General features: G+C 48.5%; 31 protein-coding genes and 4 tRNA genes (1 of these 35 running past the window's edge). 20 read left to right on the top strand and 15 right to left on the bottom strand.

Annotation, left to right across the window (positions count from 1 at the left end; genetic code table 11):
* Positions 1-242: 242 nt before the first annotated feature.
* The 7 genes from KXJ80_RS04360 (at position 243) to KXJ80_RS04330 (ending at position 25755) form a co-directional block, all read left to right on the top strand.
* Positions 243-17408 (top strand): Ig-like domain-containing protein, encoded by a 17166-nt coding sequence (locus KXJ80_RS04360; protein WP_259474532.1) that lies wholly within the window; start codon positions 243-245, stop codon positions 17406-17408.
* A 92-nt stretch (positions 17409-17500) separates the two neighbouring features.
* Positions 17501-19678 carry a type I secretion system permease/ATPase gene (locus tag KXJ80_RS04355; RefSeq protein ID WP_047535309.1) on the top strand — a complete coding sequence of 726 codons (2178 nt, stop codon included), beginning with the start codon at positions 17501-17503 and terminating at the stop codon, positions 19676-19678.
* Positions 19675-21057 carry an HlyD family type I secretion periplasmic adaptor subunit gene (locus KXJ80_RS04350; RefSeq protein ID WP_037423406.1) on the top strand — a complete coding sequence of 461 codons (1383 nt, stop codon included), beginning with the start codon at positions 19675-19677 and terminating at the stop codon, positions 21055-21057. The genes KXJ80_RS04355 and KXJ80_RS04350 overlap by 4 nt, the downstream gene beginning before the upstream one ends.
* Before the next feature lie 26 nt (positions 21058-21083).
* The gene (gene aggA, locus KXJ80_RS04345) at positions 21084-22499 is read left to right on the top strand and encodes a type I protein secretion system protein AggA (RefSeq protein ID WP_047535307.1); all 1416 of its coding nucleotides are present in this window, start codon (positions 21084-21086) and stop codon (positions 22497-22499) included.
* Positions 22496-23101, top strand: a complete 606-nt coding sequence (locus KXJ80_RS04340; RefSeq protein ID WP_037427723.1) for an OmpA family protein — start codon at positions 22496-22498, stop codon at positions 23099-23101. The genes aggA and KXJ80_RS04340 overlap by 4 nt, the downstream gene beginning before the upstream one ends.
* 18 nt (positions 23102-23119) lie before the next feature.
* Entirely contained in the window at positions 23120-23827 is a 708-nt protein-coding gene (locus KXJ80_RS04335; RefSeq protein WP_037423398.1) for a transglutaminase-like cysteine peptidase, read from the top strand.
* Between the two features lie 8 nt (positions 23828-23835).
* Complete coding sequence (locus KXJ80_RS04330) at positions 23836-25755, top strand: bifunctional diguanylate cyclase/phosphodiesterase (protein WP_069454103.1); 1920 nt, start codon at positions 23836-23838, stop codon at positions 25753-25755.
* A 193-nt stretch (positions 25756-25948) separates the two neighbouring features.
* Here the strand turns inward: KXJ80_RS04330 and KXJ80_RS04325 are convergent.
* From KXJ80_RS04325 to KXJ80_RS04310, 4 genes are all read right to left on the bottom strand, one after another.
* Positions 25949-26025: transfer RNA gene (locus KXJ80_RS04325), tRNA-Pro, on the bottom strand.
* Between the two features lie 53 nt (positions 26026-26078).
* A tRNA-Pro gene (locus KXJ80_RS04320) sits at positions 26079-26155 on the bottom strand.
* A 15-nt stretch (positions 26156-26170) separates the two neighbouring features.
* Positions 26171-26246 (bottom strand) — tRNA-His (locus KXJ80_RS04315).
* A 64-nt stretch (positions 26247-26310) separates the two neighbouring features.
* Positions 26311-26387, bottom strand: a tRNA-Arg gene (locus KXJ80_RS04310).
* Positions 26388-26594: 207 nt separating this feature from the next.
* Between KXJ80_RS04310 and KXJ80_RS04305 the strand changes: the two genes are divergently transcribed.
* Positions 26595-29225 carry a sensor domain-containing diguanylate cyclase gene (locus KXJ80_RS04305; protein WP_099457336.1) on the top strand — a complete coding sequence of 877 codons (2631 nt, stop codon included), beginning with the start codon at positions 26595-26597 and terminating at the stop codon, positions 29223-29225.
* Positions 29226-29245: 20 nt separating this feature from the next.
* Here KXJ80_RS04305 and rep read toward each other — a convergent pair whose 3' ends face one another.
* Positions 29246-31261, bottom strand: coding sequence for a DNA helicase Rep (rep, locus tag KXJ80_RS04300; protein WP_069454101.1), 2016 nt, complete (start codon positions 31259-31261; stop codon positions 29246-29248).
* Between the two features lie 325 nt (positions 31262-31586).
* Here rep and KXJ80_RS04295 point away from each other — a divergent pair, with 325 nt between their 5' ends.
* The 6 genes from KXJ80_RS04295 (at position 31587) to KXJ80_RS04270 (ending at position 37623) form a co-directional block, all read left to right on the top strand.
* Positions 31587-32159 (top strand): TetR/AcrR family transcriptional regulator, encoded by a 573-nt coding sequence (locus tag KXJ80_RS04295; RefSeq protein WP_037423387.1) that lies wholly within the window; start codon positions 31587-31589, stop codon positions 32157-32159.
* Positions 32160-32179: 20 nt separating this feature from the next.
* Positions 32180-33298, top strand: a complete 1119-nt coding sequence (locus KXJ80_RS04290; protein ID WP_037427715.1) for an efflux RND transporter periplasmic adaptor subunit — start codon at positions 32180-32182, stop codon at positions 33296-33298.
* 13 nt (positions 33299-33311) lie between these two features.
* The gene (locus KXJ80_RS04285; RefSeq protein WP_088586565.1) at positions 33312-36401 is read left to right on the top strand and encodes a multidrug efflux RND transporter permease subunit; all 3090 of its coding nucleotides are present in this window, start codon (positions 33312-33314) and stop codon (positions 36399-36401) included.
* A 116-nt stretch (positions 36402-36517) separates the two neighbouring features.
* A complete protein-coding gene (gene ubiK, locus KXJ80_RS04280) occupies positions 36518-36772 on the top strand; it encodes a ubiquinone biosynthesis accessory factor UbiK (protein WP_023266071.1) in 255 nt (84 codons plus the stop codon).
* 94 nt (positions 36773-36866) lie between these two features.
* On the top strand, positions 36867-37199 hold the full coding sequence (locus KXJ80_RS04275) for a hypothetical protein (RefSeq protein WP_144376085.1): 333 nt from the start codon (positions 36867-36869) through the stop codon (positions 37197-37199).
* A gap of 58 nt (positions 37200-37257) precedes the next feature.
* Positions 37258-37623: a hypothetical protein gene (locus tag KXJ80_RS04270; RefSeq protein ID WP_218737910.1), complete on the top strand. Its 366-nt coding sequence runs from the start codon at positions 37258-37260 to the stop codon at positions 37621-37623.
* Here the strand turns inward: KXJ80_RS04270 and KXJ80_RS04265 are convergent.
* Entirely contained in the window at positions 37620-38786 is a 1167-nt protein-coding gene (locus KXJ80_RS04265; protein WP_218737909.1) for a winged helix-turn-helix domain-containing protein, read from the bottom strand. The two genes, KXJ80_RS04270 and KXJ80_RS04265, sit on opposite strands and share 4 nt — an antisense overlap.
* A gap of 236 nt (positions 38787-39022) precedes the next feature.
* On the opposite strand from KXJ80_RS04265, the gene KXJ80_RS04260 reads away from it, so the two are divergent.
* From KXJ80_RS04260 to KXJ80_RS04240, 5 genes are all read left to right on the top strand, one after another.
* On the top strand, positions 39023-39550 hold the full coding sequence (locus KXJ80_RS04260; RefSeq protein ID WP_218737908.1) for a hypothetical protein: 528 nt from the start codon (positions 39023-39025) through the stop codon (positions 39548-39550).
* 162 nt (positions 39551-39712) lie between these two features.
* Positions 39713-41191: a cell envelope integrity protein CreD gene (creD, locus tag KXJ80_RS04255; protein ID WP_172588028.1), complete on the top strand. Its 1479-nt coding sequence runs from the start codon at positions 39713-39715 to the stop codon at positions 41189-41191.
* 117 nt (positions 41192-41308) lie between these two features.
* A complete protein-coding gene (locus KXJ80_RS04250) occupies positions 41309-42091 on the top strand; it encodes a phosphatase PAP2 family protein (RefSeq protein WP_069454095.1) in 783 nt (260 codons plus the stop codon).
* A gap of 182 nt (positions 42092-42273) precedes the next feature.
* Positions 42274-42774 carry an Lrp/AsnC family transcriptional regulator gene (locus KXJ80_RS04245; RefSeq protein ID WP_037427707.1) on the top strand — a complete coding sequence of 167 codons (501 nt, stop codon included), beginning with the start codon at positions 42274-42276 and terminating at the stop codon, positions 42772-42774.
* A gap of 336 nt (positions 42775-43110) precedes the next feature.
* Positions 43111-44475: a sodium-dependent transporter gene (locus tag KXJ80_RS04240; RefSeq protein WP_218737907.1), complete on the top strand. Its 1365-nt coding sequence runs from the start codon at positions 43111-43113 to the stop codon at positions 44473-44475.
* A gap of 87 nt (positions 44476-44562) precedes the next feature.
* Here the strand turns inward: KXJ80_RS04240 and KXJ80_RS04235 are convergent, their stop codons facing one another.
* The 9 genes from KXJ80_RS04235 to ilvC all read right to left on the bottom strand — a co-directional run bounded on the left by KXJ80_RS04235 (position 44563) and on the right by ilvC (position 56764).
* A complete protein-coding gene (locus tag KXJ80_RS04235) occupies positions 44563-45438 on the bottom strand; it encodes a Tim44 domain-containing protein (protein ID WP_069454093.1) in 876 nt (291 codons plus the stop codon).
* 1576 nt (positions 45439-47014) lie between these two features.
* A complete protein-coding gene (locus KXJ80_RS04230; protein WP_243578462.1) occupies positions 47015-47455 on the bottom strand; it encodes a DUF6980 family protein in 441 nt (146 codons plus the stop codon).
* Between the two features lie 161 nt (positions 47456-47616).
* A complete protein-coding gene (locus KXJ80_RS04225) occupies positions 47617-47877 on the bottom strand; it encodes a hypothetical protein (protein ID WP_259474531.1) in 261 nt (86 codons plus the stop codon).
* Between the two features lie 34 nt (positions 47878-47911).
* Positions 47912-49045 (bottom strand): pyridoxal-phosphate-dependent aminotransferase family protein, encoded by a 1134-nt coding sequence (locus KXJ80_RS04220; protein ID WP_218737905.1) that lies wholly within the window; start codon positions 49043-49045, stop codon positions 47912-47914.
* A gap of 134 nt (positions 49046-49179) precedes the next feature.
* Complete coding sequence (gene ilvA, locus KXJ80_RS04215; RefSeq protein WP_259474530.1) at positions 49180-50823, bottom strand: threonine ammonia-lyase, biosynthetic; 1644 nt, start codon at positions 50821-50823, stop codon at positions 49180-49182.
* 1 nt (position 50824) lies between these two features.
* A complete protein-coding gene (ilvD, locus tag KXJ80_RS04210) occupies positions 50825-52684 on the bottom strand; it encodes a dihydroxy-acid dehydratase (RefSeq protein ID WP_218737903.1) in 1860 nt (619 codons plus the stop codon).
* Positions 52685-52764: 80 nt separating this feature from the next.
* Positions 52765-53025, bottom strand: a complete 261-nt coding sequence (gene ilvM / locus KXJ80_RS04205) for an acetolactate synthase 2 small subunit (RefSeq protein ID WP_218737902.1) — start codon at positions 53023-53025, stop codon at positions 52765-52767.
* A complete protein-coding gene (ilvG, locus tag KXJ80_RS04200) occupies positions 53022-54695 on the bottom strand; it encodes an acetolactate synthase 2 catalytic subunit (RefSeq protein ID WP_218737901.1) in 1674 nt (557 codons plus the stop codon). The genes ilvM and ilvG overlap by 4 nt, the downstream gene beginning before the upstream one ends.
* 590 nt (positions 54696-55285) lie before the next feature.
* Entirely contained in the window at positions 55286-56764 is a 1479-nt protein-coding gene (gene ilvC, locus KXJ80_RS04195; protein ID WP_218737900.1) for a ketol-acid reductoisomerase, read from the bottom strand.
* 196 nt (positions 56765-56960) lie between these two features.
* Here ilvC and ilvY point away from each other — a divergent pair, with 196 nt between their 5' ends.
* A protein-coding gene (gene ilvY / locus KXJ80_RS04190; protein ID WP_069454085.1) for an HTH-type transcriptional activator IlvY crosses the window boundary here: on the top strand, positions 56961-57671 show its 5' portion. The gene runs 162 nt beyond the window's last position; 711 of the gene's 873 nt are visible here — the first part of the coding sequence; the start codon lies at positions 56961-56963; the stop codon falls past the right edge of the window.

Here is a 57671-nt window from a genome sequence, read left to right as displayed (position 1 = left end):
AGAGACACTAAATGCAGTTTCTTTTGCGTTTTAAGATACTACATCTAGTTCTGTCACTTTTAAGTGCCATTTTTTCGTACTCCACCCCTTAAAATCCAGTTATAGCAAGCCATTCCGGCGCGTCAAAAAATTGACTTACACACGCGGCCAAGCTAAAATTTAGCCACTTGTATCACAATTCAGCATATTTGTTGAATTTGTGCATCTTCGGATTAACACACTTTGGCTGTTGGGAGCTAATTATGGGATCGATCATTACAACAAAGAAAGGTTTGCTGAAACTTGTTAAAGGGCAAATCGAAGTCGAGGTTAATGGTTCAAATCAACCCGCTAAGGATGGCGAACAACTCCCAAAGGGTGCAGTTCTCCATATCGGCGAAAACGCGACTTATGAAATCACTTTCGATGATGGCACCAAGCTGTCTAATGAAATAGAAGTTAATCCAGCATCTGCTGCGGTTGTTGCCCCAGTAACAGGTGAAGCCACACCTGATGAAATTCAAGCATTACAAGATCTTATTGCTTCAGGTGAAGACCCAACTAAAAATTTACCTGAAACCGCAGCAGGGAATGCACCAGCCAGTGATGGTAACTCTGGCTATGTTAGCCTTGCTCGTGATGGTTCAGAAGCTCTCGCCACATCAGGTTATAGCACTTCTGGACAAACACTAGCCGCATTTGCACCCGACTCTCCCGAACAGTCAATTGCCACAGACTCCCCATCCTTGCTCGTTAACGACAGCATTACCGTAGATGAAGACTCCGCTGCCACCGGTAACGTCCTTAGCAATGACAGTGATATTGACAGTACCTTGTCTGTTGTCAGCTTCACCGTAAACGGCAATACCGTGACTGCGGGCACCACTGTTGCCTTAGAAGGCGGCAGTTTAATCATCAACGCCGACGGCTCTTACACCTTCACGCCCAACGCCAACTGGAATGGCACAGTACCGGTGATTACTTACACCACCAACACTGGTGCAACCGCCACCTTAACCATTAATGTCACCCCAGTGGATGATCCATCAGTCTTGGTTAACGATACCAATACCGTTGCTGAAGATTCCGTTGCCACCGGTAACGTCCTTAGCAATGACAGTGATATTGACAGCACCTTGTCTGTTGTCAGCTTCACCGTAAACGGCAATACCGTGACTGCGGGCACCACTGTTGCCTTAGAAGGCGGCAGTTTAATCATCAACGCCGACGGCTCTTACACCTTCACGCCCAACGCCAACTGGAATGGACAAGTACCAGTCATCACCTACACCACCAACACTGGATCAACCGCCACCTTAACCATTAATGTCACCCCTGTGGATGACCCATCAGTCTTGGTTAACGATACCAATACCGTTGCTGAAGATTCCGTTGCCACCGGTAACGTCCTTAGCAATGACAGTGATATTGATAATACCTTGTCTGTTGTCAGCTTCACCGTAAACGGCAATACCGTGACTGCGGGCACCACTGTTGCCTTAGAAGGTGGCAGTTTAATCATCAACGCCGACGGCTCTTACACCTTCACGCCAAACGCCAACTGGAATGGCACAGTACCGGTGATTACTTACACCACCAACACTGGTGCAACCGCCACCTTAACCATTAATGTCACCCCAGTGGATGACCCATCAGTTCTTGCCAACGACACAAATACTGTCGATGAAAATACGGTAGCAACTGGTAACGTGCTAGATAACGATAGCGATGTGGACAATGAACTGTCCGTGACCAGCTTTACAGTCAACGGTCAAACGGTTGCAGCAGGCACCACAGTTACTTTAGAAGGCGGTAGCTTAGTCATCAATGCCGACGGCTCCTACACATTTACGCCTAACGAATTCTGGAATGGCCAAGTACCCGTCATTACTTACACCACCAATACTGGCTCAACCGCAACATTAACGATTAATATCACTCCGGTTGCAAATGGCGGTCCTAGTGTCACTATCACTACAGACACTAACAATGACGGCTTCATCAGTAATGAAGAACTTGGTGGAGCAACCGAAGTAAACGTCACTATTGGCTTGGAGGGTACTGGCGCGAATGCGGGAGATACGCTCACAGTTAATGGTGTTGATTACATCCTAACGCAGGAAGACATAGATAATGGATTTGTTAATCTAACGCTTCCAGCTCCTGATGAAGGTGAAACAATCACTGTCGTTGCAACCATAACTGATGCAGCAGGCAATACCTCACCAGAAGGCAGTGATTCCGCAGTTCTGGATACTACAGGTCCAGTGATCACTGTGAGTGCACCCGATGACACGCAAGATACAACGCCCACTATCACTGGTACAACCGATGCTCCTCCAGGTAGTACTATCACTATCGTTGTTACCGACAGTACGGGAGCACAACAAACTCTTACAACTACGGTTAACCCAGATGGAACTTATGCAGTTGATGTGACCAATCCTATCGCTGAAGGTGGCTACACTGCAGATGCTTCAGTCACAGATCCTGCAGGTAACACAGGAAAAGCCAGCGATAACGGCAGCGTCGACACCAAGATTGACCAAGACGGTGACGGTAACACCGTGGCCATCACCGCCATCACCCAAGACACCGGCAGCTCCAGCAGTGACTTTATCACCAACGACAACACTCTGATTTTCAAAGGTACTGTCGATTTAGGTGACAACAGCACCTTAGCCGTCACCATCAATGGTGTGGTTTACACCACCGCCAACGGCTTAGTGATTGATGCGCAAGGTAACTGGAGCGTCGACCTGACCGGTACTGTGCTGCCTGACGGCACTTACCCTGTCAGCGCCACCGTCACCGACGTGGCCGGCAACAGCAAAACCGTTACCCAAGATGTGGTGATTGACACCAAGATTGACCAAGACGGCGACGGTAACACCGTGGCCATCACCGCCATCACCCAAGACACTGGCAGCTCCAGCAGTGACTTTATCACCAACGACAACACTCTGATTTTCAAAGGTACCGTCGATTTAGGTGACAACAGCACCTTAGCCGTCACCATTAATGGTGTGGTTTACACCACCGCCAACGGCTTAGTGATTGATGCGCAAGGTAACTGGAGCGTCGACCTGACCGGTACTGTGCTGCCTGACGGCACTTACCCTGTCAGCGCCACCGTCACCGACGTGGCCGGCAACAGCAAAACTGTTACCCAAGATGTGGTGATTGACACCAAGATTGACCAAGACGGCGACGGTAACACCGTGGCCATCACCGCCATCACCCAAGACACCGGCAGTTCCAGCAGTGACTTTATCACCAACGACAACACTCTGATTTTCAAAGGTACTGTCGATTTAGGTGACAACAGCACCTTAGCCGTCACCATCAATGGTGTGGTTTACACCACCGCCAACGGCTTAGTGATTGATGCGCAAGGTAACTGGAGCGTCGACCTGACCGGTACTGTGCTGCCTGACGGCATTTACCCTGTCAGCGCCACCGTCACCGACGTGGCCGGCAACAGCAAAACCGTTACCCAAGATGTGGTGATTGACACCAAGATTGACCAAGACGGTGACGGTAACACCGTGGCCATCACCGCCATCACCCAAGACACTGGCAGCTCCAGCAGTGACTTTATCACCAACGACAACACTCTGATTTTCAAAGGTACCGTCGATTTAGGTGACAACAGCACCTTAGCCGTCACCATTAATGGTGTGGTTTACACCACCGCCAACGGCTTAGTGATTGATGCGCAAGGTAACTGGAGTGTCGACCTGACCGGTACTGTGCTGCCTGACGGCATTTACCCTGTCAGCGCCACCGTCACCGACGTGGCCGGCAACAGCAAAACCGTTACCCAAGATGTGGTGATTGACACCAAGATTGACCAAGACGGTGACGGTAACACCGTGGCCATCACCGCCATCACCCAAGACACTGGCAGCTCCAGCAGTGACTTTATCACCAACGACAACACTCTGATTTTCAAAGGTACCGTCGATTTAGGTGACAACAGCACCTTAGCCGTCACCATCAATGGTGTGGTTTACACCACCGCCAACGGCTTAGTGATTGATGCGCAAGGTAACTGGAGCGTCGACCTGACCGGTACTGTGCTGCCTGACGGCATTTACCCTGTCAGCGCCACCGTCACCGACGTGGCCGGCAACAGCAAAACCGTTACCCAAGATGTGGTGATTGACACCAAGATTGACCAAGACGGCGACGGTAACACCGTGGCCATCACCGCCATCACCCAAGACACTGGCAGCTCCAGCAGTGACTTTATCACCAACGACAACACTCTGATTTTCAAAGGTACCGTCGATTTAGGTGACAACAGCACCTTAGCCGTCACCATTAATGGTGTGGTTTACACCACCGCCAACGGCTTAGTGATTGATGCGCAAGGTAACTGGAGCGTCGACCTGACCGGTACTGTGCTGCCTGACGGCACTTACCCTGTCAGCGCCACCGTCACCGACGTGGCCGGCAACAGCAAAACCGTTACCCAAGATGTGGTGATTGACACCAAGATTGACCAAGACGGCGACGGTAACACCGTGGCCATCACCGCCATCACCCAAGACACCGGCAGCTCCAGCAGTGACTTTATCACCAACGACAACACCCTGATTTTCAAAGGTACTGTCGATTTAGGTGACAACAGCACCTTAGCCGTCACCATCAATGGTGTGGTTTACACCACCGCCAACGGCTTAGTGATTGATGCGCAAGGTAACTGGAGCGTCGACCTGACCGGTACTGTGCTGCCTGACGGCATTTACCCTGTCAGCGCCACCGTCACCGACGTGGCCGGCAACAGCAAAACCGTTACCCAAGATGTGGTGATTGACACCAAGATTGACCAAGACGGCGACGGTAACACCGTGGCCATCACCGCCATCACCCAAGACACTGGCAGCTCCAGCAGTGACTTTATCACCAACGACAACACTCTGATTTTCAAAGGTACCGTCGATTTAGGTGACAACAGCACCTTAGCCGTCACCATTAATGGTGTGGTTTACACCACCGCCAACGGCTTAGTGATTGATGCGCAAGGTAACTGGAGCGTCGACCTGACCGGTACTGTGCTGCCTGACGGCACTTACCCTGTCAGCGCCACCGTCACCGACGTGGCCGGCAACAGCAAAACCGTTACCCAAGATGTGGTGATTGACACCAAGATTGACCAAGACGGCGACGGTAACACCGTGGCCATCACCGCCATCACCCAAGACACCGGCAGCTCCAGCAGTGACTTTATCACCAACGACAACACCCTGATTTTCAAAGGTACCGTCGATTTAGGTGACAACAGCACCTTAGCCGTCACCATTAATGGTGTGGTTTACACCACCGCCAACGGCTTAGTGATTGATGCGCAAGGTAACTGGAGCGTCGACCTGACCGGTACTGTGCTGCCTGACGGCACTTACCCTGTCAGCGCCACCGTCACCGACGTGGCCGGCAACAGCAAAACCGTTACCCAAGATGTGGTGATTGACACCAAGATTGACCAAGACGGCGACGGTAACACCGTGGCCATCACCGCCATCACCCAAGACACTGGCAGCTCCAGCAGTGACTTTATCACCAACGACAACACTCTGATTTTCAAAGGTACCGTCGATTTAGGTGACAACAGCACCTTAGCCGTCACCATTAATGGTGTGGTTTACACCACCGCCAACGGCTTAGTGATTGATGCGCAAGGTAACTGGAGTGTCGACCTGACCGGTACTGTGCTGCCTGACGGCATTTACCCTGTCAGCGCCACCGTCACCGACGTGGCCGGCAACAGCAAAACCGTTACCCAAGATGTGGTGATTGACACCAAGATTGACCAAGACGGTGACGGTAACACCGTGGCCATCACCGCCATCACCCAAGACACCGGCAGCTCCAGCAGTGACTTTATCACCAACGACAACACCCTGATTTTCAAAGGTACCGTCGATTTAGGTGACAACAGCACCTTAGCCGTCACCATTAATGGTGTGGTTTACACCACCGCCAACGGCTTAGTGATTGATGCGCAAGGTAACTGGAGCGTCGACCTGACCGGTACTGTGCTGCCTGACGGCACTTACCCTGTCAGCGCCACCGTCACCGACGTGGCCGGCAACAGCAAAACCGTTACCCAAGATGTGGTGATTGACACCAAGATTGACCAAGACGGCGACGGTAACACCGTGGCCATCACCGCCATCACCCAAGACACTGGCAGCTCCAGCAGTGACTTTATCACCAACGACAACACTCTGATTTTCAAAGGTACCGTCGATTTAGGTGACAACAGCACCTTAGCCGTCACCATTAATGGTGTGGTTTACACCACCGCCAACGGCTTAGTGATTGATGCGCAAGGTAACTGGAGCGTCGACCTGACCGGTACTGTGCTGCCTGACGGCACTTACCCTGTCAGCGCCACCGTCACCGACGTGGCCGGCAACAGCAAAACCGTTACCCAAGATGTGGTGATTGACACCAAGATTGACCAAGACGGCGACGGTAACACCGTGGCCATCACCGCCATCACCCAAGACACCGGCAGCTCCAGCAGTGACTTTATCACCAACGACAACACCCTGATTTTCAAAGGTACTGTCGATTTAGGTGACAACAGCACCTTAGCCGTCACCATCAATGGTGTGGTTTACACCACCGCCAACGGCTTAGTGATTGATGCGCAAGGTAACTGGAGCGTCGACCTGACCGGTACTGTGCTGCCTGACGGCACCTACCCTGTCAGCGCCACCGTCACCGACGTGGCCGGCAACAGCAAAACCGTTACCCAAGATGTGGTGATTGACACCAAGATTGACCAAGACGGCGACGGTAACACCGTGGCCATCACCGCCATCACCCAAGACACCGGCAGCTCCAGCAGTGACTTTATCACCAACGACAACACCCTGATTTTCAAAGGTACTGTCGATTTAGGTGACAACAGCACCTTAGCCGTCACCATCAATGGTGTGGTTTACACCACCGCCAACGGCTTAGTGATTGATGCGCAAGGTAACTGGAGCGTCGACCTGACCGGTACTGTGCTGCCTGACGGCACTTACCCTGTCAGCGCCACCGTCACCGACGTGGCCGGCAACAGCAAAACCGTTACCCAAGATGTGGTGATTGACACCAAGATTGACCAAGACGGCGACGGTAACACCGTGGCCATCACCGCCATCACCCAAGACACTGGCAGCTCCAGCAGTGACTTTATCACCAACGACAACACTCTGATTTTCAAAGGTACCGTCGATTTAGGTGACAACAGCACCTTAGCCGTCACCATTAATGGTGTGGTTTACACCACCGCCAACGGCTTAGTGATTGATGCGCAAGGTAACTGGAGCGTCGACCTGACCGGTACTGTGCTGCCTGACGGCACTTACCCTGTCAGCGCCACCGTCACCGACGTGGCCGGCAACAGCAAAACCGTTACCCAAGATGTGGTGATTGACACCAAGATTGACCAAGACGGCGACGGTAACACCGTGGCCATCACCGCCATCACCCAAGACACCGGCAGCTCCAGCAGTGACTTTATCACCAACGACAACACCCTGATTTTCAAAGGTACTGTCGATTTAGGTGACAACAGCACCTTAGCCGTCACCATCAATGGTGTGGTTTACACCACCGCCAACGGCTTAGTGATTGATGCGCAAGGTAACTGGAGCGTCGACCTGACCGGTACTGTGCTGCCTGACGGCACCTACCCTGTCAGCGCCACCGTCACCGACGTGGCCGGCAACAGCAAAACTGTTACCCAAGATGTGGTGATTGACACCAAGATTGACCAAGACGGCGACGGTAACACCGTGGCCATCACCGCCATCACCCAAGACACCGGCAGCTCCAGCAGTGACTTTATCACCAACGACAACACCCTGATTTTCAAAGGTACCGTCGATTTAGGTGACAACAGCACCTTAGCCGTCACCATTAATGGTGTGGTTTACACCACCGCCAACGGCTTAGTGATTGATGCGCAAGGTAACTGGAGCGTCGACCTGACCGGTACTGTGCTGCCTGACGGCACTTACCCTGTCAGCGCCACCGTCACCGACGTGGCCGGCAACAGCAAAACCGTTACCCAAGATGTGGTGATTGACACCAAGATTGACCAAGACGGCGACGGTAACACCGTGGCCATCACCGCCATCACCCAAGACACTGGCAGCTCCAGCAGTGACTTTATCACCAACGACAACACTCTGATTTTCAAAGGTACCGTCGATTTAGGTGACAACAGCACCTTAGCCGTCACCATTAATGGTGTGGTTTACACCACCGCCAACGGCTTAGTGATTGATGCGCAAGGTAACTGGAGCGTCGACCTGACCGGTACTGTGCTGCCTGACGGCACCTACCCTGTCAGCGCCACCGTCACCGACGTGGCCGGCAACAGCAAAACTGTTACCCAAGATGTGGTGATTGACACCAAGATTGACCAAGACGGCGACGGTAACACCGTGGCCATCACCGCCATCACCCAAGACACCGGCAGTTCCAGCAGTGACTTTATCACCAACGACAACACTCTGATTTTCAAAGGTACTGTCGATTTAGGTGACAACAGCACCTTAGCCGTCACCATCAATGGTGTGGTTTACACCACCGCCAACGGCTTAGTGATTGATGCGCAAGGTAACTGGAGTGTCGACCTGACCGGTACTGTGCTGCCTGACGGCATTTACCCTGTCAGCGCCACCGTCACCGACGTGGCCGGCAACAGCAAAACCGTTACCCAAGATGTGGTGATTGACACCAAGATTGACCAAGACGGTGACGGTAACACCGTGGCCATCACCGCCATCACCCAAGACACCGGCAGCTCCAGCAGTGACTTTATCACCAACGACAACACCCTGATTTTCAAAGGTACCGTCGATTTAGGTGACAACAGCACCTTAGCCGTCACCATTAATGGTGTGGTTTACACCACCGCCAACGGCTTAGTGATTGATGCGCAAGGTAACTGGAGCGTCGACCTGACCGGTACTGTGCTGCCTGACGGCACTTACCCCGTCAGCGCCACCGTCACCGACGTGGCCGGCAACAGCAAAACTGTTACCCAAGATGTGGTGATTGACACCAAGATTGACCAAGACGGCGACGGTAACACCGTGGCCATCACCGCCATCACCCAAGACACCGGCAGTTCCAGCAGTGACTTTATCACCAACGACAACACTCTGATTTTCAAAGGTACTGTCGATTTAGGTGACAACAGCACCTTAGCCGTCACCATCAATGGTGTGGTTTACACCACCGCCAACGGCTTAGTGATTGATGCGCAAGGTAACTGGAGCGTCGACCTGACCGGTACTGTGCTGCCTGACGGCACTTACCCTGTCAGCGCCACCGTCACCGACGTGGCCGGCAACAGCAAAACCGTTACCCAAGATGTGGTGATTGACACCAAGATTGACCAAGACGGCGACGGTAACACCGTGGCCATCACCGCCATCACCCAAGACACTGGCAGCTCCAGCAGTGACTTTATCACCAACGACAACACTCTGATTTTCAAAGGTACCGTCGATTTAGGTGACAACAGCACCTTAGCCGTCACCATTAATGGTGTGGTTTACACCACCGCCAACGGCTTAGTGATTGATGCGCAAGGTAACTGGAGCGTCGACCTGACCGGTACTGTGCTGCCTGACGGCACTTACCCTGTCAGCGCCACCGTCACCGACGTGGCCGGCAACAGCAAAACCGTTACCCAAGATGTGGTGATTGACACCAAGATTGACCAAGACGGCGACGGTAACACCGTGGCCATCACCGCCATCACCCAAGACACCGGCAGCTCCAGCAGTGACTTTATCACCAACGACAACACCCTGATTTTCAAAGGTACTGTCGATTTAGGTGACAACAGCACCTTAGCCGTCACCATCAATGGTGTGGTTTACACCACCGCCAACGGCTTAGTGATTGATGCGCAAGGTAACTGGAGCGTCGACCTGACCGGTACTGTGCTGCCTGACGGCACTTACCCTGTCAGCGCCACCGTCACCGACGTGGCCGGCAACAGCAAAACCGTTACCCAAGATGTGGTGATTGACACCAAGATTGACCAAGACGGCGACGGTAACACCGTGGCCATCACCGCCATCACCCAAGACACTGGCAGCTCCAGCAGTGACTTTATCACCAACGACAACACTCTGATTTTCAAAGGTACCGTCGATTTAGGTGACAACAGCACCTTAGCCGTCACCATTAATGGTGTGGTTTACACCACCGCCAACGGCTTAGTGATTGATGCGCAAGGTAACTGGAGCGTCGACCTGACCGGTACTGTGCTGCCTGACGGCACTTACCCTGTCAGCGCCACCGTCACCGACGTGGCCGGCAACAGCAAAACCGTTACCCAAGATGTGGTGATTGACACCAAGATTGACCAAGACGGCGACGGTAACACCGTGGCCATCACCGCCATCACCCAAGACACCGGCAGCTCCAGCAGTGACTTTATCACCAACGACAACACCCTGATTTTCAAAGGTACTGTCGATTTAGGTGACAACAGCACCTTAGCCGTCACCATCAATGGTGTGGTTTACACCACCGCCAACGGCTTAGTGATTGATGCGCAAGGTAACTGGAGCGTCGACCTGACCGGTACTGTGCTGCCTGACGGCACCTACCCTGTCAGCGCCACCGTCACCGACGTGGCCGGCAACAGCAAAACTGTTACCCAAGATGTGGTGATTGACACCAAGATTGACCAAGACGGCGACGGTAACACCGTGGCCATCACCGCCATCACCCAAGACACCGGCAGCTCCAGCAGTGACTTTATCACCAACGACAACACCCTGATTTTCAAAGGTACCGTCGATTTAGGTGACAACAGCACCTTAGCCGTCACCATTAATGGTGTGGTTTACACCACCGCCAACGGCTTAGTGATTGATGCGCAAGGTAACTGGAGCGTCGACCTGACCGGTACTGTGCTGCCTGACGGCACTTACCCTGTCAGCGCCACCGTCACCGACGTGGCCGGCAACAGCAAAACCGTTACCCAAGATGTGGTGATTGACACCAAGATTGACCAAGACGGCGACGGTAACACCGTGGCCATCACCGCCATCACCCAAGACACTGGCAGCTCCAGCAGTGACTTTATCACCAACGACAACACTCTGATTTTCAAAGGTACCGTCGATTTAGGTGACAACAGCACCTTAGCCGTCACCATTAATGGTGTGGTTTACACCACCGCCAACGGCTTAGTGATTGATGCGCAAGGTAACTGGAGCGTCGACCTGACCGGTACTGTGCTGCCTGACGGCACTTACCCTGTCAGCGCCACCGTCACCGACGTGGCCGGCAACAGCAAAACCGTTACCCAAGATGTGGTGATTGACACCAAGATTGACCAAGACGGCGACGGTAACACCGTGGCCATCACCGCCATCACCCAAGACACCGGCAGCTCCAGCAGTGACTTTATCACCAACGACAACACCCTGATTTTCAAAGGTACTGTCGATTTAGGTGACAACAGCACCTTAGCCGTCACCATCAATGGTGTGGTTTACACCACCGCCAACGGCTTAGTGATTGATGCGCAAGGTAACTGGAGCGTCGACCTGACCGGTACTGTGCTGCCTGACGGCACCTACCCTGTCAGCGCCACCGTCACCGACGTGGCCGGCAACAGCAAAACCGTTACCCAAGATGTGGTGATTGACACCAAGATTGACCAAGACGGCGACGGTAACACCGTGGCCATCACCGCCATCACCCAAGACACCGGCAGTTCCAGCAGTGACTTTATCACCAACGACAACACTCTGATTTTCAAAGGTACTGTCGATTTAGGTGACAACAGCACCTTAGCCGTCACCATCAATGGTGTGGTTTACACCACCGCCAACGGCTTAGTGATTGATGCGCAAGGTAACTGGAGCGTCGACCTGACCGGTACTGTGCTGCCTGACGGCATTTACCCTGTCAGCGCCACCGTCACCGACGTGGCCGGCAACAGCAAAACCGTTACCCAAGATGTGGTGATTGACACCAAGATTGACCAAGACGGTGACGGTAACACCGTGGCCATCACCGCCATCACCCAAGACACCGGCAGCTCCAGCAGTGACTTTATCACCAACGACAACACTCTGATTTTCAAAGGTACCGTCGATTTAGGTGACAACAGCACCTTAGCCGTCACCATTAATGGTGTGGTTTACACCACCGCCAACGGCTTAGTGATTGATGCGCAAGGTAACTGGAGTGTCGACCTGACCGGTACTGTGCTGCCTGACGGCATTTACCCTGTCAGCGCCACCGTCACCGACGTGGCCGGCAACAGCAAAACCGTTACCCAAGATGTGGTGATTGACACCAAGATTGACCAAGACGGTGACGGTAACACCGTGGCCATCACCGCCATCACCCAAGACACTGGCAGCTCCAGCAGTGACTTTATCACCAACGACAACACTCTGATTTTCAAAGGTACCGTCGATTTAGGTGACAACAGCACCTTAGCCGTCACCATTAATGGTGTGGTTTACACCACCGCCAACGGCTTAGTGATTGATGCGCAAGGTAACTGGAGTGTCGACCTGACCGGTACTGTGCTGCCTGACGGCATTTACCCTGTCAGCGCCACCGTCACCGACGTGGCCGGCAACAGCAAAACCGTTACCCAAGATGTGGTGATTGATACTCAATCTGCCGCCGCACCGACAGTCACGATTGATGAAGACTTAAATAACGATGGCTTCATTAACACAACCGAATTAACAGGACCGGTAAATATCACCGTTACTGTAGGACTTGGCACCTCGATCGGTGATTTATTAATAGTTAAAGATCAGGCTGGTAACACCCTATTTAATGGGCTAGTCACTCAAGAAATTTTAAATAATGGCTTACAACTCGAAATCATCGCTCCAGCCATCGGTACTAATCTAGTAATCACGGCTGTTGTTACTGATCAAGCAGGAAATAGCACTTCTGGACAAGATCAGGCCAGGTTGACCGATTCAGCAGATGACAGCAAAACTGTCGTTGAGGACACCGTCGCCAGCGGCAACGTGTTAACCAACGATGAAGCGGGCAATACCAGCGTGGTCAGCTTCACCGTCGCGGGCAGCAGTGTGGTGCATAACGCCGGCAGCAGCGTCGTGCTGACAGGCGGCACCTTAGTGCTCAATAGCAACGGTAGCTACAGCTTTACCCCTAATGCCAACTGGAACGGTGCAGTCCCGGTCATTACGTACACCACCAACACCGGTGCCACTGCGACCCTGACTATCACGGTCACACCAGACAACACCGATGCGGCCAATGACAGCAAAACTGTCGTTGAGGACACCGTCGCCAGCGGCAACGTGTTAACCAACGATGAAGCGGGCAATACCAGCGTGGTCAGCTTCACCGTCGCAGGCAGCAGTGTGGTGCATAACGCCGGCAGCAGCGTCGTGCTGACAGGCGGCACCTTAGTGCTCAATAGCAACGGTAGCTACAGCTTTACCCCTAATGCCAACTGGAACGGTGCAGTTCCAGTCATTACGTACACCACCAACACCGGTGCCATAGCGACCCTGACCATCACGGTCACACCAGACAACACCGATGCGGCCAATGACAGCAAAACTGTCGTTGAGGACACCGTCGCCAGCGGCAACGTGTTAACCAACGATGAAGCGGGCAATACCAGCGTGGTCAGCTTCACCGTCGCAGGCAGCAGTGTGGTGCATAACGCCGGCAGCAGCGTCGTGCTGACAGGCGGCACCTTAGTGCTCAATAGCAACGGTAGCTACAGCTTTACACCTAATGCCAACTGGAACGGTGCAGTTCCAGTCATTACGTACACCACCAACACCGGTGCCATAGCGACCCTGACCATCACGGTCACACCAGACAACACCGATGCGGCCAATGACAGCAAAACTGTCGTTGAGGACACCGTCGCCAGCGGCAACGTGTTAACCAACGATGAAGCGGGCAATACCAGCGTGGTCAGCTTCACCGTCGCAGGCAGCAGTGTGGTGCATAACGCCGGCAGCAGCGTCGTGCTGACAGGCGGCACCTTAGTGCTCAATAGCAACGGTAGCTACAGCTTTACCCCTAATGCCAACTGGAACGGTGCAGTTCCAGTCATTACGTACACCACCAACACCGGTGCCATAGCGACCCTGACCATCACGGTCACACCAGACAACACCGATGCGGCCAATGACAGCAAAACTGTCGTTGAGGACACCGTCGCCAGCGGCAACGTGTTAACCAACGATGAAGCGGGCAATACCAGCGTGGTCAGCTTCACCGTCGCCGGCAGCAGTGTGGTGCATAACGCCGGCAGCAGCGTCGTGCTGACAGGCGGCACCTTAGTGCTCAATAGCAACGGTAGCTACAGCTTTACACCTAATGCCAACTGGAACGGTGCAGTTCCAGTCATTACGTACACCACCAACACCGGTGCCATAGCGACCCTGACCATCACGGTCACACCAGACAACACCGATGCGGCCAATGACAGCAAAACTGTCGTTGAGGACACCGTCGCCAGCGGCAACGTGTTAACCAACGATGAAGCGGGCAATACCAGCGTGGTCAGCTTCACCGTCGCGGGCAGCAGTGTGGTGCATAACGCCGGCAGCAGCGTCGTGCTGACAGGCGGCACCTTAGTGCTCAATAGCAACGGTAGCTACAGCTTTACACCTAATGCCAACTGGAACGGTGCAGTCCCGGTCATTACGTACACCACCAACACCGGTGCCACTGCGACCCTGACTATCACGGTCACACCAGACAACACCGATGCGGCCAATGACAGCAAAACTGTCGTTGAGGACACCGTCGCCAGCGGCAACGTGTTAACCAACGATGAAGCGGGCAATACCAGCGTGGTCAGCTTTACCGTCGCAGGCAGCAGTGTGGTGCATAACGCCGGCAGCAGCGTCGTGCTGACAGGCGGCACCTTAGTGCTCAATAGCAACGGTAGCTACAGCTTTACACCTAATGCCAACTGGAACGGTGCAGTTCCAGTCATTACGTACACCACCAACACCGGTGCCATAGCGACCCTGACTATCACTGTCACCCCCGCAGATGATCCAGTGACGATCATTAATACGGTTGGACCATTAAATGTTTATGAGTCGGCTTTAGCAAATGGCACCGGTAATCCGAGTACAGGACAAACATCTGCTCAAGGCAGCATGAGTATTACGGCTAATGATGGGTTAAATAGAATAGAAGTTACAAACTCTGTTGGCATAACCTCAACTTTAACATTAGCAACACTACTAAGTGCATCATTAACATCCCCAATTGTTATTGCTGGTGCTAATGGAACGCTTTACATTACTGGTTATAGCAATGGTCAGTTGCAATACACCTATACTCTTACCCATGCTCAAACTCATTCTACGCAAGGAAGTGATACGCTTAATGATAATTTCCAAGTTAAGGCTATCGACACCGATGGCGATTTTGCGACAACGACAATAACAACGACCGTCCATGATGATGTTGCTACTGCGCATAATGATACTGACCAACTAGAAGTAGTTTTAGACTCCTTTAACTTCTCCGGTATTGTGGCAAATTGGACAACTATCAACGGCGGCTCAGATGTCAGGAAGTTTGATGGTCCTGACAATGATAGCGGCAAAGATCAAGTCCGCTGGGGTGATCCTGCGAGCTATAATGGAAGTCAATCGGGATATGGTTTTGCTGACAATGATGCCGCTCTAAATGGCTCATTATCACTAAACCAAGATATAGTACTTGGTACTTTCACTCACTATAACTACCCAATTGATTCAGGCACATCTATCACATCTGCAACAATGCAAATCACTTTTAATGTGACTGATGCCTATGGTGTTACAACACCTGTAACTTTAACACTCAACTTTAGCCATAATGAAACGCCGAACGATGGTCCAGATCCTAGGGATATAGTGACTGTAGGGCAAACAAGTGTAACCTTTAATTACGAAGGTCAAGTTTACACAATGCAAGTCATTGGTTTTAAAGATAGTAATGGCAATATAGTTACTTCGATTTATACCAATGAAAATGATGCAACTAGCTATCAACTAGTGGTTCGTATGGTGGCGGGTAATGGATATACGTTGCCGCATACCGATGGCAATGTACTAACCAATGATACAACTGGTGCAGATATTGCTGTTACAGTCATTGGAGTTGCTAATGGTGACCATACAAATACGGGCGTATCAGGCCATGTAGGTACAACTATTAATGGTCTTTACGGCACATTGATACTTTATGCTGATGGAACCTATCACTATCAATTGACTGCGAGTGCAGATCTAATCCCTGCCTCTGGTGCAACAGAAACCTTTACCTACACTATGCAAGATGGTGATGGAGATAGATCAAGTGCAACACTAAAAATTAATGTGAGCCCCGTAAATGCTGATGGCGTCAACCTTGTCGATGCCAATGCGTTTACAACTCAAGGTTCTAGTTTGAATGATACTATCGTTGTGACAAATGGTGAAAACTCATCCAGTCACAATCGTCTAAATGTTACTTTTGGTGGTGGTTTAAGTGGCATCATTACAAACAGCAGTGAACAAAAAATTGTTTCTTCTGGAGCTAACAAAAAGAGCTATAGCACTACTGATGCTCAAATTGTAAGTGGAGGTGATGGTAACGACCATATCGAAACAGGTAGGGGCGATGACGTTATATACGCTGGCAAAACTGGTGCAATTGGTTATGGAACTGATGATCAACTCGAGTTATCAGTGAATGCTCTATCAACTCACCATATAATGACAGGCACATTAAGCGGTACAAATAGCATCGTTGATAACGATGGCTTGTTATTAGCCAATGATGTTGCATCTCAAAGAGCTGATGTTGTGAACGGTGGCAGCGGTGATGACCGAATTTATGGTCAATCCGGCTCTGACATTCTCTATGGTCATACAGGAAATGATTATATTGACGGCGGCAGCCATAACGATGCGCTTCGCGGCGGTGAAGGCAACGATACCTTAATTGGTGGCCTTGGTGATGATGTACTACGTGGCGATAGTGGCGCAGACACCTTCGTATGGCGCTATGCTGATGCCGACAAAGGTACTGACTATATTATGGACTTTAAGGTCGGTGAAGATAAGCTCGATCTAAGCGACTTACTCCAGGGTGAAACGGCGAATACGTTAGAAAGCTATCTAAGCTTTAGCTTAAACAATGGTTCAACCGTGATCGATATCGATGCAAACAAGGATGGCACGTTCGATCAACACATTGTGCTTGATGGGGTTAACCTCTATAGCCAATTTGGTGCAACGGATAATGCGGGTATTATTAATGGATTGCTCGGAAGCAATGGTAATGGCCCACTCATTATTGATACAGCGCCACCAGTAACACCTGATGCACCTCAAGGAGTGACACCACTGACCGATCCACACAACAATATCATTCCTTAATAAAAAATCAGTTCGGATGGCCTATAGAAATATAGGCCATCATGACCGATACTTCTGATAAGTAAATAAAAAATCAAAGGATAGATAATTAGGTGCCTGTTACAGCGTCTGAAAAAGTTGAGCAGTGGACGATATCCGCATCACAGCGAGTAATTGTTGACCCACTGCTAGATTGTTTAGTGCTTCTGACTGAACATTTTGGTAATCCATGCTCAAGTGAATCACTTGCGGCAGGCTTGCCTTTGTCTGGAGCGGTATTAACACCCGACCTGCTTCCTCAAGCAGCATCTCGTGCAGGGTTAGCAGCAAAATTATCTCGTAAGGGTTTAAATGAGATCTCGCCGATACTGCTACCCTGTATTTTATTATTAAAAGACAAGAAAGCCTGTATTCTGCGGGAATTAGACCTCGAGTCAGATAGAGCAATCATCCAACTGCCAGAAACGGGCGGTGAAGAAAAACTCACCATTGAGTCACTTGAAACTTTGTATGTCGGCTATTTGTTCTTAGTCAAACAAGAATATCGTGGCGACATGGGGTTTGATGTCTATTTGCACGATAATAAAACCCACTGGTTAGTTCAAACCTTAAAAGACTCCGCGCCCATTTATCGAGATGCGTTAATCGCCTCGGTGTTGGTCAACATATTTGCCTTAGTTTCTCCCCTGTTTATTATGAATGTGTACGACAAAGTCGTACCTAATTTAGCTTTTGACTCCCTTTGGGTATTAGCGATTGGCGCATCAATTGCCTATTTATTTGACCTTGTTATGCGGCAACTTAGAAGCTACCTAATTGATGTGGCTGGGAAAAAAGTTGATATCATTGTCTCGTCGAAGCTATTTGCCAAAGCAATTGGTATTCCATTGGAAAAACGTTCCCCAAGCATTGGTGGTATGGCAAAACAACTGGGAGAATTTGACAATATTCGGGAAATTTTAACTTCAGCAACGATAACAACACTTGTCGATCTTCCTTTCGCACTCTTTTTCCTTATCGTGATTTATATTGTTGCAGGTGATTTAGCCGTGATCCCTGTCGTGGGAGGCTTGATCATTATCGGCTTTACACTTTATACCCAACCTAAATTAAAAGCGGCGATTGAAGAAGGTAATAAGTTTTCCAGCTTAAAACATGGGCATTTGATAGAAAGTCTTTCGGCGTTAGAGTCTATAAAAGCCAACGGCGCAGAAGGTATTGTCCAAAAAAGTTGGCAACAAATGATCGGCCATAGCGCTAACTGGCAATTAAGATCCAAAAAACTGTCTAACTCAGTCTCAAATTTCGCTAACTTTATTGTGCAATTTTCCGTTGTATGTGTGGTGATTTTAGGCGTTTATCGTGTGTCTGATAACGCTATATCTATGGGGGGGATCATCGCTGCGGTGATGTTATCGAGTAGAGCAATAGCGCCAATGGCACAACTTGCAGGACTGATGACGCGCGCCAACCACACAGCCAGTGCACTGCGTCAACTCAATGAGCTCATGGTGCAGGAAGATGAGTTTGAAAATAAAGGCCACTTGGTGAGTAAGCAGCGTTTAATCGGGAAAATTAATGCTGACCATGTTGGATTTAGTTATCCCGGCTCAGAAAAGCCAGTGCTTCACCCGCTCTCATTAACCATCAACCCAGGTGAAAGGGTTGCAATTATCGGTCGTAATGGTTCAGGTAAAAGTACCTTAGCCAAACTTCTCGTTGGACTGTTCCAACCCACAACCGGTAGCCTACGTTACGATGGGGTCGATTCGGCACAAATTCATCCTAGCGATCTGCGCCGTAACTTTGGTTACTTACCGCAGGACGTCACCCTCTTCCACGGTACCATAAGAGATAACATTCTCTTTGGTACTCGCCAAGTGACAGAGCATCAACTTATCCGTGCAGTACAGCTTTCAGGTGTCAGTCAGTTCACCCATTTGGAGGCTGAAGGCCTAGATCAACAAGTCGGCGAAGGTGGCATGTCTCTTAGTCGTGGACAAAGACAAACCGTTGCCCTAGCTCGGGCGACTCTCAACGATCCGCCAGTATTGCTAATGGATGAGCCTACAGCCAGTTTAGATGCGAGAGCAGAACAACAGTTTATTCGCTCAATGCAAAATGTCAGCAAGGATCGAACCTTGCTATTAATCACTCACAAAATGCATTTATTACAATTAGTTGACCGTATTATTGTGCTTGAAAGGGGACATGTTGTTGCTGATGGTCCTAAAGCTGAAGTGTTAGAAAAACTCAATTTTGGCCTTGTAAATGGAGGCTCCAGACAATGAGTAAAAATCTAACGGCAAATGATTTAGACATGGTTGATGATGTTTACGGTGCCATGATGACAGATGCCCCAAGTGGACATAGGCTCATCATATGGGCGTTAGCTGCCATGGTTGTGTGTTTTCTACTTTGGGCAGGTTTTGCCAAACTGGATAAGGTGACAACGGGTTCTGGGAAAGTTATCCCTTCTTCTCAAGTTCAAGTCATTCAAAGTCTTGACGGCGGTATCATGCAAGAACTCTTTGTGAGAGAGGGTGATATTGTCACTAAAGGTCAGCCACTTGTACGGATTGATGATACCCGCTTTCGCTCCGATTTTGCCCAGCAAGAGCAAGAGGTCTTTGGCTTAAAAACCAATGCCATCCGTATGCGCGCAGAATTAGATAGCATTCTTATCTCAGATATGACTTCTGACTGGCGTGAACAAGTTAAAATTACCAAAAAAGCTTTAGTATTTCCCGATAGTATTCATGAGGCAGAACCCGCCCTAGTGAAAAGACAACAGGAAGAATATAACGGTCGCTTAGATAATCTGAGCAACCAACTGGAGATTCTGGTTCGTCAGATACAACAAAGGCAACAAGAAATCGATGACCTTGCCTCAAAAACGACGACCTTAACAACCAGTATGCAGTTGATTTCTAGGGAGTTAGAGCTTACGAGGCCTCTGGCTAAAAAAGGGATTGTGCCCGAAGTTGAATTACTTAAACTCGAACGCGCAGTGAACGATGCTCAGGGGGAATTAAACTCATTGAGACTGCTTAGACCGAAACTGAAAGCAGCATTAGATGAAGCAATATTAAAGCGCCGTGAAGCGGTATTTGTTTACGCTGCAGATCTTCGTGCACAACTTAACGAAACACAAACCCGTTTATCCAGAATGAACGAAGCACAGGTGGGAGCCCAAGATAAGGTTAGCAAAGCGATTATAACTTCCCCTGTAAACGGCACCATTAAGACTGTGCATATCAACACCTTAGGAGGCGTGGTTCAACCCGGAGTTGATATAGTTGAAATCGTGCCATCTGAAGATCAGTTACTGATAGAAACCAAGATCTTACCTAAGGATATTGCGTTTTTACATACAGGCTTACCTGCAGTAGTTAAGGTGACTGCCTATGACTTTACCCGTTACGGTGGTCTTAAAGGTACAGTAGAGCATATTAGTGCCGATACATCACAGGACGAAGAAGGAAATAGCTTCTACCTTATAAAGGTAAGAACCGAAGAATCGAGTTTGATAAAAGACGATGGCACAGAGATGCCAATTATACCGGGGATGTTAACTAGCGTTGACGTTATCACCGGACAAAGATCCATTCTTGAGTACATTTTAAATCCAATTTTAAGGGCTAAGGACACAGCGCTCAGAGAGCGTTAAGCCTGTTATAAACCGGGAGGTTTGCAATGAAGACTTTAGTAAGACGACAATTTCAATGTTCAAAAATAGCGGTTCTGCTGTCAGCTATCTTGCTTCCACTATCGGCTCAAAGCCAAACGCTTGAGCAAGCGGTTGCGCACACGCTCGATACCAACCCAGATCTACGAGTGGCGTTTAACCGATTCAAAGCAAGAGAAGAGCAAGTAAATCAGGCAATTGCTGGTTATATGCCAACAGTCGATCTCACTGGTGGCTATGGCTACGAGCAGACGGATAGCGTATCAACCCGTCGACGCAAAAACGTCGGCGATGTTGATAGCAATGGCGTCGCGGAACTCAACCGCGGTGAGTTTGGTATTAGCCTAAAACAAATGCTTTTTGATGGTTTTTATACCAGCAGTGAAGTTGACCGTTATAGCTTTGAAGCCAGTGCAGACCAGTGGGCCTTACTTGCTGCTGCTGAAGATATGGCATTGGATGTCAGCAAAGTCTATCTCAACTACCTTCGTACTGATGAAGTGTTGAAGCTGGCTGAAAAAAATCTTAACAGCCATAAAGAAATTTATGATCAAATCAAGCAACGTACTGATTCAGGTCTAGGCTCAACAGCCGATCTATCACAAATATCAGGCCGTCTTGCAAGGGCAAATGCGAATGTGATTTCTGCTCGAAATAATTTGCTCGATGCTAAAGCGCAATTTATCCGAGTTGTGTCTGCCGACCCAGTTGACTTAATTCAACCCGTTCCAGATGCCGATATGTTACCAAAGGATTTAAACAGTAGCTTAGCTGACGCAGAGAAAAATCATCCTATCCTTAAATCTGCAGCAAACGATATTCGTGCTGCTGAAAATGAGCGTTCATCCGCCCAAGCCAACTATTACCCGCAAGTTTCGTTAGAGCTAAACGGTAGCTGGAACAATGATGTGGGTGGCGAAGATGGCGTAAGTGCATTAGCGAGCCAAAATGTAGGTGGTTATAGCAACGACATCGTCGCCATGGTGCGAGTAAGATATAACCTCTTCGCTGGCGGTAAAGACCTCGCTCGTGAAAAAGAATCAGCCTACAAGCTGGGTGAAGCCAAAGAAATCCGTCAACGCGCTCAAAGAGAAGTCGTTGAGGGCGTCAATCTAGCTTGGAACGCGTACGAAATGTTAGCACCTCAAAAGCAATACATTCGTGACCATGTCATTGCAGCCAAAGATACTCAGTCCGCTTATGCGCAGCAATTTAACCTTGGTCAACGCAGCTTACTCGACTTACTTGATACTGAGAATGAATTGTTCGAAGCACGTAAGGACTACTTACAAGCTGAATATGATGAAATCATTGCTAAATATCGCGTGCTTAACGCGACAGGCCGCTTACTCGACTCACTGAAAGTGACGCGTCCGGAAGCATGGCGCGGAGAGCGTAGCTACGAAGGAGGAGCCAACCAATGAAAACCACTATCCTATTCCTTAGCGTGGCGCTTTTAGCAGGTTGTTCCATGCGTGATACAGTCAATATTGAAGATATGACAACAACTCAAGCATACGATCTTTCCGATAAGGATAGTGATGGAGTAGTTGAAGCCCGTGAACGCTGCAACGATACTGTTAAAGGTGCAGGCACGGATAACTACGGCTGTGGTCAGATCAAATCAATTAATGAGCGTAAGGAAATCAATGTATTATTTCCCAATAACTCAGCATACATTGCACCTGAGTATTACCCGCAAATTGAAGAGATCGCAATATTCTTACGTCAATACCCCACAACGAAGGTGACCATTGAAGGACACACAAGTCGTACGGGTACAGATGAAAGAAACTCGGTATTATCACAGGAACGTGCTGATGCCGTTACCGCCGTTCTTGCCGAACGTTTTGGTATCGACAGAAGCCGACTCACCGCCATAGGATATGGCTCAAGTCGTCCAGTCGTTTTAGAACAGACACCTGAAGCAGAAATTCGTAATCGCCGAGTCGTCGCTGAAGTGACGGGTGATGACACCGCTACAGATATGAAGTGGACGATTTATTCCGTCGATGACACCAAATAAGGGCTAACAGAGTAGGTTATGAACGGCAGGCCAAAGGATATAAATGCATTTTTTCGCGCCTGCCGCTCAAGCCTAATTGCGTCTGCGTTGGGGATTAGTTGCCTGTATGCGGCACCTACCCAAACACTCGATGAAGCAAAAATCACCTCAACGCTAGAAAAACGCTATGGTGAGCGAGCAGGAATGCGAGCAAGAGCTTGGTTTAAAGTATTAGCAGAGGCAAACACGGTTGACGAAAAAGAAAAGCTATTGAAAGTTAATAACTTTTTTAACTTATTCCGCTTCGTTGATGATATAAAATTATGGGGAGAATCAAACTATTGGGCCACTCCAATGGAGTTTATTGGAGTCAATGGTGGAGATTGTGAGGATTTTTCAATCGCCAAGTATTTTACACTGCTTCAATTAGGTGTGCCCGAGGATAAAATGCGGATCACCATGGTTAAAGCAACCAGTGTTAATCAGTATCATATGGTATTAGCTTACTATGATACCCCTTCCTCCATCCCTTTAGTGCTTGATAATCTTGATCATGTCATCAAACCCGCAACTCAACGTAAAGATCTTATACCCGTATACAGCTTTAACGGTAAACAGTTATGGCTTAACAAAGAACAGGGACGAGGCGTTTTAGCTGGCTCGTCAACACGACTCGAAAAATGGAATGACCTAAACCATAGGTTAGGGGTTGATCGCTTAAGACAGCCCAAATTAAAACTGGAGTAGCACCCAAGATGACACTGTTTAGACAGATTTATTCGCTGCTTTTTAGCCTATTCTTGTTAGTAGTAGCAAGTCTTGGCTATGTGCAATTTACTGAGACTCAAAGCTTTTTGACCAAGCAAATGGAATCGGATCTAAACAATGCCAGTACCTCGCTTGGATTAATGCTAACTCCCGCGCTTGAGGCGGGTGATACTGCAGCCGCAGAAACCTTAGTCAACGTTATTTTTGAAGGCGGCTATTATAAAAATATTAAACTGACGTGGATGGTTGACGGTAAACAACAAGAATGGGCTAACCCTATTAAAATTGATGATGTACCTCAATGGTTTATCAATTTGAACCTATTTAAAACCATCAAAAAAGAAAGCACGATTACCTCAGGATGGTTACAGCTAGCTCAGCTTGAAATCACTGCGCACCCAGGATTTGGTTACCATGAATTATGGCGCATCATGTCCAATACTATTATCGCCTTTTCGTTGCTGTTTTTAGTCGCTATTTTTACCGCAAGATTAGGATTAACTTGGATTTTAAAACCACTACACGCTTTATCTGATCATGCTAAAAAGATTGCGGCTCGCCAGTTTGGGCCAGATATGCCTTTGCCTAAAACCACTGAACTCAAAGATCTCGTTACCGCGTTCAATAGCATGTCAGCTCAACTAAAACAGCTCTTCCAATCACTCGATGAGGAGGTAGGTACTTTACGCAAAAAGAATCTCACAGACCCCGCCTCAGGACTGCCTAATCGCCAATATGTGGTGAGCCGTCTCAATGGCTGGTTAAGCGAACCGAGCAGCGGCGCCCTGTTCTTAGCTAAGTTAGACTGGCTCGAAGAAGTTCACAGTAAATATGGCTATCAGGTTCGCGATGAAACCATTCGCCTATTGGCCGAAAAACTAGTCCAGCAATTAAATGAGATCATCCCCTCTGTGGTTGCGCGTATTGCCGCATTTGAGTTTGCCTTCCTTGTGACCGATGTAGAACATGATCAAATTAGCAAATATTTGCAAACGCTGATCCGCACAATCAATCAAGAAATATCAAAAGCAGGTTGTAAGCCCAATGAGAATTTTGCGATTGGGGTGGCTGAACGGATTGGCCAAATGAAGGTCTCCGATATTCTTGCCCAAGCAGACAACGCTCTGCAAAAAGCGCTCAAAGAGAATAAAACCTTCCATTGGTTCGAGACAACTGAACAACAACTTTTCACCCGAGAACAATGGCGTGACAACCTTAGCCACGCCATTAGCAACAAAAAGTTCAAGTTCCGTTGGCAACCTATCCAATTTTGTAATGGCGATGGCGTGAGCCAAAGAGAGCTCTATTGCCAACTCGAGCTGGGTGATAAGCTCGCTCATGCTGGCCAGTTTATGCCTTACATAGAGCTGCTGTCATTCGGCTCATTACTCGATAAATGCCTCATTGAGACTATCTACGAGCAAAAACTGCTTGAGCGTCATTACGAGCCTTTAGCGATAAACTTAACGCATCAAAGTATTAGTGATACACAGTTCCACGACTGGCTTAATCACTTCCTGCGCACGGCTCAACAGGTTGAACGGATTTGCTTTGAGATCCCTGAAGCGGGGGTTTATAGCGACTTAGAATCCTGTACTCGCCTTTGCAATATTATTAGGGACAATGGTGCTAAATTTGGTATTGACCATTTTGGTAGACAATTTGGCTCCATGTCTTACCTCCAAGAGCTAAGACCGAGTTACGTTAAACTTGACCAATCTTTCTCTTACTATGACGAAGCATCACATAATAGCGAGCTCTGCCGTGCGATTATCAATGTAGCTAGAGGATTAGATATTCAGGTGATAGTGACAGGAATTCAAGAAAAGGCTCAGCTAGAGCGCTTCAATGAGCTAAAAACGGATGCCTATCAGGGCTTCATTGTCCCGCCAGAAAATATCGACTAAATCGAAAACCATTGCATTAAGGCTCCTTCGGGAGCCTTAATTATTTGAGATGTTGCTAACGGCCTTGAATCCTCGCAGCACCATGTCATGCAATCACAACGAGCCAGCAAGATACGAATGGCAAAACAGTACCAAGAGACAAATACAAAAAAGCCTCAGTACTTCTTTCGAAATTCTGAGGCTTCAGTGTAATTGGTCGGTGATAGAGGATTCGAACCTCTGACCCTCTGGTCCCAAACCAGATGCGCTACCGGACTGCGCTAATCACCGTAACTGTTAACTATTTGCTTGAAAACTCAAACGCGCTAGTTATGCGAAGAATGTGGTCGGTGATAGAGGATTCGAACCTCTGACCCTCTGGTCCCAAACCAGATGCGCTACCGGACTGCGCTAATCACCGAGATGTTAAATGAAATGGGGTGACTGATGGGGCTCGAACCCACGACAACCGGAATCACAATCCGGGACTCTACCAACTGAGCTACAATCACCACTGAATTTCACTTTACTGCTAACCTCAAGCTCAAGCTCAAGCTCACAACTCATTCGGAGAGATGGTGCGCCCAAAAGGATTCGAACCTTCGGCCTCACCCTCCGGAGGGGTGCGCTCTATCCAGCTGAGCTATGGGCGCTCGCCTTGGTTAGCGCCGCATATAGTATGGACAAATAGTCTTTGAGTCTATAGCTGTTTTGCACTTTTTTTACTGACTGCTCAAGTTTTGATACATTAGCATGCTTTTTCAGCGAAAACACAGTTAAAATATGACTTGGATGTTACGGTATTTCGTGCTAATTATAACGTTTGGCAACAATTAACGCAGAACTGATTAGTGAGTATCATGTTTAGGGATGAAGATGAAACTACCCAACCTCGAGCTCCTGAGCTTGAACGCTTAAAAAAAAGACTTAATCGCCTTAAATATTTGGCGCATAAGTACAAGCGAGCGGAAGTCGTTCAAAATGCGTTACTCGAATTATCCCATATTGCCACTCAGGTTCCTTCCCTTGAAGAATTCTATTTAGGGGTTCACCACCACCTAAAAAAGCTGATTTCTGCTGATAATTTTTTTATCGCTACTCTTGATATCAATACCAACACCATTTCGGTTCCCTTCTTTGCCGATGAAAAAGATGCCCATCCTGCCCAGCTTTATCCCGAGCAATCCCTATCAACGCTGTTGCAACAAGGATTAACAGGTTACGTTTTTCGCACAGGAAAAACCCTACTATGCGATGAATCCAAGGTTGAAGAGTTGGTCGAAGCGCAGGAGATCGTCAATTTAGGTTCTCCTTGCCACCTTTGGCTTGGAGTGCCCATCAAGCATGAAGGCATAGTCACTGCCGTACTGGTAGTACAAACCTATGATACCAATGTCAGTTATGGCGATATCGAGGTCGAGTTAATGACCTTTATTTGTCACCATATTGCTGGCGTGATGGAAAGACTTAAGCATCAAGAACAGCTAGAGCAAGCAATACAACAACGGACTAAAGAGCTTAGCCAAGCCTATGACAAGCTCAAGCAAGAAGTGTATGAAAGACGCAGAGCCGAGCGGCTGCAAAAATCCTTATTTGAAATAGCAGAACTAGCAAGCTCTAGTTCAGATAATCCTGAATTTTATGCACAGCTACATAATGTGATTCGGCACCTTATTCCTGCCAATAACTGTTACATCGCACTGCTAAATGAACAAGGTACCCACTTAACCTTCCCATTTTATGTTTCCCAAATAGGTAACCAACACCCTGGGACTCGGCCATTACAGGATGGGCTGACGGAGTATGTGCTCAAACACAAACGTCCACTACTGCTAGACCAGAATGATATTCATGGTTTGATTGCCTCAAAAGAAATTTACGCTAAGGCACCCGCACTTAATCACACTCAAACAATGCATCAATGGATAGGTATCCCACTGTTTATCCATGATGTAGTACGAGGTGCGCTAACCATTTATAGCTTTAGCATGACCCAAAACTACCAAACGAAAGACTTGGAGTTACTCACCTTTGTGTCACAACATATCGGTGCTGCTATCGAGAAAAAACTCGCTGCAGAGTCATTACGCCGCAGCTATGAAGAACTAGAGGAAAAGGTTGCAGCTCGTACAACTGCACTCGCTGAGCTCAATAAGGACCTAGAGAAAGAGATCCGTCAGCGCCGTAATATGGAAGCTAAACTCGTTCATGATGCCAAACACGATGCGCTCACAGGATTGCCCAATCGTGCGATGTTTATGGAACGTCTCAATCAGGCTATCAAACATGTTCGCCGCCATAGCCTAGAACAGTTTGCCCTGCTGTTTATCGACCTCGACCGCTTTAAGCAGATTAACGATACTATGGGGCATTTGGAGGGCGATAGATTCTTAATTGAAACCGCCACTCGCTTACGCGGTTGCATCCGTAGCAACGATACCTTGGCGAGGCTCGGTGGCGATGAGTTTGTTATCCTGCTCGATACCATCAACGGCATCAACGATGCCCGTGATGTAGCCGAACGGGTCATTCAAAAAGTCTCACAATCCTACAAATTAGGGACAATCGAGTTTCACTCAGGTGCCAGTATCGGCATAACCATTAGTGGTAATAAGTTAGATACCAGTGAATCGATGCTACGTAATGCCGACACCGCAATGTACCAAGCCAAGGCGAATGGCAAAGGTTGTTATGTCATTTTTGACGATAGCGCGTCACAGCAAAAAATCCAGGATATTGCCTTCGAAAATGATTTTAAACAGGCGCTGCAAGCAGAGGAGTTACAACTCAATCTTCTCCCAATAGTTGATTTACAGACTCTACAACCCCATGCTTTTGAGTGTCGATTAATTTGGGAGCATCCCGTATGGGGAAGTATTCCGCACGAAGTTTTAAGCCAATTAGCTGAGCAAGCTAACCTCATGGTTGAGTTGGATAAGTATGCAATTAACTTACTGAATAAGCATTATCACCAGCTCGTTGTGAGCCATGGAGATAACCTTGATTTACACCTTATGCTTTCCAGTCAACATCTTAAACACAAGCATGTACTTCGTGGTCTTAAAAATGCGCTCAAACAAACTCAGCTTCCTCTCCCGCAGCTATGGTTATTTTTTAATGAAAAAGCCTTAGTTCAAGAAACGGAGAACCACATAAGCGGCTTTGAATTATTAAATAAGCAGGGGGTTAACTTAGGGATTAGCCACTACGGAAGCGGCCACAGTGCGTTAAACAGTTTGTTATTCCTCCCTGTAAAAGGCTTAAAGCTGGATGCGAATATCACGAAACAACTGCAAGATGAACAACACATAAAGCTGATGTCTGCCTATCAAAAGGCGGCCTCAACCTTAAACTTACAAACCTTTGTTGACGGACTTCATCACCCTGAGCAAATCAATATATTCAATGCACTAGGTTATCGCTTCGGCCAGGGTAGTGCCATAGCCCACCCTTTTACCTTAGTGGAAACCCTGCATCAGGTTTGCGCCTAAAACTGCAATTACATGATTAATTAAGACTTCTTAAACATATCTCTTAAATTCGAGATATGGCTGCGCCCGGTCTGCATTCGCTCTTGCTCTGTTTGCTGTGGCTTACGGTTTTCCCAAATAAGGTCATCCTGCGGTAACTCATGCAGAAAGCGGCTCGGCTCGCAGCGCATAGTTTCACCAAACTGGCGACGCTCACGGCAGAGGGTGAACCATAGCTCACGTTGTGCCCGCGTTATCCCCACATAGGCAAGACGACGTTCTTCATCAACATTATCTTCATCTATGCTGGTTTGATGCGGTAGAATGCGCTCCTCAACCCCCACCATAAACACGAAGGGGAATTCCAGCCCTTTAGAGGCATGCAGCGTCATTAATTGTACCTGATCGCCGCCTTCATCTTCGCTGTTACGCTCCATCATATCCCTAAGCGTTAGGCGGTTAACCACTTCCTGCAAGGTCATAGGTTCATCTAATTCATCCCCAGAGAGCATTTCCGTCACCCAGCGATACAGCTCGGAGATGTTTTTCATCCGCATTTCGGCGGCCTTAGCACTGGTACTGGTCTCGTATAAATAGTCTTCGTAATTAATCTTACGGATCAGTTGCTTTACCGCTTCAACCGGCTCACCTCGGTCGGCATGCTCCCCTGTATCAACAATAAAACGGCCAAATTGATAGAGTGCCGACATGGCATTAGGCGGCAGATGATGATTCAGCTCAGGATCAAAAATCGCCTCGAACATGGAGATATGTTTCTCGTTGGCAAAGTTACCCAAACGCTCCAAGGTGGATGGACCAATACCCCGTTTAGGTAAGTTAACCACCCGCAAAAAGGCGTTATCATCGTCAGGATTTACCACCAGTTTAAGGTAGCCCATGATGTCTTTAATCTCGGCACGGGCGAAAAACGAAGTGCCGCCGCTTAGCTTGTAAGGGATACGGTTCGTCATCAACGCCCGCTCAAGTAGGCGAGACTGGTGGTTACCGCGATACAGAATTGCGTAATCACCAAATTGGGTACGGCCGACAAATTTGTGGCGAATGATTTCGGCGACCACACGCTCGGCTTCTTGTTCCTCATTGGCAGCAAACAGCACCCGCATCGGCTCACCATAAGCCAGTTCGCTAAATAACGACTTATCGTACACATGGGGATTGTTGGCGATAAGAATGTTCGCCGCCCGCAAAATGCGTTGGCTAGAACGATAATTTTGCTCAAGTTTAATCAACTTAAGCTTGGGGAAGTCTTTACCCAACAACACTAAGTTCTGCGGCTTAGCCCCGCGCCATGAATAGATGGACTGGTCATCGTCCCCCACCACGGTAAAACGCGCGCGCTCGCCCACCAGTAGCTTGACCATTTCATATTGGGAAGTGTTGGTATCCTGATATTCGTCCACCAGCAGGTATTGGATCTTGGTTTGCCAGCGTGTACGCACTTCTTCATGATGGCGTAACAATAGGGTTGGCAGCAGAATTAAGTCATCAAAATCCAAAGCGTTGTAGGCTTTCATATGCTGGGCATAACGCTGATACAACAGGGCGAACAACTGCTGCTGTTCATCCTTTGCCAGCTTGCGCGCTTGGTCGGGAATAATCAGCCCGCCCTTCCAATTGGAGATGCTGCTTGCCAAGGCTTTGAGTAAATCTTTATCTTCCTGTAATTCTTTTTGAGTCAGCTCTTTAAGGAGCGCAAGCGTATCTTGGTCATCGAATAACGAGAACCCAGGCTTTAAACCCAGCACTTTATGCTCACGTTTTACAATCTCAAGACCTAAGGTATGGAAGGTCGAAATCCATAAACCTCTAGCCTCTTTACGCCCCATAGACTGTGCGACCCGCTCCTTCATCTCGCGCGCCGCTTTGTTGGTAAACGTCACGGCGGCGATATTGCGGGCATTGTAGCCACACTTTTGCACTAGATAGGCAATCTTGTTGATAATTACCCGCGTTTTGCCACTGCCCGCGCCCGCTAATACTAAGCAAGGCCCAGAAACATAATGAACGGCATCATTTTGGGCAGGATTGAGTTTCATCGTCGCGCAATATCCAAACAAGTCTTCAGAAGGGGGATGGGATCATAGCAGAAGCGAAGGTTTTAAGGCCAACAAATCCCCAGATATCAATTGAGCAAACAATAGAAATGACTCGTCTCTTCAAATGAATAAGCATTTGAATATGACATCCTAAAAACCAGTCAAATATGCTGCAATCAGTGTGCAGGCAAGCTTATTACAAAATAACTTTCTTAAATCACACTTTTGCCATTTTTTGAGCTAATTTGTTGCTAAGGTTGATAATGCGCAGTAGAATTCCGCATGGATGAACGTTCATTCATAGATGTCGATATCGGAAAGCAGAATGGATAACAAACGTGACTTAATACTTCGCTCCGCCGAAAAAATCATTGCGACAGCAGGCTTACATAACCTTTCAATGCAAAAACTAGCAGTAGATGCAGGCGTTGCCGCAGGTACGATCTACCGCTACTTCAAAGATAAAGAAGATTTGATCATTGAACTGCGTAAAGACGTATTACAACAAATTGCCAGCAAGTTGCTTGAAAACATTAATGAAGGCAGCTTTGACGAAAAATTTCGCCGCCTATGGTTCAAGATTGTTGAACTGGGTCGTGAACAATCCCATGCAAATTTGAGTTTTGCTCAGTATTCCCACCTCCCAGGGGTAGATGCACCTGAGCACCAAGCATTTGAAAGAGAAATATTTCAACCGCTACACCAATTATTTGAGCAGGCAAAAAACCAAGGAATGATTCAAAAGCTTGATAATACCTTGTTGTTTTCTATCGCCTTTGAGCCGGCTATCGCCATAGGCAAACGCCTACGGCGAGGCCATTTGGAATGTACAGAAAATGAAATCCGGCGGGCATGTGAATTATGCCTAAAGGCCATTTCAATCAATCTTCAACTTTAACTCTAGGAATCTTTAGCACCATGAAAAAATGGACTCTAAGTATGCTAGCGATCGCTGTACTTGCCTTTGGCTCAGTGATCGGCTTTAACCTGATGGTAAAAAATAAAATCGCCGAGGCGATCGCCAATATGCCAGAGGCTGAGTTTCCTGTAACAGCCATGACATTAGATATGCAAAAGTGGCAACCCACAATTGATGCGATTGGCTTTGTTGAGCCGCATCAAGGGGTGACCATCTCCAACGAATTAGCAGGACGCGTCACCAGTATTAATTTTGAAAACGGTAGCCGAGTGGAAAAAGGCCAACTGCTGGCCGAACTCGATGCCAAAGTGGAAAGAGCCAACCTTAAAAGCAAAATGGTACAACTGCCCGCCGCTGAGGCCGACTTCAAACGCCTTTCAAAACTCTATGCGCAAAAGTCAGTCTCTAAACAGGATTTAGATAATAGTGAATCTAAATATCTGGCCTTACAGGCGGATATTGAAAGCTTAAAAGCCACTATCGAGCGCCGTGAAATCAGTGCGCCTTTCAGTGGTTTAGTGGGTATTCGTAACATTAACTTAGGTGAATATCTTCAGCCTGGTACCGATATTGTGCGTCTCGAAGATATCAGCACAATGAAAATCCGCTTCACTATTCCGCAAACCCAATTACCTCGTATTGCCGTAGGCCAAAAAATCCATGTGTTTGTGGACTCTTATCCTGAGCAACCCTTCGAAGGTGAAATTGCCGCGATTGAACCCGCCGTGTTTTACCAAAGCGGTTTGATCCAAGTGCAAGCACGCATTTCTAACGATAACGCCAAACTGCGTAGCGGGATGTTTGCCCGAGTATCCATCCTATTGCCAGAACTGAACGATCAGTTTGTACTGCCACAAACCGCCATCAACTTTACCCTTTATGGTAACTCTATTTACCTCATCAAAGAGGTCGAAGAAAACGGTAAAAAGCTGGCTAGAGTCGAGCAAATCAACCTGACGGTATTAGAGCGTAACGGCAATAACGCGCTGGTGAGTGGAGCGTTAAAAGCGGGAGATCGTATTGTCACCTCAGGGCAAATTCGCCTCAGTAACAACAGTAAAGTGACAGTGGTTGAAGACCAAGCCCTGACCCACTCCGACACTATGCCAAAGCTGTAATAGGAGCAAGATAATGCGCTTTACAGATATCTTTATTAGGCGACCCGTACTCGCCGCCTCAATCAGCTTTCTCTTGCTGCTGTTAGGCTTTAATGCCCTCAATAGCATGCAAGTGCGTGAATATCCGAAGATGACGAATACCGTAGTCACGGTATCGACCAGTTATTACGGCGCGGATGCAAATCTAATCCAAGGTTTTATTACACAACCGTTAGAGCAAGCGCTAGCGCAGGCCGATAACGTTGACTTTATGACCTCAGAGAGCTTTCTCGGCACCTCGAAAATTTCGGTGTATATGAAGCTCAATACCGATCCGAATGGCGCCTTGGCCGATATTCTCGCCAAAGTAAACTCGGTGAGATCGCAATTGCCCAAAGAGGCTGAAGATCCCAGTGTTGAAATGTCCACTGGCTCGCAAACCTCTGTACTGTATATTTCATTTTTTAGTGACCAGATTAACTCAAGCCAGCTAACGGATTACCTTGAGCGTGTCGTCAAACCCCAGCTCTTTACCATTGACGGCGTTGCTAAGGTGAATTTATACGGTGGTATTAAATACGCCATGCGTATTTGGCTCGATCCGGCCAGAATGGGGGCGTTTACCCTCTCCTCCAGCGATGTAATGCAAGTATTGCAGGCGAACAACTACCAGTCAGCGGTGGGTCAAACCAACAGTGTTTACACCCTTTTTAACGGCACCGCAGACACCCAAGTTGCTACCATCGAAGAGTTAAAACGCTTAGTGATCGGCAGTAAGGACGGTTTAGTCGTCCGTCTCGGTGATATTGCCGATGTTAGCCTCGAAAAGAGCCACGATATCTACCGCGCCTTAGCCAATGGCAAAGAAGCCGTGGTCATCGGCCTTGATGTCACGCCAACGGCGAACCCGCTTACCGTCGCGGCAGATACCCGCGCCCTATTACCTGAAATCGAGCGTAACTTACCGCCATCCATTGGTTCGAGCATTCTCTACGACTCCTCACTCGCAATTGATGAATCGATTAAAGAAGTGGTTAAAACCATTGGTGAAGCCGCGATTATTGTTATCGTGGTGATCACCCTCTTCTTAGGTTCGCTTCGCGCCGTGGTGATCCCCATTGTAACCATTCCGCTCTCGCTGATTGGGGTTGCCATCATCATGCAGATGTTTGGTTTTACGCTCAATCTCATGACCCTGCTTGCCATGGTGCTCGCCATTGGTTTGGTGGTTGACGATGCGATTGTGGTGGTCGAAAACGTCGACAGGCATATTAAGCTGGGTGAGTCGCCCTTTAGAGCCGCGATTATCGGTACCCGCGAAATCGCTGTGCCAGTGATCTCCATGACCATAACCCTCGCCGCAGTTTATGCGCCGATTGCCTTAATGGGTGGGATCACCGGCTCATTATTTAAGGAGTTTGCCCTTACACTCGCAGGTTCTGTGTTTATCTCGGGCATAGTGGCACTGACACTGTCACCCATGATGTGTGCCAAAATTCTCAAACCCCATACCGCACCTAATCGGTTCGAAATGGGAGTCGAAAACTTCCTCACGGGCCTGACTCGCCGTTACAGCAACATGCTAGATGCGGTGATGTTACATCGCCCAGTGATCGTCGCCTTTGCGATTATCGTGTTCGCTTCACTGCCTGTGTTGTTTAAGTTTATCCCGTCAGAACTGGCGCCCAACGAAGATAAAGGCGTGGTAATGATGATGGGCACGGCACCTTCGACCGCTAACTTGGACTACATCCAAGCCAATATGGGTTTAGTCACGGATATGATTAAGGCACAGCCTGAATCGGCCGCGTCACTCGCCTTCGTGGGCGTACCAAGTTCCAGCCAAGCCTTCGGGATCGCGCCATTAGTGCCTTGGAGTGAGCGGGATAAGAGCCAAAAACAAATGCAGGAGTTTTTTGCTAAAGAAGTGAAGCACATTCCTGGAATGGCGATTACAACGTTCCAAATGCCTGAGCTGCCTGGGGCGTCAAGTGGTTTACCGATTCAGTTTGTGATTACTACATCAAACTCCTTCGCCAGCCTCTTCCAAATCGGTACCAGCGTACTGGAAAAGGTGCAAAAGAGTCCCTTGTTTGTGTACTCAGAAATCAACCTTAAATTCGATTCAGGCACCATGAAACTGCATATCAAGCGTGACTTAGCCGGGACCTACGGCGTGACCATGCAAGATATCGGGATCACACTCGCCACCATGATGAGTGATGGCTATGTGAATCGCATTAACTTGGATGGTCGCTCCTACGAAGTGATCCCACAGGTAGAGCGTAAACTGCGGGCGAACCCAGAATCGCTGGCTAATTACTATGTCAAAGCCGCCGATGGTAAATCCATTCCGCTATCCAGCTTGGTTGATATTGAAATGGTGGCCGAGCCTCGCTCACTGCCGCACTTTAACCAAATGAATGCCTTGACTGTGGGTGGTGTCGCCGCGCCAGGCGTAGCCATTGGTGATGCCATCAGCTTTTTGCAAAATATTGGCGATAATGAGTTACCTAAGGGTTATAGCTACGACTTCCTCGGTGAAGCGCGCCAGTTTGTCACTGAAGGATCGGCACTTTATGCCACTTTCTTGCTGGCAATTGCGATTATTTTCTTAGTACTCGCCAGCCAATTTGAAAGCCTTAAAGATCCCTTAGTCATCTTGGTATCTGTACCGCTGGCGATTAGCGGCGCCTTGATTGTACTCGGGTGGACCCATGTGTTTGGCTTAGCCAAAATTAATATCTACACCCAAGTAGGATTAATTACCTTAGTGGGTCTTATCACTAAACACGGGATCTTGATGTGCGAAGTGGCCAAAGAGGAACAACTCCACCGTGGGCTATCTAAACTTGAGGCGATTAAACTGGCGGCAACCATCCGCTTACGCCCGATTTTAATGACCACAGCAGCGATGATTGCGGGTCTGTTACCGCTATTGTTTGCTTCCGGTGCAGGTGCGGTAGCACGCTTTAATATCGGTATTGTGATTGTCGCAGGTTTATCAATTGGGACCATTTTCACCCTGTTTGTATTACCGGTGATTTATACCTATCTTGCTGAAAAACATGAGCCTTTGCCCGTGTTTGACGAAGATACCGACGGGCTAGCCCACAACAGCTAACCGCATCCAAGTAAAACCTACGTCCCTTAAGACGTAGGTTTTACAAGGCGGTTTTCTTTTGAAAGCCAACGTACTAGGTTACAATCCCCACATTCAGTAAAGAGGCGGACAAGAAGATGATCAATCCAAAGAAAATCGAAGAAATGGCGAAGCAACTGAGCGATAGCCTGCCCAGCGGTCTTAAGCAATTTGCCGGCGAATTTGAAGAGCGCAGCAAGCAAGTGCTGCAAAATCAATTGCTCAAGTTGGATATGGTGTCCCGCGAGGAATTTGAAGTACAGCAGCATGTATTACTGAAAACCCGCGAGAAATTAGAAGCCCTGCAAGCACAAGTAAATGAGCTTGAGAAAAAGCTAAACGCCGCAGACTAACTTATAATGCCTGTTTGAAAGAGCACAGTTAGCGATAGCGCAGCTGTGCTTTTTTGTTTTTAACACTTCAAACATTGAGTCACTTAGGGAAATAATGCAACAACTCGCCAGCTATATCCGCGCCATTCAAGGCTATCCTAGCCCAGTTTCAGTGGTGAGCCATAGCCAAGAGCAGCACAGTTATCAGGACGATAATGCTGAAATTTGCGAATCATTGACCTTGTATCACTTCGACAACGGGGTTGTGGTCAGTCTGTTAAGCGAGCAAGATAAACAAGCTGATGAGCCAAACGCGGTTTGTGAGGATTATTGGTTGAGTTATCGAGTCGTCACCGCCAATATCGCGATTTCGCCGCAGCAAAAGTCCTTTAGCAATCTCTGCCAACAAGGCTTTTGGCTTAAGATGCAGCAAGGGCTTAACGAGTAAGAATAGCCGTCGGCGCTAAGACCTAGCGCCAGAGTTCGAATCGTCAGGGAAGAAGACAATGGATATCGCAATCAGCACACACTATCAAGACTATCTGCTTTGGGGATTATTGCTCCTTGGCGGCCTGCCACTGCTCAGCTATCCCTTTGTAGTCCTCGCCAGCCTGATGGGACTTGCCAGCCGCACCACGATTAACGTGCACTGGTTTTACCGGCTGATGAATAAGAGTTTTCTGTGGGGAACCTTGGTTTATCCCTTAGTGTACATTCCCTGCTACTGGCTCGCGCGCGGGGAGAGGAGTTCATTATCCTTAGGCTATGCCGCCCTGCCGCTGTTCTTTTTGACCCTGCTGTACCTGTGTTTTCGCTGGATGGATGTACCAACCAAAGACAAGCCTTCAGATAACAACAAAGCTCCCGATTAGATCTTCTGCTGCCGTGCGTATTTTTGTTTAAATGCCTTATGGTTAGCCTTCACCAGTTTCCAACGGCTACAGCCATTAAAGCGCGCATACTCAGTGACTGCCGCCTCAAATGCTGCGCAAAAGTCATCATCCATGCCATCGAATCCAGCTTCTAAGGTCAGCAGCTGTAATAGCAATAAACCGCTTTGCCGCTCGGCTTTCACATCGACTCGACCCACGAAGCGGTCACGCCACAAAATTGCGAGGGAGTAATAGCCATATTGGCGTTTTTCGGCGGGAACATAGACTTCAATTTGATAATCAAAATCAAACCATTGCTTTAATCGCTGCCGCTGAATTAATAGATTATCGAAGGGATTGAGTAGCCAGACTCGGTTGGGTAGCGCAGCGGTTATTTGCAGCTCGGGGCGATAAAAATACCATTGCCCTTCCGCCTTAAAGCTTGCCAGCTCACCTTGGTAATGCATTGCGGCTAATTGTTCGGACACATGTGCCTTTATGCCCTTACGCAGATAAGCGATTTGTGCCGCTGAACCAAAGGCATGGGCATCGAGATAACGCTCAATTAGGTGCCGAGCAAACTCGGTCTCGCTCGGCGCTTGGGTATCAATTTGACTTGGGAGCACGCGCTCAGTCAAATCATAGCATTTTTGAAATTTATCCCTGCGCACCACCATTAACTCGCCGCGCATAAACAGTTGTTCCAGCGCCTTTTTAGCGGGTTTCCAATCCCACCATGCGCCGTTTTTGCCTTCTGCATGTTCAAAGTCACTGGCTTTAAGTGGTCCTTCGGCGCGAATGCGGGCGCGCACTTCCTGCATCACCTTATTGTCTGGCTCAAACCAATGTTTGCCGCCATTTTGCAGTTGTTGTTGACGTTGCAAACTAAAACGGTAGTCGGCAATGGGTAAATAGGCCGCGGCATGGGACCAATATTCAAAAATCTCGCCCTGCGCCAGCGCAGTATCTAGCATCTGCGGTTGATACTGCGGCATCCGGCTATGCAATACATGGTGATGTGCCCGTTCAACCACATTGATAGAGTCAATTTGCACATAACCAAGGCGGCTAATCAGCTCGCTAACTGAAGCCTGAGGCTGCAGTAAACCTTGCTGTTGCATATTTAGCTGTAACCACTCACGGGGTGAAAAAGGGCTCGACATGCACTCTCCAAAGGTCAATAACAGTGAATAACCACCTCAAATTGATGCCATTATCGACTTATTATCCAAGGGATAGTTGTCTCACTTTTGTCGGATATTTCGCAAACTTAACGCGAATTCGCCAGCTCACGGGCAACTTGAGTTAACATAAGCCATTTCCTCACTAAGGGCTATCGCTTTACCTTGAGACGAACAACGCGCTCATCCAAGGTTAGCCCGTCATTAAGGATTGATGAATGAATATCTATTACCGCGAAGCCAAACTCTGCGGCCGCAAAACTGGCAATGGCACTAAGCTGCCATTTTTGATGAATATGCTGTACTCACTCGCTGAAAAGAATGGTGATTTACAACCTTTTGCCATGGAGGATATTCAGGCCGTCCTGTTTAACCAGCATCATTCCATTGGCTGCTCCATCAAAGCGCCTTTGCCCATAGTCTCTTGGCGTAACGAAGCCATTTGGTACGAGCTATTCAAAGGTGAGCAGCCCGTATATCTACCCCAGTGCATTACTTTTACCAATGGCGCCGTCGACTTTGCGATTGTCGTGATTGGCGATGAGTATGAGTTACGTATTTGGCCTGACGCCAATAATCGTGAGCGTGAAAAACACCAATGGTTTTCACACCATGCTCCCGTCTATTCGGAAGAAACCGAAATCTTTAAGGAATGTCTTGAGGTGCTACTCAAACATATCCGCAAGGAAGATGACTTTGAGGCTAAACACCCGAAATTTGGCAAACAACGCACCAGTTCAAAATAGGTTTTAGCGCACTTAAAGGCGATTGCCATAATTTTGCCACTATTGATCAGCAACTTGCCCGCAACTTCCGTGGGCAAATCTGCTTTAATACCCGCCGTAATATCGAGTTAGCCCAATAGTATGCAATGGCGACTCGCGCGTATTTCATAGGGAATGAAATCCATGTTTAACATTATTTTCTGGGTACTCACGTTACTGAGTTTGGCGCTGTTTGGCGGCGCTATCTATTTAGTGGCGCGCGCACTCCTTAAAAAACTCAATCGTGATCAAGGAACCGATATGTCAACACAAGAGCCGTGGGCAGCAACTACGACAAAGGGAACGGCATTAAAAAACACCACCTTATTAAAAGCCATCACCATTGGCATACTGTCGATTGTGGCCTTGCTACCGCTCGGGATCATTATGGATATGACGTCCGATCGCGAAATGCTTTACAACAGCGTGGTCGATGAAATCGGCCGCTCATGGGGCGAGCAGCAAACCCTCTCAGGTCCTGCGCTAGTGATCCCTTATAGCTATTTTGTGATGCAGGAAGAAGTCAGTAACGACGGCAAAACCCGCCACGAAGTGAAGCGCACCTATCAAGATGAGCTGGTGATTCTGCCGAAAAAGCTCACTCTCGATTTAGACCTAAAACATGATTTCCGTACCCGTGGCATTTATCAATCGCTGGTGTATAACGCGGCGCTTAAGGGGCAGGCTGACTTTCGCTTAAATCGTTATGACATTCCTAACCTTATCGCCTTTGATAACAAAAATGCCCGTTTAGTCTTTGGTGTGTCATCAAACCAAGCAATTGATAAAGTAGAAAAGATTGAGGTGACAGGCGATTCAGTCTTACTCTCTGGCTCGCTGATGTCGGGCACAGGCTTGACGACTGGCGGTCTAGAGAAAGGCTTTAACCAAGGGATCCAAGTCGGCGAAGCAAGTGATTTTAGCGTGAACTTTGCCATGACACTGCGCGGCTCTCAGTCGATTAGTGCCCTGCCATTAGGTGAGCAAACCTTGTTGAATATCCATGCCGACTGGCCGCACCCGAGTTTTAAAGGCTTACTCCCAGCAGAGCGCGAAATCACTACCAACGGATTTACCGCCAACTGGAATATCAGTCACTTAACTCGCAACTATCCGCAGGAGTTTATTAAGAGTAATCAGTCGACGCTTACCGAAGTCGTCGCCAATGCCATGCTGTTTGAGCCTGTAACCCATTACGGCAAGATTGAGCGCTCAGTCAAATACGGCCTGCTGTTTATCGTACTGACTTTTATCATGTTATTTATCTTCGAGCTGGGTCAAAAGACCAGCCTAAGCACAGTGCAATATATGCTGGTTGGCAGTGCGATGGCCCTGTTCTACCTGCTGTTACTGTCACTCTCGGAGCATCTTGCCTTCCTGCAAGCCTATCTGATCGCCGCCTGTATTCCTGTGCTGTCGGTATCCGCTTATGTGGGCAGTGCCACCGCTAGCGTTAAACGTGGCGCAATTGTCGGCACTATGCTGGTGAGCTTGTATGCGGTGTTGTACTCAATACTGCAATTAGAAGATTACGCCCTACTGATGGGTACTGGCTTGTTATTAGTGGTTTTACTGATTTTGATGTTCGTAACCCGTCATCAACCCAAGGACACAGTGCAATAGCACCTACCGGTCCACCCTTGAAGACCCCCGACAGCGCACTTTTTGCTGTCGGGATTTTTTTATTGGCAAGACCACATGTGACATGTAGCCTATTGCGTTTACTCGGAGGCGAATATTTTGACTCATCCAGCCTATCTTCTACGTCGTTTGGCGCTTGTATGGTTACTGCTAGCAGCGATTCCAAGCCTACTGTTACTTACGCAAAATCAATTATTTCCGCTGCTCGATCTACAATCGCCCTTAGCCAGAGCCTTGTACTGGCTAACCACAACCGGCACAGCGCCCTATGGTGTTGCGACCGTTTTAGTCGTGTTGGCGCTTGCCTATTGTTATATGCCTAAAGCATTATTTATTAACTTGTTTTTAGCCATCAGCCTAAGCCAAGTATTAAGCCTAAGCACTAGCCATGCCCTTAAAAGCTTTTTTAAAGAGCCAAGGCCCAATCTGGTGTATCTATCTGAGCAAGCACTCCCAGATGATGCACAGTTAACTCCGCAAACCTTCTATCAACTCGCAAAACCAGAACGCTCACAGGCCATTGCTGAGGCGCTGACCGAGCTGCAAACGAGAACCTCAGCGGTAAAACTGTCCCCAAAAATCCACCAACATTGGGAAGATGAAATCGGCTATTCCTTCCCGTCTGGACACACCATTTTTGCCGTAACCTTAGTGCTAACCGCCAGCTACTATCTGCTTTTAGCGGGTTTACCTCTATTCACCAGTGCGTTATTGGTTTGGGGATTATTGATGGGCCTAAGCCGTATGCTACTCGGCATGCACTGGCCGCAGGATGTGCTCTTTTCCACCCTACTGGCCGCTATCATCAGCAGCTTAAGCATATTTTTGGTCAGTAAAATGCGTCTATTCACGCAAAGGTTTGTAAAAGCCACTTCGCAATAACGCCCTAGTTACATTGACTTAAAAGGGAATAACCATTTGTTCGTCAATGCACCTTGGATTGAAATGCCTGTGAGGCTCTGAACTGATTAGATATTTAATGTGATTGCTATTACACAAGATTTTTGGCAAACAGCGCTAACACTGGCAAACTAGGGGTAGAGTCCGCTACCCCTAAACTTTCCATGACTGAAACTCACCCATATAAACTCGACCAACTCGATTTAACCATTTTGCGTTTACTACAAACCCACGGCAGGTTATCGAATCTTGAACTGGCAACGAAAGTCGGCCTGTCGCCGTCCCCTTGCTCACGCCGCGTTAAAGCCCTAGAAGAAGCGGGTTATATTGCCGATTATGTCACGCGTCTGTCAGCGGATAAATTCAACCTACATTTGACTGCGTATATCCATGTAAGGATGGAAAAACACACGCCTGCAATCCTCAACCAATTTGAAGCCAATATACTGGGCTACGAAGAAGTCCAAGAATGCGCGCTGATCACCGGTTCTGAAGCCGACTATCAACTCAAAGTGTTAGTCCAAGATATGGCGCACTTTCGTACTTTTCTGTTAGATAAACTCACCACCAATGTGCATATCGCAGGTGTGCATTCCAGCTTCGTGTTGAAAAAGGTCAAAGAGCACACGGCCATCCCCTTAAGCCATATCACCATTGAACCCTAAGCGCAGTAAAAGTGACGGCCGCTGCGATAGCGTGAGACCAATGCAGCTATGGTTGCAGCGTCGCTACCCCAAGCAGCTCATCCTGCGAAAGGTATTTTTGGCGATAAGATCACAATTTATTAGGTTTTTACCATCGCAATTAATCGCTAAAGCGAGGCTGCCAGCCACCGCCACGAGCAACATAATCTCGAACCTCACCACAAATCAAAATTTAACACCAAAATCAAAGCAAAATACGAACAATAATTGCCGATTAACATCAATTTAACGCACAAAAATTGCGTTGAACTTCTTATTTATCCGCCTAAGATACGCCTTCTTTTTACGGGAGGCACCATGCAATCGGCCAATACAAATTCGACTAACCATTTCAGCTCACGCTTAGGTTTTATTATGGCGGCAGCCGGCAGTGCCGTTGGTGTCGGCAACATTTGGGGATTCCCCACCCAAGCGGCAACCCATGGCGGCGGTGCCTTTTTGCTGGTGTACCTAGTACTGATTTTTATCCTAGGCATTCCCATGCTGATGGCTGAACTTATGATTGGTCGCCACGGACAAACCAACCCCGCCGATGCCATGGGCAAACTCGGTTTCAACTCGCTCAGCCGCAATTTAGGCAAGACAATAGGATTAATTTCTATCGTAACAGCAGGGTTGATCTACACCTTCTACAGCATTCTTTCTGGCTGGTTTGTGAGCTACGCCATCGCCCCAATTGCCACGGCTATGGGCTCGCACGATACCGCCGCTTGGTTAGTGGATTTCTCGCTGTCGCGCAATCTGGTGTTCACGCTAATTTTTAGCGCACTGGTATTTTTGGTATTGCTGCAGGGCGTGCAAGACGGCATAGAGAAATGGTCTAAACGCTTAATGCCGCTATTGTTGATCATGCTGATCGCAGGCGTGGCTTATATCTTCACCCTCAATGGCGCGAGTGAAGGTATTACCGCACTATTAACGCCTAACGTTGCCAAGGCTATCGCGCCAGATACCTTGCTGAGCGCACTCGGACAGACCTTTTTCTCACTCACCATAGGCACTGGTGCCATGATGGTTTATGGCAGCTATTTGAGCCAAAAAGAGAATATTGCCAAATTAACCATCTGGGTTGCCTTTACCGATAGCGGCATCGCCTTTCTCGCTGCCTTTTTAATCATCCCAGCCATGTATGTGGCCCAGCATAATGGCGTGCAGATTTTTAGCGCTGAAGGCAAGTTAATCGATTCGGATGCATTGGTCTTTACTGTTTTACCCGCCTTATTCTCAACCCTAGGCGACACGGCCAACCTCATTATTAGCGTAGTGTTCTTTATGCTGCTGATCATCGCCGGCCTGACGTCAGCCATTTCCATCGCCGAGGTGCCAACGAGTTATGTGATGCAAAAATGTGGATTCAGCCGCCAACGTGCTACCTTGATCATCGGCCTATTGTTGACCTCATTATCCTTATTACTGGCGGTATTTTTTGAGACGCTATTTAGTTTCACTATCATGCTAACCACGCAAATGGCCCAACCGCTGGTCGCCCTCGGTATTGCGATTTACTTAGGTTGGATTTGGCGCCAAAGCCAGTTACTCAAGGCGATAAGTGGACAAGAGGGTGTCGATGCCACGGGGCTTTTCTGGCGCATTTGGCCAAGGTACGTGAAGTATGTTTGCCCAGTACTAATCATCGCGATCGCGATCAGGCAATTTGTGTAACTCTTTAAAAAAACAAAATCCCCGCTTAATGCGGGGATTTTTTATTGAACAATTAACAGATATAGGCTGCTTTTGAAGGTGGAAAGATTACTGCTCGATACCCACGATTAACCAAGGCGCGTTGGCTTGTGTAAGGTTACGCTCTAAATGCCAGATTTCCTTAATGTCTTCTTCGACACCTTCAACCGTATCACGGTAGCGGCCGCTAAACTTAACACTCACTTCCGCCAGATTAGCATTGTGTGTCGCGCGGACCAGTTCAGCATCTAAGAACATCACTTCTGTATGCTGTTCGCCAACGAGCTCACGGCGTTGGTTGCTGAGCTCATTAAAAAGCTCAATCGAAACATACTCTTGAATTTTGCTTAAATCGTTTTCGTTCCATGCTACTTGCAGGGTTTTGTAATGACTACGCGCGCCTTCTAAAAAGCTAGGTAAATCAAACCCCACAGGCAAATGGAAAGGCACTGTGCTCGCCGCTTGAGCAAAACCATTGCTGCCACTGTTTGCACTGCTGGCAAAACCGGTTTGTTCCGCTTGCTGGCGTTGCAGATTCGGATTAGGTTGACCCGCACCTGCGTAGGCAGGTCTTGGCTGGGTACTGGCTTTTGAAGCCATCAGAGTACGGACAATTTTAAACAGCACGAATGCCAACAGAGCGATAATCAAAATATCCATAAATTGAATATTTTCAAAACCTTCGCCCATAAATAGCGCAGCCAATAAGCCACCCGCTAATAAACCGCCTAACATGCCGCCCATCATACCTTTCTTGCCCGCAGCAGGTGCTGGCGCAGCGGTAGGCGGGGTTGTGGGAGTATTAGTTGCCGCAGGCTGAGCCGGCGCCGTTTGATGACTTTTGCCAATAGACTTATTACTGCCGAATTTTTTTGCTTCTGCGACGGGACTAGCAGCCAAGCTAACCGCAAAAATCATCGCCAGCATAATAAATAACTTTTTCATTTATAAGATCTTTGTATGTATAACCAGAGGTGCAGGCATCATAGCGGGATGACATTATATGTCAACTATCAAAAGAGGGGCCTAGGCTTACAAACTTCGTTTGTTCTTCTAAATCAAAATCAAAGTCGTGTGGACTTCCTCACTGCTTGTTCAACTTGACTCAACTAAGAATGCTTCTAACGATATGATTATTCGGCTATGAATGACGTGAGAATCGATTAAGCACTGTCATTCCAGTGACACGCAGCAAGCACATCCCTGTGTGCTCGACCGTGACATCCCTGTCACGAACGGTCACTTACATGCCAGTGCTTAATCCCGTTAACTTCCGTGTATCCTGATAGCCAGAACTCCGAAACCCGAAGCCAAGATCTAAGTACCATCTAAGCAGATATAGCTTTGGAAGAGCCATTAACACAGTCGCCATAGTGAAAAAAATGCATGTCCTATCTTTTAGGTCATTCCAGTAACTCACAGGCTTTAGTTATAAAAAGATTCGACGAAGAGTACCTAAAAAGATGTGTATGTTCTGACTCTGCGACGTAAGAAGTGATTAAGCACTGTCATTCCCAACAGTAATCTGTCCCCCCTCTTACAAATATACACTCTGTAAATTTAACAATGGTTAGCTCGTTAATTAAATTGTTAACTAACGGCCAGCGAATAAATAAAACAAGTGAAAATTACAAAAGTTGATAACGAGCAGGTTAATTTAAAGTTGTTCGATAACGTCTTCCAGTTATAACCAAGAATCAGAATGTATGGTATCCACACGACAGCTGAGTATAGCCACATTAATCCAATTACTAGATTTCCTTCATGGCTTCTTGTATTTGCTGTATCAAGAGTAACCCAAATACCTTGCAAGCAATAATATGTAGGGAAAAGCAGAATAAAGCTTAAAATTATCATCCATACTTTAGCACTAATCATCAGTATCAATCTCCATTTGCAACCTAATGCCCACTTAATATCCTTACTACTTACTAACAGTCAACCCACTTTATAGAAGCTTAACAAGGCACATATTGTAAATTTTTCACATATCAAAACTTAAAATATCCCAAAGCTAGATTTCCACTTAAACACATTGCGGGAATGAAGAAAAAATATCTTTCACCATAAAAACCTTATAAACCAAACCTTATCATAGAGGCAAAGCGTTTGCGGTATGGTGTTCGTTCATATCTGATCCTCTAGCCTAAAAAATACCGCACATAGGAATATAGGGAGTGTCACTTTGATAGCAGAAGCATTATTGGCCATGCACTACATGATACAAATAAAAATTGCTATTGGTGTTATGCAACCAAGTACGTAAGTGATAATACTTACTCTAATACCCTCTAGGTCTTCATCATTTGGACCGTATAACGGGTATTTACCAATAGTTACAACTCTCAGTACAAACCACCCAATCCAATACCAAGGCCGTGTAATTATGCCCTGCTCAAGCAATAATACTAACAATCTAAATATCCATATGAAAGGCTTAACAATTAATTCAAAAATATCCATTTATTATTGGTAACCTTAGATTATAAGCAGTATTAAGCCACCCCAAATGAGCACATCATTAGACACGATACCAATCACTGCTTTTGTACTTTTCAGGAATATCTTGTTCAAACGGTTCGCTATAGCCAAGTTTACCTAGCTCATCAAACCATTGTTCACGTCTTGATGTAGGTAACCTAGAGCCACACCATGGGCAAAAATTTATCGTGATTGATGATGTGCCGCCGTCATGAATAATCAATCCGTACTCATCGAATTTATCAGAATAATTAATAAGATGAACGGCGCATTCCTCCACGTGGTGGTCGCATTTGTTGTTTATAAAACTTTTCATTTGTTCACAGCAGTGATTCATAAGGTACCTGCATAATAGTAAAAAATTTAACGAGCCGCCCATTGTTAAACTCTTGAAATGCCCTAGTTGTAAAAAACCGACTATCAGGTATAGCAAAGCCTTAACCGGATTAAGCACCGTCATGGAAGTGACCGTTGGCGGCATGGATGCCGCCATCGAGCCTATAGGGACATATTCACGGCGTGTCACTGAAATGGCAGTGCTTAATCAATATACCCCCGCACTAAAGAACGGTACTGTCTCTATAAAAAATCCCCGCATTACGGGGATTTCTAAACTATCAAAGACAGCTAAAACTAACTAAGTTACAAACACTTTCCATCCGATTTATCATCGGAAGACAGTGCTCGGCTAATGCTGCCGAAGATGGCGGTTAAAATCCCGATGCCCACATCCATCTGCCGGGCATTGCTATCATCACCGCTGGCCTCGCGTTGACTCTGATTGCCAGCTGTACCTCGTACAAAATCACAACTGGTATTGCTCATATTGCTGGAGGCACAACCACTTAAGATCAGAATCAAACCGCCAATCAATAAACGTGAACTCACTGAGCGCAAACTCACTCTGCGTAACATCCTTATACGCGAAACTGACATATTAGTTCAGCACCTCTTCTAGGGCGCGCAAACAGAGCGCGACATTCTCACGGCGGGCACCAAAGCCCATTAAACCGATACGCCAAGCTTTACCCGCTAGAGCACCAAGACCGGCACCGATTTCAAGGTTGTAATCCTTAAGTAGACGCGCGCGCACGGCGGCATCGTCAACGCCTTCAGGGATATAAATGGCATTAAGCTGCGGCAAGCGTGACGCTTCGGCGACCACAAATTTCAGGCCGAGTTTTTCAAGCCCAGCGCGCAGCACTAAATGCATATCTTTGTGGCGTTGCCAAGCCTGCTCTAAACCTTCTTCGGCCAATAAACGCAGCGACTCGTGCAAGGCATAAAGCGCATTAACGGGCGCGGTATGGTGATAACTGCGCTTGCCACCAGCGCTGGTCCAATAGGCCATCACCAGACTTTGATCGAGGAACCAGCTCTGCACCGGCGTTTTACGGTTTTTAAGCTTTTCCACCGCATTGGGTGAGAAAGACACAGGCGATAACCCTGGTACACAGGAGAGACATTTCTGGCTGCCAGAATAAATGGCATCGATGCCCCATTCATCGACTCTTAATTCCACACCGCCGAGGGATGTCACCGCATCGACAATCGATAAACAGCCGTATTGTTTTGCCAGCGCGCACAGGGTTTTAGCATCACTCAATGCGCCTGTTGAGGTTTCGGCATGCACAAAGGCGAGAAACTTAGCATCGGGGTTAGCCTTAAGTGCCGCCTCAACGGCAGCAGGATCGACCGGCGTGCCCCATTCGTTATCCACAACCACGGCAATCGCACCGACGCGCTCGACGTTTTGGCGCATACGCTCACCAAACACGCCATTGCGGCACACAATCACCTTTTCGCCTGGTTCGACTAAGTTAACAAAGCAGGTTTCCATGCCCGCACTGCCGGGTGCCGACACAGCCATCGTCATTTCATTTTTGGTTTGAAACGCATATTGGATCAGGCTCTTAAGCTCATCCATCATGCCAACAAACAATGGGTCTAGGTGACCAACGGTCGGTCTTGCCTGCGCGGCTAATACTTCAGGATAAACATCCGATGGACCTGGTCCCATCAAAATGCGGCGAGGGGGATTAAAGGCAGAAAAATGCGGTGCAGGTAACATCATGTCTCCTTAATGCGTAGGGTCGAGGTCTGATTACTAGAGCATTCACTCTTAACTTGTTAAACCAAACTACCACAAAAAGGGGCGCCTGTGCGCCCCTCCTTTGGCCTAAGTTGTAACCTAAGGCTAAGTGACTACACAGGCAGGTTGTTTTTTCCTTTTCCGGCATTCAAAAACAGCTGATAAGCAGGGCTTTGGGTCTCTTCTTGATAGACAAATCCCAGCTCAGTTAAAAACTGCTGAAACGGCAAGGCATCGCCCTCGGGGACTTCAAAACCTGCCAGCACTCGGCCAAAGGCCGCGCCGTGATTACGGTAATGAAATAAACTGATATTCCACTTGCTCTGCAAGGTAGTTAAAAACTTCAGCAGCGCCCCCGGATGCTCAGGAAACTCGAAGCTAAATAGGCGCTCCTCTAGCGGCTCTGGTGGATGACCACCGACCATATAACGCACATGCAATTTCGCGGTTTCATCAGCGGATAAGTCCTGCACCTCAAAGCCGTTATCTTCTAAGGTATTGATGATCTGCTCTAATTCGCCATGGCCTTTGGTCAGGCGAATACCCGCAAACACCACTGCCATATCGCGACTGCTAAAGCGGTAGTTAAATTCGGTCATCACCCGCTTTTCGAGCAACTCACAAAAACGCAGAAAGCTGCCGGGACGCTCGGGCACTTTAACCGCCAGCACGGCTTCTTTTTGCTCACCTAACTCGCAACGCTCCGACACATATCGCAGGCTGTGGAAGTTCACATTCGCGCCACTTAAAATCGCCGCGACTTTTTCACCCTTACCACTCTCGCCTGCGGCATTGGTACTGACATATTTTTTAAGCCCAGCAAGGGATAAAGCGCCCGCAGGTTCGGCAATGGCGCGGGTATCCTCAAAAATATCTTTAACGGCAGCGCAGATTTCGTCGGACGTGACCGTCACCACTTCATCCACAAACAGCTTGGCTAAGCGGAATGGCTCAGTGCCGATACGTTTAACCGCAACACCATCGGCAAACAAACCAACTTGAGCCAGCGTGACAGGCTCGCCCGCCTCCATCGCCGCTTTTAAGCAGGCCGCATCCTCAGGCTCAACCCCAACGATTTTGACCTGTGGCATCACCGCCTTGTAATAGGCCGCAATCCCAGCAATTAAGCCACCGCCGCCTACGGGCACAAATACCACTTCGAGGTCGCGCTGCTGTTGCAACATTTCTTGGGCGATTGTGCCTTGGCCTGCGATAACGGCTTCGTCATCGAAGGGGGCGATATACACCCGACCTTCCTGCTGCGCCATTGCCATCGCAAAACCATTGGCTTGATCGAAGGCTTGACCGTGCAACACCACGTTGCCACCCAAACGGCGCACCGCATCGACTTTAATATCCGGCGTAGTTTCGGGCATCACAATCACCGCATCCACACCACGACTGGCCGCCGACATGGCCACGCCTTGGGCATGGTTACCCGCCGAGGCGCACACCACGCCGCGTTGACATTCGGCTTGGCTCAACTGGGCGATACGGTTATAGGCGCCGCGCAGCTTGAAGGAATGCACTGGTTGCATATCCTCACGCTTTAAAAACACTTGGCAACCCAAACGCGCCGAGAGTTTATTAAGGCTGGAGAGTGGCGTCACTTTCGCAACGTCATAAACCGACGACAGCAGGATTTTTTGCAAGTAACTTTGCGCAAGCTGACTCTTTTCTAAGGCAGAAGTGGCCGGCTTCGACTGAGAGGCCTGCGCCTCAGCCTGCTCCGTTTGCGATGCTGCGAGAGATAACATATCAGTCCTCCAACTTACTGCGATCGCGCACCGCGCCCTTGTCGGCACTGGTGGCAAGCATGGCGTAGGCTTTAAGTGCCATAGATACAAAACGCTCGCGACCAACTGGCTTCCATGCCATTGGACCACGCGCTAACATGGTCTCACGACGCCCCGCTAACTCGGCATCGCTCACAGCGAGCTTAATACTGCGCGCTGGGATATCGATTTCAATGCGATCGCCGTTTTCAATCAAGGCAATCGTGCCGCCAGCCGCGGCCTCGGGCGACACATGGCCGATGGATAAACCTGAAGTGCCACCGGAGAAGCGGCCGTCGGTGATTAGCGCGCAGGCCTTGCCTAAGCCGCGGGATTTTAAGTAACTGGTGGGGTACAACATTTCTTGCATACCCGGACCACCTTTTGGCCCTTCGTAACGAATCACCACCACATCGCCCGCCAGCACTTCGCCACCTAAAATGCCAGCGACTGCATCGTCTTGGCTTTCGTACACCCGAGCACTGCCGATAAAGGTCAGGTTAGACTCATCCACACCGGCAGTTTTAACGATACAGCCGTTGTCCGCCAGATTGCCCGATAACACGGCCAGACCGCCCTCTTGGCTAAAAGCAAATTCGCGGCTGCGGATACAACCTTCTCGCCTGTCATCGTCCAGCGATGGCCAGCGGCAGTCTTGGCTAAAGGCTTTAGTGGTGGGAATGCCAGCAGGTCCCGCCATAAAGAATTGTTTTACTTTGTCATCTTGGGTTTGCATCACATCGTACTTGGCGAGCACCGACTTGAGATTGCCCCCCGCATCGGCAGCAACGTGTGGCACATCGGTATGCAGCAGTCCGGCGCGGTCTAATTCGCCTAAAATGCCCATCACACCACCAGCGCGGTGCACATCTTCCATATGGTATTTAGCGGTCGACGGCGCCACCTTGCACAGATGCGGCACTTGGCGCGACATACGGTCGATGTCATCCATAGTGAATGCCACGTCTGCCTCCTGCGCCGCAGCTAATAAGTGCAACACAGTATTGGACGAACCGCCCATGGCGATATCTAGCGCCATGGCGTTTTCAAAGGCTTTAAAGCTGGCGATGTTGCGCGGCAGTGCCGAGACATCATCTTGTTCGTAGTAACGTTTGGTCAGTGCCATCACGCGGCGACCCGCTTCTAAAAACAGTTCGCGGCGGTCGCTATGGGTCGCGAGCATGGAGCCGTTGCCCGGCAGCGACAGGCCTAGGGCTTCGGTTAAACAGTTCATCGAGTTGGCGGTAAACATGCCCGAACAGGAGCCGCAGGTTGGACACGCACTACGTTCGATCTTGGCACTATCTTCATCGCTCACACTCGAGTCGGCCGCGGCCACCATGGCATCGACTAAGTCGAGCTTAATAAGTTTGTCCGACAGTTTGGTTTTACCCGCTTCCATCGGCCCACCCGAAACAAATACCACGGGAATATTGAGGCGCAGCGCCGCCATCAACATACCGGGGGTGATTTTGTCGCAGTTAGAGATACAAACCAGCGCATCGGCGCAGTGGGCGTTGACCATATACTCGACGCTATCGGCGATCAGTTCCCGCGAGGGCAGACTATAGAGCATGCCACCGTGGCCCATGGCGATACCATCATCGACAGCGATGGTGTTGAATTCTTTGGCAATACCGCCCGCCTCTTCGATGGCGCCCGCCACCAGTGAGCCCATATCTTTTAAGTGCACATGGCCGGGAACAAACTGAGTAAAGGAGTTGGCAATCGCAATAATCGGCTTACCAAAATCATTATCTTTCACCCCTGTGGCGCGCCATAGCGCACGGGCACCCGCCATATTGCGGCCTTCGGTACTGGTTGCTGAACGTAACTTTGGCATTGACTCTATCCCTTATCTCAAATCGAAAATCGTGCCCTTAGGGCCTTGCTACAGAGCTAATGCCCGCAGCCACTGGATGCTTATGCGTGTACTTTTTGTTCCTGCAAGTTTAGCGGTAACAAGACCTTGCATTGAGTGACATCAATCAATTTATTCAGTTGATTGCTGAGCAGCTCGATGGCACGCTCGCTGTCCACTTCCATATCTAGCGACAGACTCGCATCGTCGTTCATCCGCATTTGCATTTGGGTGACCGTAAAACCACGGTGGCGAGTCACGCGCAAAACACGCTCAAGCACTTCGGGGCGTTGTTGAACCGTTAATTCTAGGGAGTGGATCATGTTTGTTTCTCCATTTCGTCCATCATATCGCTGTTTGATGCGCCGGGGGGCACCAGTGGCCAAACGTTAAAAGCATCGTCGATTGCTACGTGTAACAAATAGGGACCCTTAGCCGCTAACATTTCGGTTAAGGCCTCTTCCACTTCGTCGGAAGAGAAAATCGTGCGGCCAGGAATATCAAATGCTGAGGCCAATAACACAAAATCAGGATTGTCAGATAAATCGGTTTCGCTGTAGCGCTCTTCAAAGAATAGCTGTTGCCACTGCTTCACCATCCCCAATTTTTGGTTGTCGATCAGTAGGATCTTCACCGGTAATTTGCGGCGCTTGATGGTGGTCAGCTCCTGCACGTTCATCATAAAAGAGCCATCGCCAGACACTGTGACTACCGTTGCATCGGGGCGAGCCACTTGGGCGCCGATAGCGGCGGGTAAACCAAAGCCCATAGTACCTAAACCCGCGCTGGATAAATGATCTTCAGGGCGGCGGAACCACATATGCTGGGCGACCCACATTTGATGCTGGCCCACATCGCAGCACACTACGCTGTCTTCGGGCAGTTTATTAGCAAGACGGCGCAGCATGGCAGGAGCGTAGATTAAGCTACCGGGATGTTGATAATCCCATTGATGTTTACGGGCAAGATGTTCAACCTCTGCTTGCCAAGGCGTGATATTCAGTGCCATAGCTAAAGCAGGGAAAATTTGGCGTAAATCACCGGCGATGGCCACATCGGGCTGGCGCAATTTGCCTAACTCGGCGGCGTCTATATCTAAATGGATGACTTTAGCCTTGTTGGCAAAAGTCGCTAAACGCCCTGTGACCCTGTCATCAAAACGCGCACCGGCAACCACTAATAAATCACAATCCTGCACCGCTAGGTTGGCCGCCTTTCCGCCATGCATACCTAACATGCCTAAATAACCTGGAGTGCCATGGGCAATACTGCCTAAGCCCTTTAACGTCGCGACCGATGGCATACCCGTGGCTTTGATAAATTCCCGCAGTTGATCGACCGCGCCCGCCATCCCGACGCCACCACCCACGTACAACATAGGCTGCTTCGCCTCTGCTAACAGGGCGCGGGCCGCCTCAATCTCACTGGCGCTCGCCTGTGGCTCATTGGTTACCGCTAGCAAGGGAGTGCGATATTCCAGTTGCGCGATTTGGATATCCTTAGGGATATCCACCAGCACTGGGCCGGGGCGACCCGATGCCGCGATTTCGAAGGCTTGATACAGGGTCGGGATCAGATCGTTTACATCCGTCACCATAAAACTGTGCTTAGTGCAGCTTAAAGACATGCCCAATACATCGATTTCTTGGAACGCATCTGTGCCAATCACGGCGGTTGAAACCTGACCTGTGATAGCGACAACAGGCACAGAATCCAATAACGCATCGGCAAGTGAAGTGATTAGGTTGGTGGCGCCAGGGCCAGAGGTGGCAAAGCATACGCCGGTTTTACCACTGGCTCTAGCGTAACCTACTGCGGCAAAGGCGGCGCCTTGTTCGTGGCGGCTTAAGAGATGTTCGACAGGGCTTCCATAGAGGGCATCGTAGATTGGCATAATGGCACCACCTGGGTAACCAAATACTGTGGTAACACCATGTGCTGCCAACACTTTTATGACTGCGTCTGCGCCTCTCATCATCTGCCCTGGTTCCATATTCTCTCTCGCTACCTTGATCCTAAATTGCCGAAAATCGACTCGTAATTTGTGCTATTTCGAAACCTCATTTCCAAAACCTAGGGCCTGAAAACGAAGAACCCCCCGGTCCTTTCGGAGCGGGGGGTTCTTTCGAAACTTTTAACCTTTTAGGTCTACCAGTTTGCCATGCGCCGCCCCCGCTGTGATTTAATAATCACTACGGTAATAATCACGAGAATGAGCTTGGCAGCTTGGTTAAACATCAATATGGGTTCCTAATCGGTGTTCTGTATGTGTATCGCTGAAATTCTTATCGCTCCTCACTTTTAAGCCTGAGCGATGCTTGCCTTGGGAACCTTGTCCCGCCGCGAGTTATTAGCTTTACCATAAAGCGACAGCCAAACACAATAAAAAATTTTCTAATGTCAAAAAAATTCAGCTTCCCTGCCGAGACAATGCAAAACAACAAAGTAAAACGTTAACAAAATCGCGTTAGTGGCGAAAAACGCCGACTAACCCATGTCAGTTTTGCCCGCTCGACAACCAACGAAGCAGGAATCAATTTGTCACGCCAAGCCCCACATCCTTAGGGGCTCGGCTTTTATCCATTAAGCTCCAACAATACTTTTCATATCAGTCATATAGCCACGAAGTTCGGCACCAATATATTCCACAGGTGTGTGGCGAATCGCATCGTTAATCGCGATTAATTGCAGATTATCAACACTATTAGAACTGTCCTTCAGACCCGCACCTAAATACTCTGGCGACATGGCATTCACATAGTCACGCAGCAGTGGTACTGCAGCATGGTTGAACAGATAACAACCGTATTCTGCGGTATCCGAGATCACCACGTTCATCTCGTACAGACGTTTGCGGGCAATGGTGTTAGCGATCAGCGGTGTTTCATGCAGTGACTCATAGTAAGCCGACTCTTCAACAATCCCCGCAGACACCATAGTGTCGAACGCCAGTTCCACACCCGCTTTGATCATCGCAACCAAGAAAATACCCTTATCGAAATAAGTTTGCTCGTCGATATATTCGCTCGAAACAGGCGCATTTTCGAAGCCCGTTTCGGCTGTTTCGGCGCGCCAACGCAGCAGGTTCGCATCATCGTTAGCCCAGTCTTGCATCATAGTGCGAGAGAACTCACCGCTGATGATGTCATCCATGTGCTTTTCAAATAATGGTTGCAGGATTTCTTTTAAATCTTCTGCAATTTCAAACGCTTTAATCTTGGCAGGGTTAGACAGTCTGTCCATCATGTTGGTGATACCGCCGTGCTTAAGCGCCTCGGTCACGGTTTCCCAACCTTGTTGGATTAACTTAGCGGCATAGCCAGGCTCAACACCATCGGCCACCATTTTTTCATAACCTAGGATGGCACCCGTCTGCAACATACCGCAGAGGATCGTTTGCTCACCCATCAGATCCGATTTTACTTCAGCGATAAAAGAGGATTGCAACACGCCAGCACGGTCGCCGCCTGTGGCGCTCGCATAGGCTTTCGCGATGTCTAAACCATCCCCATTTGGGTCGTTTTCGGGGTGCACTGCAATCAAGGTCGGCACACCAAAACCGCGTTTGTATTCTTCACGCACTTCGGTGCCTGGGCACTTAGGCGCAACCATGATCACTGTAATATCGGGGCGGATCTGCATGCCTTCTTCAACGATATTGAAACCATGGGAGTAAGATAGAGTCGCGCCTTGCTTCATCAGCGGCATCACTGCGCTCACTACATTGGAATGCTGCTTATCGGGTGTTAGGTTCAGCACTAAATCGGCGGTCGGGATTAGCTCTTCAAAGGTGCCGACTTTAAAGCCGTTGTCTGTGGCTTTTTGCCATGAGGCACGTTTTTGGGCAATGGCTTCAGGGCGCAGGGCGTAAGCGATATTCAGCCCAGAGTCACGCATATTCAGACCTTGGTTAAGGCCCTGAGCACCACAGCCTAGAATCACAATATTCCAATCTTTGATGTAATTGCAGCCATCACTAAACTCAGAGCGGTCCATAAAACGGCACTGGCCAAGTTGTGCTAATTGTTGACGCAAATTCAGAGAGTTAAAATAGTTAGCCATCTGAGATACCACCTTTCAGTCGGGAATTGGGGACTCAACCAATATCAACCTATTGTTAACGATTGGTTGTGATTGAAATCACTATAACCTATGGCTATCGTTGCTTAAAATGATATATTCGAAACCTCATATTGCGTTTTTTGCAATGTCATTTTCAGTTTCAATACCCCAGATAAGCGGCCAATAGGACGAGGTTATGGACATACGCACCCTCAAATTGTACCTACACTTATGTGACAGTTTGCACTTTGCCAAGACGGCGGAGCAGATGCATGTCAGTCCCTCGACCTTAAGCCGCGCATTGCAGCGGCTCGAAGATGAAGTGAACGCAAAGCTGTTTGAGCGGGATAACCGCAGCGTGACCTTAACCCATGCGGGACGTGAGTTTAAATTGTTCGCCGAGCAGACGCTGCACCATTGGCGCGACCTGCGGCATAGTATTGATCTTAAACAGGATGTACTGCGCGGCACCTTAAATCTCTATTGCTCAGTCACCGCCGCCTACAGCCATTTGCCGCAATTATTGGAGCGTTTTCGCCAAGAGCATCCCTTTGTCGAAATTGCGCTTACCACGGGAGATGCGGCTAATGCACTGGCCGAGGTACAACAAAATCGTGCCGATATTGCCATTGCCGCGCTGCCGGATCCTTTTCCTGCCACACTGCATTTTGCCAAGATTGATGATGTGCCGCTTTCATTAATCGCTCCCACTATGCGCTGTGCGGTGCAGCAACAGATTAACCAAGCTCAGATAGACTGGTCACGAGTGCCTTTTATCATTCCTGACCATGGACCAGGGCGACGACGAGCCGATAATTGGTTCAAACAGATGGGGATTAGTCCGAATATTTATGCCCAAGTGTCGGGACAGGAAGCCATAGCATCTATGGTGGCACTCGGCTGCGGC

The sequence above is a fragment of the Shewanella xiamenensis genome (assembly GCF_024971755.1).
In the GTDB taxonomy this organism is placed as follows: domain Bacteria; phylum Pseudomonadota; class Gammaproteobacteria; order Enterobacterales; family Shewanellaceae; genus Shewanella; species Shewanella xiamenensis.
This window is presented reverse-complemented; position numbering and strand designations above follow the sequence as displayed.

Coding starts and splice junctions, on each gene's coding strand:
- ilvM (WP_218737902.1), bottom strand. CDS start 53,025: ATGATCCACTCCCTAGAATTAACGGTTCAACAACGCCCCGAAGTGCTT.
- creD (WP_172588028.1), top strand. CDS start 39,713: ATGTTTAACATTATTTTCTGGGTACTCACGTTACTGAGTTTGGCGCTG.
- ilvA (WP_259474530.1), bottom strand. CDS start 50,823: ATGTTATCTCTCGCAGCATCGCAAACGGAGCAGGCTGAGGCGCAGGCC.
- KXJ80_RS04265 (WP_218737909.1), bottom strand. CDS start 38,786: ATGTCGAGCCCTTTTTCACCCCGTGAGTGGTTACAGCTAAATATGCAA.
- KXJ80_RS04360 (WP_259474532.1), top strand. CDS start 243: ATGGGATCGATCATTACAACAAAGAAAGGTTTGCTGAAACTTGTTAAA.
- KXJ80_RS04340 (WP_037427723.1), top strand. CDS start 22,496: ATGAAAACCACTATCCTATTCCTTAGCGTGGCGCTTTTAGCAGGTTGT.
- KXJ80_RS04335 (WP_037423398.1), top strand. CDS start 23,120: ATGAACGGCAGGCCAAAGGATATAAATGCATTTTTTCGCGCCTGCCGC.
- KXJ80_RS04295 (WP_037423387.1), top strand. CDS start 31,587: ATGGATAACAAACGTGACTTAATACTTCGCTCCGCCGAAAAAATCATT.
- ilvG (WP_218737901.1), bottom strand. CDS start 54,695: ATGGAACCAGGGCAGATGATGAGAGGCGCAGACGCAGTCATAAAAGTG.
- KXJ80_RS04330 (WP_069454103.1), top strand. CDS start 23,836: ATGACACTGTTTAGACAGATTTATTCGCTGCTTTTTAGCCTATTCTTG.
- KXJ80_RS04230 (WP_243578462.1), bottom strand. CDS start 47,455: ATGCCGCCAACGGTCACTTCCATGACGGTGCTTAATCCGGTTAAGGCT.
- KXJ80_RS04305 (WP_099457336.1), top strand. CDS start 26,595: ATGTTTAGGGATGAAGATGAAACTACCCAACCTCGAGCTCCTGAGCTT.
- KXJ80_RS04220 (WP_218737905.1), bottom strand. CDS start 49,045: ATGTTACCTGCACCGCATTTTTCTGCCTTTAATCCCCCTCGCCGCATT.
- ilvD (WP_218737903.1), bottom strand. CDS start 52,684: ATGCCAAAGTTACGTTCAGCAACCAGTACCGAAGGCCGCAATATGGCG.
- KXJ80_RS04270 (WP_218737910.1), top strand. CDS start 37,258: ATGGATATCGCAATCAGCACACACTATCAAGACTATCTGCTTTGGGGA.
- ubiK (WP_023266071.1), top strand. CDS start 36,518: ATGATCAATCCAAAGAAAATCGAAGAAATGGCGAAGCAACTGAGCGAT.
- KXJ80_RS04235 (WP_069454093.1), bottom strand. CDS start 45,438: ATGAAAAAGTTATTTATTATGCTGGCGATGATTTTTGCGGTTAGCTTG.
- KXJ80_RS04350 (WP_037423406.1), top strand. CDS start 19,675: ATGAGTAAAAATCTAACGGCAAATGATTTAGACATGGTTGATGATGTT.
- KXJ80_RS04285 (WP_088586565.1), top strand. CDS start 33,312: ATGCGCTTTACAGATATCTTTATTAGGCGACCCGTACTCGCCGCCTCA.
- KXJ80_RS04260 (WP_218737908.1), top strand. CDS start 39,023: ATGAATATCTATTACCGCGAAGCCAAACTCTGCGGCCGCAAAACTGGC.
- KXJ80_RS04245 (WP_037427707.1), top strand. CDS start 42,274: ATGACTGAAACTCACCCATATAAACTCGACCAACTCGATTTAACCATT.
- KXJ80_RS04290 (WP_037427715.1), top strand. CDS start 32,180: ATGAAAAAATGGACTCTAAGTATGCTAGCGATCGCTGTACTTGCCTTT.
- ilvC (WP_218737900.1), bottom strand. CDS start 56,764: ATGGCTAACTATTTTAACTCTCTGAATTTGCGTCAACAATTAGCACAA.
- aggA (WP_047535307.1), top strand. CDS start 21,084: ATGAAGACTTTAGTAAGACGACAATTTCAATGTTCAAAAATAGCGGTT.
- KXJ80_RS04275 (WP_144376085.1), top strand. CDS start 36,867: ATGCAACAACTCGCCAGCTATATCCGCGCCATTCAAGGCTATCCTAGC.
- KXJ80_RS04240 (WP_218737907.1), top strand. CDS start 43,111: ATGCAATCGGCCAATACAAATTCGACTAACCATTTCAGCTCACGCTTA.
- rep (WP_069454101.1), bottom strand. CDS start 31,261: ATGAAACTCAATCCTGCCCAAAATGATGCCGTTCATTATGTTTCTGGG.